The sequence below is a fragment of the Pseudomonas bohemica genome, assembly GCF_002934685.1.
Classification (GTDB): domain Bacteria; phylum Pseudomonadota; class Gammaproteobacteria; order Pseudomonadales; family Pseudomonadaceae; genus Aquipseudomonas; species Aquipseudomonas bohemica.
This window is the reverse complement of record NZ_NKHL01000081.1, coordinates 1-43,167: the sequence shown is the minus strand read 5'-3', so window position 1 is coordinate 43,167 and position 43,167 is coordinate 1. Positions and strand designations below refer to the sequence as shown.

At 59.8% G+C, this 43,167-nt stretch carries 37 protein-coding genes and 2 pseudogenes; 13 read left to right on the top strand and 26 right to left on the bottom strand.

Going from position 1 to position 43,167, the window contains the following annotated elements:
- Nucleotides 1–87: 87 nt before the first annotated feature.
- The 7 genes and pseudogenes from CE491_RS04255 to CE491_RS04225 all read right to left on the bottom strand — a co-directional run bounded on the left by CE491_RS04255 (nt 88) and on the right by CE491_RS04225 (nt 11,034).
- Nucleotides 88–720 carry a VOC family protein gene (locus CE491_RS04255; protein WP_110947112.1) on the bottom strand — a complete coding sequence of 211 codons (633 nt, stop codon included), beginning with the start codon at nt 718–720 and terminating at the stop codon, nt 88–90.
- A 67-nt stretch (nt 721–787) separates the two neighbouring features.
- The gene (locus CE491_RS04250) at nt 788–1,357 is read right to left on the bottom strand and encodes a GNAT family N-acetyltransferase (RefSeq protein WP_199884987.1); all 570 of its coding nucleotides are present in this window, start codon (nt 1,355–1,357) and stop codon (nt 788–790) included.
- Between the two features lie 315 nt (nt 1,358–1,672).
- Nucleotides 1,673–1,921 (bottom strand): annotated as a pseudogene (locus CE491_RS30650) (BRO-N domain-containing protein); the annotation flags it as partial.
- A gap of 139 nt (nt 1,922–2,060) precedes the next feature.
- Nucleotides 2,061–3,485, bottom strand: coding sequence for an efflux transporter outer membrane subunit (locus CE491_RS04240; RefSeq protein WP_110947110.1), 1,425 nt, complete (start codon nt 3,483–3,485; stop codon nt 2,061–2,063).
- A 15-nt stretch (nt 3,486–3,500) separates the two neighbouring features.
- Nucleotides 3,501–6,608: an efflux RND transporter permease subunit gene (locus tag CE491_RS04235; RefSeq protein ID WP_110947109.1), complete on the bottom strand. Its 3,108-nt coding sequence runs from the start codon at nt 6,606–6,608 to the stop codon at nt 3,501–3,503.
- Nucleotides 6,605–9,781 carry an efflux RND transporter permease subunit gene (locus tag CE491_RS04230; RefSeq protein ID WP_110947108.1) on the bottom strand — a complete coding sequence of 1,059 codons (3,177 nt, stop codon included), beginning with the start codon at nt 9,779–9,781 and terminating at the stop codon, nt 6,605–6,607. Before CE491_RS04230 ends, CE491_RS04235 begins: the two co-directional genes overlap by 4 nt.
- Entirely contained in the window at nt 9,778–11,034 is a 1,257-nt protein-coding gene (locus CE491_RS04225; protein ID WP_110947107.1) for an MdtA/MuxA family multidrug efflux RND transporter periplasmic adaptor subunit, read from the bottom strand. The genes CE491_RS04230 and CE491_RS04225 overlap by 4 nt, the downstream gene beginning before the upstream one ends.
- A gap of 408 nt (nt 11,035–11,442) precedes the next feature.
- On the opposite strand from CE491_RS04225, the gene CE491_RS04220 reads away from it, so the two are divergent.
- The 3 genes from CE491_RS04220 (at nt 11,443) to CE491_RS04210 (ending at nt 14,129) form a co-directional block, all read left to right on the top strand.
- On the top strand, nt 11,443–12,033 hold the full coding sequence (locus CE491_RS04220) for a DedA family protein (protein WP_110947115.1): 591 nt from the start codon (nt 11,443–11,445) through the stop codon (nt 12,031–12,033).
- Nucleotides 12,034–12,181: 148 nt separating this feature from the next.
- Nucleotides 12,182–12,967 (top strand): transporter substrate-binding domain-containing protein, encoded by a 786-nt coding sequence (locus tag CE491_RS04215; RefSeq protein WP_110947106.1) that lies wholly within the window; start codon nt 12,182–12,184, stop codon nt 12,965–12,967.
- Between the two features lie 172 nt (nt 12,968–13,139).
- Nucleotides 13,140–14,129, top strand: coding sequence for an ATPase (locus tag CE491_RS04210; protein WP_110947105.1), 990 nt, complete (start codon nt 13,140–13,142; stop codon nt 14,127–14,129).
- A 46-nt stretch (nt 14,130–14,175) separates the two neighbouring features.
- On the opposite strand, the gene CE491_RS31160 is transcribed toward CE491_RS04210, so the two are convergent.
- The 11 genes and pseudogenes from CE491_RS31160 to hmpA all read right to left on the bottom strand — a co-directional run bounded on the left by CE491_RS31160 (nt 14,176) and on the right by hmpA (nt 25,047).
- Entirely contained in the window at nt 14,176–14,940 is a 765-nt protein-coding gene (locus CE491_RS31160) for a methyl-accepting chemotaxis protein (RefSeq protein WP_407681328.1), read from the bottom strand.
- 90 nt (nt 14,941–15,030) lie between these two features.
- Nucleotides 15,031–15,807 (bottom strand): annotated as a pseudogene (locus CE491_RS31155) (MCP four helix bundle domain-containing protein); the annotation flags it as partial.
- A gap of 136 nt (nt 15,808–15,943) precedes the next feature.
- A complete protein-coding gene (locus CE491_RS04200; RefSeq protein WP_110947103.1) occupies nt 15,944–16,567 on the bottom strand; it encodes a CatB-related O-acetyltransferase in 624 nt (207 codons plus the stop codon).
- Nucleotides 16,568–16,608: 41 nt separating this feature from the next.
- Nucleotides 16,609–17,466: a glycosyltransferase family 2 protein gene (locus CE491_RS04195; RefSeq protein ID WP_324880241.1), complete on the bottom strand. Its 858-nt coding sequence runs from the start codon at nt 17,464–17,466 to the stop codon at nt 16,609–16,611.
- A gap of 288 nt (nt 17,467–17,754) precedes the next feature.
- A complete protein-coding gene (gene cyoE, locus CE491_RS04190; protein ID WP_110947101.1) occupies nt 17,755–18,645 on the bottom strand; it encodes a heme o synthase in 891 nt (296 codons plus the stop codon).
- Nucleotides 18,646–18,655: 10 nt separating this feature from the next.
- The gene (gene cyoD, locus CE491_RS04185; RefSeq protein WP_110947100.1) at nt 18,656–18,988 is read right to left on the bottom strand and encodes a cytochrome o ubiquinol oxidase subunit IV; all 333 of its coding nucleotides are present in this window, start codon (nt 18,986–18,988) and stop codon (nt 18,656–18,658) included.
- Nucleotides 18,989–19,627, bottom strand: a complete 639-nt coding sequence (locus CE491_RS04180; protein WP_110947099.1) for a cytochrome o ubiquinol oxidase subunit III — start codon at nt 19,625–19,627, stop codon at nt 18,989–18,991. It abuts the gene before it with no gap.
- Between the two features lie 3 nt (nt 19,628–19,630).
- Entirely contained in the window at nt 19,631–21,649 is a 2,019-nt protein-coding gene (cyoB, locus tag CE491_RS04175; RefSeq protein ID WP_110947098.1) for a cytochrome o ubiquinol oxidase subunit I, read from the bottom strand.
- Between the two features lie 3 nt (nt 21,650–21,652).
- On the bottom strand, nt 21,653–22,588 hold the full coding sequence (gene cyoA, locus CE491_RS04170) for a ubiquinol oxidase subunit II (protein ID WP_110947097.1): 936 nt from the start codon (nt 22,586–22,588) through the stop codon (nt 21,653–21,655).
- Nucleotides 22,589–23,059: 471 nt separating this feature from the next.
- Nucleotides 23,060–23,569, bottom strand: coding sequence for a disulfide bond formation protein B (locus CE491_RS04165; protein WP_110947096.1), 510 nt, complete (start codon nt 23,567–23,569; stop codon nt 23,060–23,062).
- Nucleotides 23,570–23,865: 296 nt separating this feature from the next.
- Nucleotides 23,866–25,047, bottom strand: a complete 1,182-nt coding sequence (gene hmpA / locus CE491_RS04160; protein WP_110947095.1) for an NO-inducible flavohemoprotein — start codon at nt 25,045–25,047, stop codon at nt 23,866–23,868.
- Nucleotides 25,048–25,337: 290 nt separating this feature from the next.
- On the opposite strand from hmpA, the gene CE491_RS04155 reads away from it, so the two are divergent.
- From CE491_RS04155 to CE491_RS04140, 4 genes are all read left to right on the top strand, one after another.
- Nucleotides 25,338–26,234, top strand: a complete 897-nt coding sequence (locus CE491_RS04155; protein WP_110947094.1) for a chemotaxis protein CheV — start codon at nt 25,338–25,340, stop codon at nt 26,232–26,234.
- A 146-nt stretch (nt 26,235–26,380) separates the two neighbouring features.
- A complete protein-coding gene (locus tag CE491_RS04150) occupies nt 26,381–26,737 on the top strand; it encodes a GNAT family N-acetyltransferase (protein ID WP_324880240.1) in 357 nt (118 codons plus the stop codon).
- A 52-nt stretch (nt 26,738–26,789) separates the two neighbouring features.
- Nucleotides 26,790–27,113 (top strand): hypothetical protein, encoded by a 324-nt coding sequence (locus CE491_RS04145; RefSeq protein WP_110947092.1) that lies wholly within the window; start codon nt 26,790–26,792, stop codon nt 27,111–27,113.
- A 172-nt stretch (nt 27,114–27,285) separates the two neighbouring features.
- Nucleotides 27,286–28,248, top strand: coding sequence for a GlxA family transcriptional regulator (locus CE491_RS04140; RefSeq protein ID WP_110947091.1), 963 nt, complete (start codon nt 27,286–27,288; stop codon nt 28,246–28,248).
- A gap of 48 nt (nt 28,249–28,296) precedes the next feature.
- On the opposite strand, the gene CE491_RS04135 is transcribed toward CE491_RS04140, so the two are convergent.
- From CE491_RS04135 to CE491_RS04105, 7 genes are all read right to left on the bottom strand, one after another.
- Nucleotides 28,297–28,533, bottom strand: a complete 237-nt coding sequence (locus CE491_RS04135; RefSeq protein ID WP_110947090.1) for a hypothetical protein — start codon at nt 28,531–28,533, stop codon at nt 28,297–28,299.
- 107 nt (nt 28,534–28,640) lie between these two features.
- The gene (locus CE491_RS04130; RefSeq protein ID WP_110947089.1) at nt 28,641–29,633 is read right to left on the bottom strand and encodes a fimbrial protein; all 993 of its coding nucleotides are present in this window, start codon (nt 29,631–29,633) and stop codon (nt 28,641–28,643) included.
- Nucleotides 29,634–29,635: 2 nt separating this feature from the next.
- A complete protein-coding gene (locus CE491_RS04125; protein WP_407681327.1) occupies nt 29,636–30,394 on the bottom strand; it encodes a fimbrial biogenesis chaperone in 759 nt (252 codons plus the stop codon).
- 23 nt (nt 30,395–30,417) lie between these two features.
- A complete protein-coding gene (locus CE491_RS04120; protein ID WP_110947087.1) occupies nt 30,418–33,027 on the bottom strand; it encodes a fimbria/pilus outer membrane usher protein in 2,610 nt (869 codons plus the stop codon).
- 130 nt (nt 33,028–33,157) lie between these two features.
- Entirely contained in the window at nt 33,158–33,913 is a 756-nt protein-coding gene (locus tag CE491_RS04115) for a fimbrial biogenesis chaperone (protein WP_110947086.1), read from the bottom strand.
- A gap of 61 nt (nt 33,914–33,974) precedes the next feature.
- Complete coding sequence (locus tag CE491_RS04110; RefSeq protein WP_110947085.1) at nt 33,975–34,559, bottom strand: fimbrial protein; 585 nt, start codon at nt 34,557–34,559, stop codon at nt 33,975–33,977.
- Nucleotides 34,560–34,876: 317 nt separating this feature from the next.
- A complete protein-coding gene (locus tag CE491_RS04105; RefSeq protein ID WP_199884986.1) occupies nt 34,877–35,215 on the bottom strand; it encodes a hypothetical protein in 339 nt (112 codons plus the stop codon).
- Nucleotides 35,216–35,486: 271 nt separating this feature from the next.
- On the opposite strand from CE491_RS04105, the gene CE491_RS04100 reads away from it, so the two are divergent.
- Genes CE491_RS04100 through CE491_RS04085 form a run of 4 tightly spaced genes read left to right on the top strand, consistent with a single transcriptional unit; the run spans nt 35,487 to nt 41,843 of the window.
- Nucleotides 35,487–36,659, top strand: coding sequence for an efflux RND transporter periplasmic adaptor subunit (locus CE491_RS04100; protein WP_110947083.1), 1,173 nt, complete (start codon nt 35,487–35,489; stop codon nt 36,657–36,659).
- The gene (locus tag CE491_RS04095) at nt 36,656–39,787 is read left to right on the top strand and encodes a multidrug efflux RND transporter permease subunit (protein ID WP_110947082.1); all 3,132 of its coding nucleotides are present in this window, start codon (nt 36,656–36,658) and stop codon (nt 39,785–39,787) included. Before CE491_RS04100 ends, CE491_RS04095 begins: the two co-directional genes overlap by 4 nt.
- Nucleotides 39,788–39,811: 24 nt before the next feature.
- Nucleotides 39,812–40,489 (top strand): heavy metal response regulator transcription factor, encoded by a 678-nt coding sequence (locus tag CE491_RS04090; RefSeq protein ID WP_110947081.1) that lies wholly within the window; start codon nt 39,812–39,814, stop codon nt 40,487–40,489.
- Nucleotides 40,479–41,843, top strand: a complete 1,365-nt coding sequence (locus CE491_RS04085) for a heavy metal sensor histidine kinase (RefSeq protein WP_110947080.1) — start codon at nt 40,479–40,481, stop codon at nt 41,841–41,843. The genes CE491_RS04090 and CE491_RS04085 overlap by 11 nt, the downstream gene beginning before the upstream one ends.
- Nucleotides 41,844–42,052: 209 nt before the next feature.
- On the opposite strand, the gene CE491_RS04080 is transcribed toward CE491_RS04085, so the two are convergent.
- Nucleotides 42,053–42,391: a zinc ribbon domain-containing protein YjdM gene (locus tag CE491_RS04080; RefSeq protein WP_199884985.1), complete on the bottom strand. Its 339-nt coding sequence runs from the start codon at nt 42,389–42,391 to the stop codon at nt 42,053–42,055.
- 155 nt (nt 42,392–42,546) lie between these two features.
- Here CE491_RS04080 and CE491_RS04075 point away from each other — a divergent pair, with 155 nt between their 5' ends.
- Together CE491_RS04075 and CE491_RS30645 are read left to right on the top strand one after the other, a co-directional pair.
- Nucleotides 42,547–42,975 (top strand): DUF1810 domain-containing protein, encoded by a 429-nt coding sequence (locus CE491_RS04075; RefSeq protein ID WP_110947113.1) that lies wholly within the window; start codon nt 42,547–42,549, stop codon nt 42,973–42,975.
- The coding region (locus tag CE491_RS30645; protein WP_234407508.1) for a hypothetical protein at nt 42,972–43,167 on the top strand (196 nt) is incomplete at its 3' end. The genes CE491_RS04075 and CE491_RS30645, both read left to right, overlap by 4 nt.

The window sequence follows — 43,167 nt, the reverse complement described above, 5'->3', positions numbered from 1 at the left end:
ATCAATTCAACGATGGGTTGGCTCCAGCGAGGGCCGAGGAAAAAACTTAACGTCGTGTCCGGGATTAGTTGACCACTACAGTTTGCCCTATAAAGTCCTAAGGCCACTTGGAGTTTCGATATAGGAAACCAAGCGTGACGCCTCAATGCTATCGCACCTATGGAGTCGAACTGGCCCCGAAAAATTCATGGCGTCAAGCAGGTGGCTAATCCTCTCTGGCGAAGGATGAAAGATATCGAGCACCTGCAATGAGCAGCCTTTATCTTCAAGCATCGTCGCAGGGTGCACCGGCTGTCCCCAGTGAATCAGGCTGGGTGCGGCCCCCTCCAAAGGCAGTCTGCCGTCCGCTAAAATTGTAATATCCCAGCACAGCTCCCCTCGGCTCATCGTCTGCACCTGGCCGACGACCTCTGCGAGCACCGGGCTGAGCGTTTTAAATGTGTCGGTTTTAGCGACCCAATGGGCTAGCCGAGGAGATACGTTGTCTGGCAGCCCGTCCAGGCCAAACCACCGAGGCCGGTCTGGAGGCAGGGCCGCTGGGTTAATAGCGATCACTTCTAGATAGAAATGTGTACCTAGCCGCAGCAGTTTGTTATGGGTTCCCATAAGCGGATGGCAACCGCCTGGTTGAAGCTCAACACCCAGTCGCTGACTGACGAAGCGGTCACCCGCTACCAACGTAGGCGCCACGATGACTAAGTGATCCAGCGAAGTCTGCATAGTGGCCCCCAATCGCCATAGGCATCGTTGTAAAAAGGTATGTTGGTCGGGCTGCTAGCCTCACCTCTCACCGTAGCGAGGTGTACTGACGGCCATTAGCGTCGAAGTTATCATCGGCCAGCCACCGCTCAATAAGGAGCTTGTTAGCTGGCCATTCTTCTGCAAATTGAGCATACCAAGCTGTATCGCGCCATCTGCCTTTGATAATTTGAGCTTGACGCCAAATGCCCTCAAAGGAAAATCCTAGTCGTAGCGCCGCATTTCGAGAGAGCATATTGAGCGCGTTACACCGCCAAGCCACTCTGTTGAAGCCAATAGAAAAAGCGTGGTCAATAAGCAGGTATATCGCCTCGGTTGCGGGTCGAGTCCGCTGCATTTCTGGTGAGAACCAGATGCTGCCTATTTCAAGAGCGGCGTTATCCGTATCGATGTCGCAAAACGAAATCCATCCGCTAATGTTTCCATTGGAGAGTAGAACAGAAAAAAATGGCTGGTCTAGAAGCCCTTCAAGTCTAGCCACATGTGCTTCGAAGTCCTCGTAGGATCCGAACGGGCCGTAGCCGAGATATGTCCAACTCTCGTCCGCCTTTTGAGCAGCGCGCCATAGTTCTTGCGCGTGGCTCTTGGTCATGGGCATGAGCTTGACACTCCGACCTACATGGCTCCGCTTGGAAGGGGGGCGACATTCAGGTGCAGATGCGATGGGCCCGATAGGCAGTGAAGGCATTGTCACTTCCATAGTGAATGTCTTCCGTGGGTTGCTAGACGACCGGCGGCCTTGCTGGCAGCTACCGCCATTGATCAAGCGCTGCCACATTATTGTGTACAGGTTAGTGCCGTGCAAGACGCGATGTTCAGACGTTTACTGCCATCCGGGACTTTCGTCTTGGCTGACTCGTTAGGTACGAAATCGAACGGGGAAAAGTAAGGTGACTTCGCTGAACCCTTACGGTAATACGTCGTGCGTGAGCCAATGCCGCAACGCACGATTTTCGGGAACGTAGTGATGAACCAGCATGGCGATCAGGCCGGATTCGCTGATGAGAATTTGCTTGGTCCATTCGCCGTTGGCGTTGAGCCACGCGCTCAGCGATGGTCGCTGTCGAGTTTCCAGGTGGCGTGCTCATCGAGGGATGCCCAGGAGGCGGGCGTTATCCTGGAGGCAGAGCCAAGCCTGGTTTTCCAATTGAAGGGCGCGGAGTTGAGGCTCCTACAACCTCCGGCCAACTCAGAAATCGATTCGCATTAGCGAATGCGAGCGGCGGTGCAGGCCTTGATCCGGACTCTCAGTATTTAGCCCTGCCCACCAACTCCGCGCGCCCGGCCCTGCCAGGTCACCCCTATTCGCCCGTCCAGGATCCACCCAGTGCGGCTTGCAATTGAACGCTGGTGATCAACTGCGTGGCCACCAGGCTGAGCAGGGTCTGGCGTTCGTTGAGGCTGGTGGCCTGAGTGGTAGCGACGTCGAGGTAGTCGATGACACCAGCTTCGTACTGATCACGGCTGACCGCCGCCGAATCTTCCGCTGACTGTGCAGCGTTACGCCGCGCTTGGAGTTCAGGCTGCAGCGTGCGTAGCTCCACCAGATAGTCTTCGACCTCGCCCAATCCGGTGAGTACGGTCTGTCGATAGGTCGCGACCGCTGCGTCGTAAGCATGGCGAGCCTGCTCTACGTTGGCGCGGGTGGCGCCAAAGTCGAGGATTGTGCCGGTCAGGCTGGGTCCGATCGACCAGAAGCGGTTCGGCAAGGAGAACAGGTTGCTCACGGCCGAGCTCTGATAGCCACCGCTGGCGCTGAGGGTCAGGTCTGGGTAGTACGCAGCGGTGGCGACGCCGACAGCGGCGTTGGCAGCGGCCATTTCACGTTCGGCCGCGGCGATATCCGGGCGGCGTTCGAGCAGGCGGCTGGGCACACCCACTGGCACGTCAGGTATGTGGTAGCGCCAGGACGCGTCGTTCGCCAGCGCGAAATCGGCCGGTGCCTTGCCGATCAGCAGGGCGATGGCGTGCTCGTATTGCGCGCGTTGCCACTGCAGGTCGAGCATCGAAGCCTGAGCGCTCTGCAGCTGGGTCTTGCCGGTGGCCAGATCGGCCCGCGAAGAGATCTGCTCGTCGTATTTGTTCTGAATTATCTGCAGATAGCGGCCGTAACCGGCAATGGTTTCGCGGTACAGCGCGATACGCTGATCGAGGAGGCGCAACTGGAAGTAGTCCTGAGCCAGCGACGACTGCGCGCTGAGCGTGGCGTTGGCCAAGTCTGCTGCGCTGGCCTGGGCGCTGGCACGGTCCTCTTCCACGGTGCGCCGCAGCCTGCCCCAAATGTCGGCTTCCCAGCTCAGGCTCAAGCTGGCCGAATGTTGTTTGTTGATCCCGCCGCCACTGCTGCCGCTGGAGGAAGAGCCGGTGGCGGTCTCGCTGCGGGTGCTTGACGCAGTACCGCTAAGGGTCGGCAACAGCTCGGCGCGGGATTCACGCACCAGGGCCAGGGCCTGAAGATATTGGGCGGCGTAGAGCGCCACGTTCTGGTTATTGAGTTGCACCTGCGCTACCAGCGCGTTCAGTTGCGGGTCCTGGTACAGCTCCCACCATGGGCCCTTGGGCAATTCGTCCTGGGGGTTCGCCGCTTTCCACCCTTCGGCTTCCTTGAACGTGGTGGAAACCGGCGCAGTCGGGCGCTGGTAATCGGGCCCGACCATACAGCCTCCCAGAAGGCTGGAGGCCAGCAGCACGGCGATGCAGAGGCGGGACGGCAATAGAGCGTTCATTCATTCAACCTTCAGTCAACCGGGCACATGGGCGCGGCGGATACGCGTGTGCCAGAAACGCCGCGAGACACGGCTCAGGCGGTCAAGATAGAGGTACACCACCGGCGTGGTGAACAGCGTCAATAATTGGCTCAGCACCAGGCCACCTGCGATGGCCACGCCCAGAGGCTTGCGCAGGTCCGCATCGCCGCCGCTGCCGAGGGCCAGGGGCAAGGCGCCGAAGAAGGCGGCCAGGGTGGTCATCATGATGGGTCGGAAACGCATGCGGCAGGCCTCGATGATCGCCTGCTCGGGGGCCACTTTACGGTCGCGCTCGGCCATCAGAGCGAAGTCGATCATCATGATGGCGTTTTTCTTGACGATCCCGATCAGCAACAGAATGCCGATCAGGGCGATCACCGTGAGCTGCATGTTGACCGCCTTGAGCAGCAGCAGCGCCCCTACGCCTGCGGAGGGCAATGTCGACAGGATGGTCAGCGGGTGGATATAGCTCTCGTACAACACCCCCAGCACGATATACACCGCCAGCAACGCCGCGGCGATCAGCCACGGCATGCTCGCCGCCAGCGCTGCATAGGCCTGGGCGGTGCCAGCGAAACCGAACTGGATGTCACGCGGCAGGCCGACCTTGTCGACAGCGTTGTTGATGGCGGCGGTGGCCTGCTCAAGGGACACGCCATCCTGAAGGTTGAAGGCAATGGTGCTGGTGGCCGACTGTCCCTGGTGGGCTACGGCCAGCGGTGCGTTGTCCGGGCTGAAGGTAGCGAATGCGGTCAGCGGCACCTGTTGGTTGTCGCCGTTGATCACGTACATGCGATCGAGCATCGTCGAGTCACTGGTGTACACCGGGTCCAGGCCCATCACCACATGGTATTGGTTAAGCGTCTTGTACAGGGTCGCGACCTGCCGTTGGCTGTAGGCGTTGTTCAACAGGTTGTCGATGTCGCTGACACTCACTCCCAGGCGCGCGGCGGCGGCGCGGTCGATGTGCAGCTTGAGCTCCTGGCCCCCGGTCTGCGAATCCGAGTCGATCCCGGTCAATTGCGGCAATGCGCGCAACGCCGCCTCAACCTTGGGCTCCCACACCCGGAGCAGGTCCAGGTCATCGGCCTGCAGGCTGAACTGGTAGGTGGCGTTGGCGCTACGCCCGCCTACACGAATGTCTTCGGCGGGCATGAGAAATACCTGGATGCCCGCTACCTTGTTGTTCGCTCGGGTCAGCCGGTTGGCCACTGCGGCGGCGCTGCTGGTCCTCTGCTTGTAGTCCTTGAGCCGAACGAAGAAGTCACCGGTGTTGCGCGACCCTGCCCTGCCGCTACCAGTTGACGACATCACTGCCTCGACATCGGGATCGGCGGCCAGGTCGTGAGCGATCTGCAACAGGTGCGGCTTGAGCGCCTGGAACGAAATGTTCTGGTCGGCGCGCACGGCCCCCATCAGCACGCCTGTGTCCTGAGCCGGGAAGAAACCCTTCTGCACCGTGGCGTAGAGGTAAACGTTGAGCGCTACGGTCAGCAGCAGGCTAAGCATGGTCAGCAGACGATGGCGCATGACCCAGGCCAGCGCCGTCAGATAGGCACCCTGCATGCGGGCGAGCCCCGCCTCGATCCACCGGTAAAGACGCGGCTCGCGGGCGTCGTGAGCGGGCTGACGCAAAAGCAGTACGCACAGCACCGGCGTCAGGCTCAGGGAGACGATCATCGACAGACCCAGCGCAATGCTCAGGGTCACCGCGAACTCGCGGAACAGACGACCGACGATACTGCCCATCAGCAGGATGGGGATGAACACTGCAATCAGCGACAAGGTCATGGACAGCACCGTGAAACCCACTTCGCGGGTGCCCATCAGTGCCGCCCGCAACGGACGCATGCCCTGTTCCTGATAGCGGGCGATGTTCTCCAGCACGACGATGGCATCGTCCACCACGAAGCCGGTGCAGATGATCAGCGCCATCAGTGACAGGTTGTCCAGGCTGTAGCCCAGCAGGTACATGATCGAGCAAGTGCCGATCAGCGACACTGGCAGCACCACCGCCGGAATCAACGTTGCACGCAGGTTGCGCAGGAACACGAAGACCACCGCGATCACCAGCAACGTGGCGATCAGCAGCGTCTCTTCAGTGTCGTGCAGGGACGAGCGCACTGTCGGGCCACGGTCGATGACGCTGATCAGTTGCACATCACCCGGAATTTCCCGCTGCAACTCAGGCAACAGCGCCTTGATGCTGTCGATGGTCTGCAGCATGTTGGCGCCCGCCTGGCGGGTGACGCCCAGAGTCACCGAGGGTTGACCGTTGTAGTAGCCGCCGACGAAGGTGTCCTCCACCGAGTCGTAGACATTGGCCACATCCCGCAGACGTATGGCAGCGCCGTTCTGGTAGGTAATCACAAGGTCCTGATAGTCACTGGCCTTGTCGATCTGGTCATTGCCGTCGATCACCCAACTCTGCCCCTCGCCCTGCAGAATGCCTTTGGGCTTGGCTTTGGTGGCGTTGTTGATCGCTTCTCGGACAGTCTCCAGCGAAATGCCCGCGTGATTGAGCAGGTTGGGTTGAACATCGATGCGCACGGCCGGTAACGCGCCCCCACGTACCGACACCTCGCCCACGCCGTTCACCTGAGCGATTTTCTGCTGCAGTTTGCTGTAGGCCAAATCGTAGAGTTCGCCGGGGCTGCGCGTCGAAGACGTCAGCGCCAACATCAACACCGGCGCCTCGGACGGGTTGGCCTTGTGGTAAGTGGGCAGCGACGGCATGGAACTTGGCAACAGACTGCGCGAGGCGTTGATGGCCGCCTGCACGTCGCGGGCGGCGCCGTTGATGTCGCGATCCAATTCAAATTGCAGGATCAGGGTGGTGGATCCCTGGCTGCTGGTGGACGTCATCTCGGTGATGCCGGCGATCTGGCCCAGGCTGCGCTCCAGCGGCGTGGCCACCGTGGCAGCCATGGTTTCAGGACTGGCACCGGGCAGCGAGGCGCTGACCATGATGGTCGGAAAATCCACCTGGGGCAGCGGCGCCACGGGCAACAGCTTATAACCCAGGATGCCGGCCAGCGTGATGCTCAGGCTGAGCAGCAAGGTCGCTACCGGACGCCGGATAAACAGCCGCGACAGGTTCATGCCTCGGCCCTGCCCCGGTTCAGACGTGCCTTGGCGCGTTCCGACAGGCTATCGAACAACAGGTAAATCACCGGGGTGGTGAACAGCGTCAGCACCTGGCTCAGCAACAGCCCGCCAACGATCACCAGGCCCAATGGCCGACGCAGCTCGGCACCGGCGCCAGTGGCGAGCATCAGCGGCAAGGCGCCGAACAATGCCGCCAGCGTGGTCATCAAGATGGGCCGCAGCCGCAACAGTGCCGCCCGATGGATCGCGTCGCGCGCATTGAGGCGCTGATGCTGACGACCTTCCAGCGCGAAGTCGATCATCATGATCGCGTTCTTCTTGACGATGCCGATCAACAGAATCACGCCGATCAACGCAATCAGACTGAACTCGGTGCCGGTCAGCAACAGCGCCAGCAACGCGCCGATGGCCGCCGAAGGCAACGTCGAGAGGATGGTGACCGGGTGAATGAAGCTCTCATAAAGCATGCCAAGCACGATGTACATCGTCACCAGCGCGGCGAGGATCAGCCACAACGTATTGCCGGTCGCGGCCTGGAACGCCTCTGCGGCGCCCTGATAACGCAGGGTGATACTACTCGGCGCATCCAGTTCGGTCATGACCTGGCTGATAGCCTGTTGGGCCTGCTCCAGCGAATAACCATCGGCCAGGTTGAACGACAGGGTCACGGCCGGGAACTGGTCCAGGCGGCTGAGCGAGAGCGAACCGGTGCGTTGGCCGACCTTGGCGATGTCAGTCAGGCGCACCATTTGCGCCGGCGTGGTGGTATTGGACGTGCTTGTCGAATTGCTCGTGCTCGATGACGTGCTACTCGTGGTCGATGTCGCAGTGGTACCCGTCGTCGCTGCCAGATAGATGTTGCCAAAGGACGCCAGCGATTGCTGGAACTGACCCGGCACCTGGAGCACCACGCGGTACTGGTTGGACTGGGTGAAAATGGTGGAAATCAGACGCTGGCCGAAGGCGTTGTACAACGCGGTGTCGACGTCCGAGGCGCTGATGCCGTAACGCATGGCGGCCGCCCGATCCAGCTCGACGTAGGCCACAAGGCCCTGGTCTTGCAAGTTGTCGATGACGTCGCGCATCTCGGGGCGATGCTGCAATTTCTCCATCAACCTGGGGACCAGCGCGGACAGGTTGGCGCTTTCCGAATCGTCCAGCGTGAACTGATACTGACTAGGGGTCAGTTGGTCGTCGACGGTGAGGTCCTGGGACGACACCAGGTTCAGCTGTATACCGGACACGCCGCTCGCGGATTGTTCCAGGCGGGTGATGACCTGCGTTGCAGTGTCGTCACGGTCTTCGAACGGCTTGAGCTCGATCTGCACGCGACCGTTGTTCAGCGAGTTATTGTTGCCATCCACACCGATGGTGGACGACACCGATGCCACGGCCGGGTCCCGGCGCACGACCTCGACCATGGCCTGCTGTCGACGCGCCATTTCGCTGAACGAAACATCTTGCGAAGCGCGGGTGTAACCCTGGATCAAGCCTGTGTCCTGAGTGGGGAAGAACCCCTTGGGCACGATCAGATAGAGCAAGCCGGTCAGCGCCACCGTGGCGACCGCCACAAGCAGGGTCAGACGCTGGTGATCCAGTACCCATGTCAGGCCGCGATCATAAGCGTTCAGCACCTTTTGGTACTGGCGATCGCCCCATGTGGCAAAACGCCCCTTCCCGTCCTCCGGCACATGACGCAACAAGTGGGCACAGAGCATCGGCGTGAGGGTCAGGGAAACGACCATCGACACCAGAATCGCCACCGCCAGCGTGATGGCGAATTCTCGAAACAGTCGCCCGACCACGTCGCCCATGAACAGTAAGGGGATAAGCACGGCAATCAACGAGAAGGTCAACGAAATGATGGTGAAGCCGATTTCCTGAGAGCCTTTGAAAGCCGCCGCCATCGGCTCTTCGCCCTCCTCCAGATGGCGGGATATGTTCTCCACGACCACGATGGCATCGTCGATGACGAAACCGGTGGCGATGGTCAGTGCCATCAGCGTCAGGTTGTTCACGCTGAAGCCCGCCAGGTACATCACACCGAAAGTCCCGATCAGCGACAGCGGCACTGCCAGGCTGGGGATCAGCGTGGCGGTGAAGTTGCCGAGAAAGGCGAAGGTCACCAGCACCACCAGGCCGATGGACAGCATCAATTCGATCTGCACGTCCTTGATGGAAGCGCGGATGGTCTGCGTACGGTCGCTGATCACGCTCAGCTTGACCGAGTCGGGTAATGCCGTCTGCAACGTCGACAGTTTCGCCTTGATGCTGTCCACCACTTCGATGACGTTCGCGCCGGGCTGGCGCTGCACGGCAATGACGATCGCCGGCTGTCCGTTGGCCGTGGCTTGCAGGTACTGATCCTGAGGCGCCTCGGCGGTGGTCGCCACATCCTTGAGACGCAGGGCCGCGCCGTTTTCGTAGGTCAGCACCAGTTCGCCGTACTCCACCGCATCGCGCAACTGGTCGTTGGCGTCGACGGTGATGGAATGCGAGGGACCATCGAAACCGCCTTTGGAGCCATTCACATTGGCGGCGTTGACCTTGTCATAGACGTCTTCCAGAGTCAGGCCGTGGGCGGCGAGACTGGTTGGATTGACTTCGATCTTCACCGCCGGCTGCTGACCGCCAGCCAGGCTGACCATGCCCACGCCGGAAATCTGCGAGAGTTTGAGCGCCACGCGGGTATTCACAAGATCCTGCACCCGGGTCAGCGGCAAACTGTCTGAAGTCGCCGCCAGGGTCAGGACGGCAGTATCGGCCGGGTTGACCTTCTTGTAAGTGGGGGGGTTCGGCAGGTCAGTGGGCAGCAGGCTGTCGGCAGCGTTAATGGCCGCCTGCACTTCCTGCTCGGCGACGTCCAGGGACAGGTCCAGAGAGAACTTCAGGGTGATCACCGAAGCGCCGGCCGAACTTGTCGAGTACATCTGCGACAAGCCCGACATCTGCCCCAACTGACGCTCCAGCGGCGCAGTGACGGCGGAAGCCAGGACGCTGGAACTGGCGCCCGGGTACAACGTACTGACCTGGATAGTTGGGTAGTCGACTTCCGGCAGTGCCGAGGTGGACAGCAAGCGGTAAGCGAAAATACCGGCCAGCATCACCGCCAGCATCAGCAGCATCGTCGCGACCGGACGCTGGATGAACAGTCTCGACGGGTTCATGGGGTGACGTTGCCAGTGGCTGGCTTAACGGGCTGAACCGCAGCGGTGTCGGTGCTGGCCGGTTTTTCGACCTCTACTTTGCTGCCTTCACGCAGGTGGTCGATGCCTCGAGTGACAACCTGCTCGCCCTTGTTCACGCCCTGGGTAATCACCATCTGTTCGCCCATTGCCGGGCCAACCTTGATGCTGCGCCGTGTGACCTTGCCGTCCTTGACCACGTACAAAAACTCGCCATCGCTGCTCAGTTGCACAGCGGCCGACGGCACCACCACAGCGTTGTGCAGAATGTCGGTGGTCAACTTCACGTTGACGAACTGGTTGGGGTAGAGCTTCTCGTCTGGGTTCTCGAACAGCGCCTTCAGCTTGATGCTGCCGGTGGCGGTGTCGATTTCGTTGCTGATGAATTTGAGCGTGCCATTGGCCAACGGCGTGGTGCCCAGCTGGTCAAGGGCCTGCACGCTCAACGACTCACCTTTGCGCACCTTGGGCAGCAGCGTCGCCAACTGAGCCTGAGGCAAGCTGAAAGTAACGGCGATCGGGTTGGTCTGGGTCACGGTGGCGATGCCGGTAGTGCTGCTCGACGCCACGATGTTGCCAGGGTCCACCAGGCGCAGGCCGACGTAGCCGTCGATAGGCGAGACGATTTTGGCGTAGACCAGATTGAGTTTAGCCGCATCGATCTGGCCCTCATCGGCCTTCACCGCACCGGCATACTGGCCGACGGTGGCGATCTGCGTGTCCAGGTCCTGCTTGGCGATAGAGTCCTTGGCGAACAACCGCTTGTAACGCTCGGCAGTCAGCTGCGCGCTTTTGAGCAGCGCCTGGTTCTGCGCCAGCTCACCCTGGTACTGGTCCAGCGTGGCCTGATAGGCACGCGGGTCGATCTGCGCCAGCAACTGCCCCTTTTTCACGTACTGCCCTTCCGTGAAGTAAACAGCCATCAGTTCGCCGTCAACGCGGCTGGTCACTGTGACGGAATAGTTGGGTATGACCGTACCCAGCGCCTGCTGGATCACTGGCACGTCAGCGGTGCCTGCGGTGCCGACGGCAACGCTGACGGCTGCATTGCCATCAGCCATACCCGGCCCGGCCCGGCGTCCACCGGGGCCAGCCGCCGCAGGGCTGCCAGCGTCTGCTGCTGGCGTGGCCGACGGTGTGTGCTTGATGTAGACAAAAACAGCGCCAATGGCTGCGGCTATCAGGAGCGCCAGGACAAGGCGCTTACGTGAGCGGGCTGCTGAAATCTGGGTCATGGACACTTCTGCGTGGGCAAAGGGCAAGGGTGGAACGGGCGACGATCTAATATTGAACATTCACCGGTCGGCGTGGGACCTGTTTGCAGAGGGCACCGGCAGGCATATCAGCCAGGTCGAAGGCTCCGGGCGACCGGTGATGTTGCAATTTGTTGCCATTTAGCCTTGCGCAAAAGGCACGGACAAGCAAAGGGGACCACCTTTGCAGATTATTTACACTCACTTGACCCAGGCACAGCGCTGACGCCACTTGGACAACCAAGGGATTACCGCCCATCGAAGGCTGTCCAAGGCCGTTCCTGGCCGAAGGCGCAACGCGATAGAACTGTTCACGCCGCGCTCTGGTCGAACGGCTTGCCCCGCCAGATGCCCCAGCGGCTGCTCACCTATTTCGAGGCACCGGTTCTCATGTTCGACCATCTCGACATCAATTATCTGCTCGTCAACTACGGCTATTGGGCCGTGTTCATCGGTTGCCTGCTGGAAGGCGAGACCATCCTGATTCTGGGTGGACTGGCGGCGCATCAGACTTCCCTGCGCCTGATCGATGTGATCGCGGTGGCCACGCTGGGCGGGATGGTAGGAGACCAGATTCTGTTCTGGACCGGACGCTATTTCGGCCCCCGGATACTGCCGCGCCTGCATCGTCAGCAAGCGACGATCGATCGGGTGTCAGCGCTGATCGAACGCTACCCCACTGCGTCGATTTTCTCTGTGCGCTTTCTCTACGGCATGCGTCTGGTCGGGCCGCTGGTGATTGGTGCGAGTCGCCTGTCGCCGATCCGCTTTTCGCTGGTCAACCTGCTGGGCGCGGCGGTGTGGGCCACGTTGTTCGTCATGGGCGGTTATTGGGCGGGCGAGGCGCTGGAGAATCTGTTGGGGAACCTGAAGCCTTATCGGCTGCCGATCTTCATCGGCATCGTGGTGATTGCGGCGGGGGTGGCGTTGTACCGGCATCATCGAGCGAAGGTTCGGGGCGGGCGGTCATCGCCGATGTAATCAGGCGCACTCATAGGGCTATCGCTTTCGCTGCACCTGCCTTGGCCTGCACCCATCCCCCCTGGGCGATGTTACTCCCGGCCTTCCTATATGCCCTGCTCGCCTTTATAACGGCAGCCGGGGTCATTGATTCACGGGGAGCGACACGATGAAAGCACGCATTACCGCCAGCCTCTTGCTAGGCATGTTGGCCGTCGCTCAGGCGCAGGCCGCTGAGCCGGTCTCGCATCTGGACACGGTCCAGCAGAAGGGAAGTTTGGCCGTTTGCACGACTGGCGATTACAAGCCGTACACCTTTCTCAATCCCGACGGGCAATACGAGGGGATCGACATCGAGCTGGCGCAGTCGCTCGCGCAGAGTCTGGGGGTGAAGGTGCAGTGGGTGCCAACGACCTGGAAAACCCTGATGACTGACTTCACCGCGGGCAAGTGCGACATCGCGGTGGGCGGGATTTCGGTGACACTGGAGCGGCAGAAGAAGGCGTTTTTCAGCGACACGCTGGATGTTGATGGCAAGGTGCCGCTGGTGCGTTGCGAGGATGAGTCGAAATACCAAAGCATTGTGCAGATCAACCAGCCTGATGTGCGCCTGATCGAGCCGCAGGGCGGCACCAACGAAGCCTTCGCCAAGGCTTATTTGCCCAACGCGAAGCTCGAATTTCACGACAACAAAACCATCTTTCAGCAACTGCTGGACAAGAAAGCGGACGTGATGATCACCGACGCATCAGAGGCGCTGTACCAGCAAAAACGGATGCCGGGGCTGTGTACGGTGAATCCGTCGCGCTACATGCAGTATGGCGAGAAGGCGTATCTGCTCCCCCGTGACGACGTGAGCTGGAAATCGTACGTGGATCAATGGCTGCATCTGTCGAAGGCCACCGGCGCGTATCACAGCGTGGTGGCCCAGTGGTTGGCGGTGCCGACGGAGTAGGCAATCACCCTCGCCGCGTTCGCGGATTTGTGTAGCAGTCCGGCCTGGCGGGCGGTGGCTTGATCGAGATCACCACCGCCCGCCAGCCATACGGAAACAGGGGCTTGTGCAGCTCTCTGGCGATTCAGCATCATGCCCGCATGTCATCTCGGCGAAGGACCCTGCCGCATCCATGAAGACCAGCAAGAGCATCACCCGCGCGTTCTGTGTCGAACTGCAGCAGGAGCTGTCGATCGTTGCTGCGCGGCGCGAGTATTTCTCCCAGGAGCCCCCTCGCGCGCGCTTCAACTTTCTATGCTCGACGGAGGCCTGTCGTGCGCAGGGCGTGAAGATCACCGGCGTGCGTTATGACGTGAAGCCACAAGAGCATCCGACCTTCGTGTCGGCGCATTTCCGGGCCAACCCCAATTACGAGCATCACGTCGATTGTGAATGGGTCGATGAAACCGATGCTGGCGAACACACGCCTGGGGCTCAGGAAACTGAAGTGCAAAGCGCGCTGCGCAAGGCCAAGCGCAAGCTGGATGACTACATAGATGTGTTCGATCCCGCACTCAAGGAACGAGTGAAATCGGAGCCCGCTGCAGCCAGACCCGACAAGACTCCCGACGAAAAGCCCGCAGATGTGCAGTCTGCGCCTGACACACTGAAAAACAAACAGCCTACAGAAACCCGCACCAACAACTTCGAACGGCTGGTGGACAGCTTCCGCCAGGCTCAGGCGCAACTGACCAGGGAGGAGTTCGCGCTGCTGACCTTGCGCATTCCCGGTCAGGGTGAGGTGTCCCTGCGTTCGTACTTCCGCCATATCAAATTCGCCCAACTGGGGGAGGAGCGCCGAGTACTTTATGGCGGCGGTCTGGTGGAGCGCTACGGCACGGGGTTCAGGTTCAAATTCTTTGATCGGCTGCAAGGCAAGCTGGTGACGTTGTACGTTTCGCCCGCCCAGATGCAGGCCTACCGCTCCAGCCGCTACATCAGCGAGCTGCTGAGCCATGCCGATGAAGTGCGGTTCTTTACCGTGTTTGCATTAGGCACGCTGAACGCCAGCCCTTCGGGCAAAAGCATCAGCGTGGATATCGAGGATTTACGGCATCTGGCCATAGTGCTCGGGCCGGCAAAAGCACCGGATAGCCCCGCGGCGCGACAGACCGATGCCTGACTGCAGGGGCCAACACGCTGGCCCTTACTCGGACCATCCGTGTCGGTTAAACCTTGAACACCTGCACCATGCCGTTCAAACCCACGGCCAATTGCGACAGCTCGCCACTGGCCCCTGACGTCTGGCTGGCCGCTGCTGCGGTCCGACTGGACAGGTCCCGAATGCTGGTCAGGCTGCGATCTACTTCCCGCGCTACCTGCGCCTGTTGCTCCGTTGCCGCGGCGATACCGACGTTTCGCTCGTTGATCCGGGTGATGGCTGCGGTGATTTCGGCCAACGCCTGCCCCGCTGCTTGCGCCACCTTCAGGCTCTCCTGCGCGCGATCGCTGCTGTTACTCATGGCCGTCACGGCCTTGCCCGCGCCATTCTGGATCGAGGTGATCATGCGTTCGATTTCCGCGGTCGACTGCTGGGTGCGATGGGCCAGCGCCCGCACTTCGTCGGCGACGACGGCAAATCCACGCCCGGCCTCCCCTGCCCGCGCCGCTTCAATGGCGGCGTTCAGGGCCAGCAGATTGGTCTGGTCGGCGATGCCGCGAATCACGTCCAATACAGCGCTGATGTCCTTGACCTGCACCGCCAGACCATCGATTTCAATGGCCGTGGTCCCGACCGCGCCGTGCAGTTCGGTGATCACGCTGACTGTCTCTTCAACGCGACGGTGTCCATTTTCGGCTGACTCGCTGGAATCCCGGGCAGCCTGGGAAGCCTGGGCCGCGTTGCGAGCGACCTCCTCGACAGCTGCGCTCATCTGGTTGATCGCCGTGGCGGCCTGGTTGATCTCATCGTTCTGCCGCTGAATGCCCTGCATCGCGTCATTGGTCACGGCGGACATTTCCTCAGAGGTCGAGGCCAACTGATTGGACGAATCGCTCAATTGCACGACCGTGCGCCGCAGATTGTCCTGCATGACCGACAGCGCCTGAAGCAGGCGACCGGGTTCATCCCGGCCATCGACCTGAACCGGCTGGCTGAAGTCGTTACCGGCAATACGCTCGGCAACGTTCAGCGCCCTGGCGATAGGCGCGCTCAGGCTACGGGTGAAAACGCCGGCCAAAGCCAGAGTCGCCAGTAGCGCGACGACGACGGTAGCGACAGTGACGTTGCGCGCCTGAACGTAAGTCGCGTCGGCAGCCTGCGCAGTCGCGGTGACTCTCTGGTCGACCAACTGATTGGCATGGGCGATGACCTTGTTCAACCCATCAGCGGCCACGGTCATCTCCCCATCGGCAGACACCAGGGCGTTGACCACATCGTCGCGCTTCTGTTCGACCGCATCGAGAAAACGCACGTGCACGCCCAGGTAGGTCGCGAGGGTTGCTTGCAGATCGGTATAGACCTTCTGCGCCTCGGGCGTCGTCATCAGCGGTTGCAGCTTGTCGGCGTTGCCCTGCAGCTCCTCGCGCGCCTTGGCGACTCGCTGGCGGGCCTGCTTTTCGGTGTCGGCGTCAGGAGCCGTTCGCGCCACGGAGTTCCACAGTCGAATGGAAGTCAGGTTATTGCCGATATCGCCGATGCGCTGCACTGTCGGCAAGACGGTCGTCTCCACCACTTCCTGGGCCTGTTTCAGATCGGCGGACTGCCACACTGAGAAAACACCTTGCACGGTGACCAACAGCGCGAAGAAACCAAAGCAAAGCAACGCCCGTGGCGCGATGTTGAGGGATCTGAGGTTCATGGGCATACCTTCAAGTCAGGGGACAGCATCCGAATTAATCGTTTCAGCTACAACGCCACAAACGATATCAAAATGATGTCACAGTTTGAAAATTTCCCGACGCAGGGCGTCTCGCTCTAACGCTTGGGCATTCCTGTCACGCCGCCTTGCGCGACCTGATGTATTCCAGAAAGGTGCTCAGATCCGAGCCTGAAAGAATTCTCGCGACCGACTTGACCTCCTCCATCGACCAATCCCACCACGCAGCCTGCAGCAGCTGCTCACGCACATCCTCATCGAATCGCCAGCGGATGAACTTGCAGGGGTTGCCGCCGACTACAGCGAACGGCGGCACGTCCCGGGCGACCACCGCGCCAGCAGCGACGATAGCGCCATGGCCGATGGTCACGCCCGACAGAATGGTGGCCCCGGCGCAGATCCAGCAGTCGCTGCCGATAACCACGTCACCCTTGCTCGGCGCGTAGTCCCTGATGTCTTCCAGGCCTTTCATCATGGCCGGGAAGGGATAGGTGGTGAGCCAGTCGGTGCGATGCTCGCCGCCAAGCAGAATCTGCACCCCGCCCGCAATCGAGGTGTACGAGCCGATACGCAGGATGGTGTCGTCACCGAATTCGAACACTTCCGGAATGCCGTAGGTTCCCACGCCCACGACGTAGTGCGGATAACGCAGACGGATCTTCTCCGGCGCGCGTTCGAGTTTATCCAGACTGCGCAGATGCTTTCTGGTTTTGCGGGTCTTGAGCAGTTCGAGGAGTTTCATGCAGGTGTCCGTGAGCCAAAGCAGGCGCGCCAATGATCGGGTCAGCTGCCCTGCCGGTGCAGCAGCAGACGCTTGAAGCGGCGGAAGGTGGTCTTGTTGAACTGCCGAAGTGGAATAGAACGCAGCAAGGTCCAGGCGTACTTTTTGTCGCTGACCACGGCGTACTTCAAGGCCTTGTTGATGATTGCAGTGAAGCCGCGGTCGTACGCCGGGTGCGAGCGATACGGCGCGATGGTGCGCATGTCGGCGTCCAGCAAGACCTTGTAGCGCCGCGAGAGGTTATTCGGGTGGCGGCGGTAGCGCGTGACACTCACCGGCAACACGTGCACCTCGTAGCCCTTGCTGGCGATCTTGAGCGTCATTTGGAAATCCTGCACTCGGATATCCGGATCGTAGAAGTCCACCGCCTTCAGTGCATCCATTCGGTACAGTGAAACCGGAGCGCCTACGACGACTGCGTCGCCGAGGATCTCATCGAATGTGAGCTTTTTGATACCTGCCAGCTTCTGCGTTTTGGTGTCGTTACCGTCCGAATCCATATAGATGATCAGCGCGCCGACACAGCCGACCTCGGGGTGCTGGTTCAGATATTCAGCACGCAGACGTACCGACGACGGCAGCATGATGTCGTCCAGGTCAGGCGTGCAGACGTACTCGCCACGAGCGTACTTGAGCCCGTGATTCAGCGCGGCACTCACGCCAGCGTTGGCCTGGGAATAAAGCTGGAAATCGTACTTGCCTTGCAGCGCCTGAAGCATGGCTACGCTGTTATCGCTCGAACCATCGTCGACGATGATGACTTCGAAGTTGCGGTAATCCTGGGCGAAGATACTGGCAATGGCGGCGTCCAGATACTTTTCTGCGTTATAGCAGGGCGCGATGATCGATACGAGTGGCATCGAGTCATTGTTGGGCCGGAGTTCTGGAGAGATTTGGTCAGTCATAAGTCTGTTTGTTGTGTCTCTACGACTGGATCGAACGCAGTTCGCTACGATCCCTGTACAAAACAGACACATGATGCGGCAAAGCAATGGCTTTTGTCATGGCTGATTAGGCCCTGCGATTTGAAAAATCGGATCAGTCCTACCGCGTACAAGAGGCATTCAACAGAAACAGCCAAGGCTCAACCAATAAAAAACCCCGTGGCTCTTGCGAGCGACGGGGTCTTTTGTGTTTGGTTCAAGTGATCAAGGAGCTGCGTATGTAATCAGCAATTCCTTAGTTACCTGAAAATCCAGCGACATGGCCACGCTCAAGGCTGTGATCGTGAAGATGGAGAACACGAACAGCTTGCGTGCCCAAACGGTGTCGTCCTTGGCCTTGTAGCCTGTCCAGGCCATGTACAGCCAGTACATGCCCATGGCAGCAGCGACGGCCAGATAGTTGAGCCCGGCGTAACCGCCGAAGGTCAGCATCAGGGTCGCCAGCAGGAAAGCCAGGATGTAGATCAGGATATGACGCTTGGCCACCCGGATGCCGCGCTTGACCGGAAGAACCGGAATCGAGGCAGCCAGGTAGTCGTTGAAGCGGAAGATCGCAATGGCGTACGAGTGAGGCATCTGCCACAGGCTGAACATGACCAACAGGGTCAGCGCGGCGAGGTCGAAGCTGTTGCTCACTGCGACATAGCCGATGACCGGAGGCATCGCCCCGGACAGACTGCCGACCAGCGTGCCGTGAACGGATTTGCGTTTCAGGTACAGGCTGTAAAAGCCGACGTAAATCACGAAACCGATCACTGCAAACAATGCCGCCAGGGCGTTGGCCTTGAAGTACAGCAGGCCAACACCAACCACACCCAGCACCGCGGCGTAGGCCAGGGCCAGTTTCAGTGAAACCAGCCCCTGAACCAGCACACGGTTCTTGGTGCGCTCCATCTTCAGATCGATATCGCGGTCGATGCAGTTGTTGAAGACACAACCGGATGCTACGACCAGCGAAGTACCAATCATCGCTACGAGGAACAGGCCGAAATCGACATGTCCCTTGGACGCCAGAAAAAAGCCACCAGCCACCGAAAGCACGTTACCGAAAATGATCCCCGGTTTGGTGATTTGGATAAAGTGCTTCAGTGACATCAGGTTTTCCTCACTTCGCCATCATGGCGGTGTGAATGCTGAACATGATCCAGACGCTCAAGCCAACCAGCAGCACGATCACAAGAGTAGCGAAGGCAAACGCGACCACACTGTTGCGTTGTGCCGCGGAACGGTCCAGGTGCAGGAAGTACACCAGGTGAACCAGAACCTGCACGATTGCGAAAATCAGCACGACCCACAGGGTGGCCACTTTCGAGATCGTCGGGAACATCACCAGACCGAATGGAATTGCAGTCAGGATGATCGACAGTACGAAACCGATCATGTACGACTTGAAGCTGCCGTGGCTGCTATCGTCGTGGGAATGATGTGAATTAGCCATTTAGATGGTCCCCATCAGATAGACAACGGTGAACACACAGATCCAGACCACGTCCAGGAAGTGCCAGAACAGGCTGAGCATGCTCAGGCGAGTCTGGTTGGCCCCGGTCAGGCCGTGCTTGCTGACCTGGTACATCAGGATCGCCATCCAGATCAGACCGCTGGTTACGTGCAGACCGTGGGTGCCGACCAGCGTGAAGAACGCCGACAGGAAACCGCTGCGGTTAGGACCGTAGCCTTCGGAGACCAGCGTGTGGAACTCGTTGACCTCCATGCCGATGAAGCCCAGGCCGAACAGGAAGGTGATGAACAACCAACCCAGTACGCCAGCCTTGTTGCCCTTGTGCATCGCCAGCATGGCGAAGCCGTAGGTGATCGAGCTGAGCAACAGGCAGGCGGTTTCGCCGAGCACGTATGGCAGTTCGAAGATGTCGTGGCCCGAAGGACCGCCTGCCACGTTGTTAACCAGTACAGCGTAAATGGCGAAGATCGACGCAAACAGAATGCAGTCGGTCATCAGGTAGATCCAGAAGCCGTAGATCTTCATCTCGCCGGCGTCGTGGTGACCGTGGTCATGCTCATGGTCATGGTCATGACCGTGGTCGTGCCCCTTCGCACCATCAAATACTAAGTTCGACATTGTTTATGCCTGCTCCAGCTTGTTGACAGGAGTGTTCGCCTGGGCGTCACGCACCGAGGCCAGGATCTTGTGTTGCTCGCCTTCGATACGCGCCACTTCCGAAGCAGGAACCATGAAGCCCTGATCGTCACGTGCAGCGTGGATGACGAAGTAAACGACGGTGCCAATCAGGCTGACGGCGGCCAGCCAGAAGATGTGCCAGATCATCGCGAAACCGAAGAGAGTGAGCAGTGCGCCCATCACCAGACCGGTCGCCGTGTTGTTCGGCATATGGATGTCGGAGTACTTGGCCGGAACCTTGTACGCTTCGCCATCACGTTTGGCGGCATAGAACGCGTCGATCTCTTCAGCCTTCGGCAGTTCTGCGAAGTTGTAGAACGGCGGTGGCGACGAAGTGGACCATTCCAGAGTGTGGCCATTCCATGGGTCACCGGTCAGATCGCGGTTCTGTTCACGGTCACGGATACTCACGTAGATCTGAATCAGCTGGCATGCGATACCGATCGCGATCAGCCCGGCGCCCCAGAAGGCGACGTGCAGATAAGGCGTCCAGTCCGGGTTGTCAGTGGTGTTCAGACGACGGGTCATGCCCATGAAGCCCAGTGCGTACAGCGGCATGAATGCCACGTAGAAGCCCGAGATCCAGAACCAGAACGCTGCTTTGCCCCACTTCTCGTTCAACTTGAAGCCAAACGCTTTAGGGAACCAGAACGCGAAACCTGCGATGTAACCGAATACGGCACCACCGATGATCACGTTGTGGAAGTGGGCGATCACGAACAGGCTGTTATGCAGTACGAAGTCAGCGCCCGGCACAGCCAGCAACACGCCGGTCATACCACCGATGGAGAAGGTCACCATGAAACCCAGGGTCCACATGACTGGCGCGCTGAAGCGCAGGCGGCCCTGGTAGATCGTGAATAGCCAGTTGAATAGCTTCACGCCCGTCGGGATGGAAATCAGCATCGTCGCCAGACCGAAGAAGGCGTTGACGCTGGCACCAGAACCCATGGTGAAGAAGTGGTGCAGCCAGACCATGAAGCCCAGTACCGAGATCGCGCCGGAAGCGTAGATCATCGAGTGGTGGCCAAACAGACGCTTACCGGTGAAGGTCGAGATGACTTCGGAGAAGACCCCGAACGCCGGCAGAATCAGGATATATACCTCAGGGTGACCCCACGCCCAGAACAGGTTCACGTACATCATCGGGTTACCACCCAATTCGTTCGTGAAGATGTGGAAGTCCAGGTAACGGTCAAGGGTCAGGAACGCCAGGGTGCCGGTCAGGATCGGGAACGAAGCCACGATCAGGACGTTGGCCCAGGTGCAGGTCCAGGTGAAGATCGGCATGTCCATCAGTTTCATGCCAGGGGTGCGCATCTTCAGGACGGTAACCAGGAAGTTGACGCCCGTCAGTGTCGTACCCAGACCCGATAGCTGCAGCGCCCAGATGTAGTAGTCCACACCCACGCCCGGGCTATAGCCGAGTTCAGATAGCGGAGGATAGGCAACCCAACCGGTACGCGCGAATTCGCCGATGCCCAGGGACACGTTCACCAGCACCACGCCGGAAATCAGCAGGTACAGGGACAGGGAGTTCAGGAACGGGAAGGCAACGTCGCGAGCGCCGATCTGCAGAGGCAGAACGATGTTCATCAGGCCGGTGAAGAACGGCATCGCCATGAAGATGATCATGATCACACCGTGAGCGGTGAAGATCTGGTCATAGTGTTCAGGCGGCAGGTAGCCGGGCGAACCTTCGGTGGCCAGGGCCAGTTGGGAACGCATCATGATGGCGTCGGCGAAACCACGCAACAGCATGACCATGGCGATGACGATGTACATCACACCGATCTTCTTGTGGTCGACCGAAGTCAGCCACTCGGTCCACAGGTAGGTCCACTTCTTGAAATACGTGATCAGACCGAGTACCGCTGCACCGCCGATAGCGATCATGGCAATCGTGATCATGACTATCGGTTCGTGGAACGGTATCGCGTCCAGACTTAATTTACCAAACATCGTTTACTCCTCTGCCTGCGCAGCTGAATGCTTACCCATGTCCATCCCTTCCATACCGGCCACTTCTTTCTTCTCGTGGACAATCTTGCCCGGCTTCATACCTTCATACTTGTCGATGATGATCTGAAACAGGTTAGGAGTGACCGAAGAGTAGAGTTCAACGGGGTTACGTTCGCTAGGTTTGGCCAGAGCCGTGTACTCAGCCGTTGCCAGCTGTTTAGGTGAATTCTTGACCTCCGCGACCCAGGCGTCGAAACCAGCCTGATCGGTGGCGGTGGCCGTGAATTTCATACCGGTGAAACCTGCGCCGCTGTAGTTCGCCGAGATACCGTCGAAATCGCCGTTTTCATTGGCTATCAGGTGCAGTTTAGTCTGCATGCCAGCCATGGCGTAGATCTGGCCACCCAATGCGGGGATGAAGAACGAGTTCATGACCGAATCAGAGGTGATCCGGAAATTGATCGGGGTGTGCGCCGGGAAGACGATCTTGTTGACGGTGGCGATACCCTGTTCCGGGTAGATGAACAGCCATTTCCAGTCAAGTGCGACCACTTCGATGGTCACCGGCTTCACGTCCGACTCAAGAGGACGGTAAGGATCCAGCGCGTGAGTCGACTTGTAGGTGAAGTAGCCCAGCACGATGATGATGGCCAGCGGAATCAGCCAGACCGTCAGTTCGATCTTGGTCGAATGCGCCCAATCGGGAGTATAGGTGGCGTTCTTGTTCGACGCGCGATACTTCCAGGCGAAGATGATGGTCATGCAAATGACCGGCACCACCACCAGCAGCATGAGCAAAGTCGCGGTGACGATCAGATCACGCTCTTGCACGCCAATATGGCCCTTGGGATTCAGCAGGGTGTAATCGCACCCGCTGAGCAGGAGCATGCTGAAAAGGGCCAAGAAGCCAAAAAACCTGGGGTACCTTTTTTTACTCATCTCACGACCTCTAAAAGCAGCTTTCGCATCGCAGTTGGGTTTCGACCGCCAACACTTCACCCTGCCAGGTGCTGGCAAATTTTTGGATTGAACAGGGGCCTGTCAGGAAGCTTGCGGCCTCGTAACAAATCCGGGTTGAGCTGTGGTTTCTTATTCGAATGGTGGCAACCGCTATTGCGGTCCAAATCCCTTGGCGCAGACATTCGGAATTCGACTCAAAGAGGCCATCCAGACGGTGTCTACAAAGGCGTAAAAGACGCTTTCCGACCTCGATTTACGACGACCATCAAATGATGGGGGCGTTAAGTGGGGGCGATTGTAGATACGTAAAGTTTTATTGACTATGAGTTTCTGCGCAACAGTTAATTTCCAAATCCGTAAGAATGCGCTCATATGCCGCACTCAAAAAATTCGCAAAGGCCCCAAATTTCCTGAGGAATTCAAGGCGTGTTTTTATGCAACGCTTTGTAATCAACGCGCTTTCATACGGTTCTGCACGATACCTACCGGTACCAGAATTACGGTCAGAACAAAAGCGATCAATGCCCACTGCGCGAGCGACAGTCCGAAAACTGGCGGATATGGCGTCTCACAGAAGCCTGCGACCTGAAAACCCAGCGGAAACAGCGACGCCAGCGGCAAGCCATCGACGATCGGTTGCAGCACGTCGATGCCGCAGCTCTCGGTAGGATGGCTCTGGATCCAGGCATGACGCCCCGCCGCAACCACACCGCCAACCGCGCTGAGCGTGACCAGCGCTTCGCAGATGCTCAGGCTCAAGCGCCCCGGCATGGCGGCACCGACGAACGCGAAGATGGCGATGAACAGCAACGCATAGCGCTGGAGGATGCAAAGCGGGCAAGGCGCCTCGCCCAATACCACCTGCATGTACAGAGCCCCGCCGATCAGTGCCAGGCAGATGATGCCCAGCAGGGCCAGAAACTGCTTTTCGCGTCGCAGGTAAACAATCTCGTCAGTCATTAACATACCCTTTGAATTTGGTGTCCATCCAGATCGACAGATCTGCCTTGTCGCGTGCCCGAGTGCCCGGAAAGCCGGCAATTCTACCATCGTCGCAGCCGCACGCCGGAGCAGATGGTGAACACAGCCGCATTAGCCGAACATTAACCACGACCCACCACAAACGCCGGGCACCAGAACCAGATCCTTCTATATATAGAAGCATGCGACGCTTTGCCGCAGGGACCGATCGCCGCACCCATCCTTATATATAGAAGAATGCGTCCATTTGTCGCAGTAGCCGCAGCCCTGCGTCGTCATTCCAGCGCCGATGCCGGACCGAAGAATTCGTAGCGCACCTGCTTGTCAGGAACGCCCGCCGCCTTCAGTTGGCGCTTGACCGTTACCATGAAACCTTTGGGTCCCAGGAAGTAGGCATCCAGATCGCGATCTTCTGGCAGCCATTGTTCCAGCCGCGCCTGGTCCAGCAGACCTGTTGCGTGCGCCGCAGGGCTGGCACCGTCATCCTCGCCATACAAGTAGAAACGCTTGAGCTGAGGATGTTTGCCGGCCAATTCTTCGACCCAATCGCGGAACGCGTGGACCGAGCCGCTACGCGCACAGTGGATGAAATGAATCGGGCGGTGGGTTTGCAACGCCGCTTCCAGCATCGCCAGGGTCGGGGTAATGCCAACGCCGCCACTGATCAGCACCAGTGGTTTGTCGCTGTGGGCGAGGGTGAATTCGCCCGAAGGCGGGAACAGGTTGATGCTATCCCCCACCTGCAGCTGATCGTGCAGGTAGTTGGAGGCACGGCCGCCGGCTTCGCGCTTGACGCTGATGCGGTACTGATTGTTGCCCGCCAGCGCGGACAGCGAATAGTTGCGGCGGATCTCTTCGCCGTTGAGGAACAGCTGCATGCCGATGTACTGGCCAGCTGTGAACTCCAGAATGGGCTGGCCGTCAGCCGGAGCGAAGTAGAACGAAGTGATCTCGGTACTTTCGGGCACCTTGGCCGCGACCTTGAACTCACGGCCTGCACGCCAGCCACCGGTCGCCCGGGCTTTTTCGTCGTAGATAGCCTTTTCAGCGCCGATCAGGATGTCGGCCAGTTGCTGATAGGCCTTGCCCCAGGCGGCGATGACTTCATCGGTGGCGATTTCGGCGCCGAGTACCTCACGTATGGCTTCCAGCAGGCATTCACCCACCAGCGGATAGTGCTCCGGGAGAATCTGCAGGGCGACGTGCTTGTTGATGATCCTGGCGACCAGATCGCCCAGTTGCTCGAGTTGGTCGATATGGCGCGCATACATCAGCACGCCGTTGGCCAGCGCGCGAGGCTGGTCGCCACTTGACTGATGGGCCTGGTTGAACAGCGGGCGAACCTGAGGATATCTGCTGAGCAATTTCTTGTAGAAGTGGGTCGTCAGCGCCTCGCCGCCACTTTCCAGCAACGGCACGGTGGATTTCACGATGGCACGATCCGAGGCATTCAACATGATGGACTCCTGAGACTTGGGTGGGAATATGAATACCCTGTCCGTATCAGAAAGCGTGCCAGACAAAATTCAATTTAAAATCAATGAGATATACATAGGGTGTCTTTTTGACCAGACCACCGTGAGGGTCATAAAGACCAAAACAAAGTCATTTTGACTACGCAACACACTGCACCCTGTTGCAGCTCGCTTCGAAAACGTTAAAGCCTGCCTGCCAAGGGTCGATACACCGTTATCGACAGCTGTTTGCACGTCCTCGCGCATTCAGACACGCATGACAGAAGGTTCATATGTCCAAAAACGTTCGAGCGGATTCGCTCTCGCTTCTGCTGTTCACGCTGCGCAGCGGGAAGCTGATGGCGATCAACCTGCTCAAGGTCAGTGAAATCATCCCCTGCCCTCCTCTCACTCGGCTGCCCGAATCGCACCCCCACGTCAAAGGCGTGGCGACACTGCGTGGCAACTCCTTGTCGGTCATCGACCTGAGCCGGGCCATCGGCGAACGGCCTCTGCTCGACCCGGATGGCGGCTGCCTGATCGTCACCGACGTCAGCCGCTCCAAACAGGGGCTGCATGTGCAAGCCGTGAGCAAGATCGTGCATTGCCTGACCACGGACATCCGACCGCCGCCCTTCGGTTCGGGCAACAAGTCGTTCATCACCGGCGTCACTCAAGTGGATGGCACCCTGGTTCAGGTGCTGGACATCGAAAAAGTCATCCACGGCATCGCCCCGGCGAAGATTCTTGCCGAATCGGCCGAGCTTAGCCCCGAAGAAATCGAGGTGCTGAGCAAGGCGCGGATTCTGGTGGTCGACGACAGCCAGGTCGCCCTGCAGCAATCGGTCATCACCCTGCGCAACCTGGGGATCGAATGTCACACCGCGCGCAGTGCCCGTGAGGCGATCGATCATCTGCTGGACCTGCAAGGCACGGCGCAGCAGATCAACGTGGTGGTCTCCGATATCGAGATGTCGGAAATGGACGGCTATGCGTTCACCCGCACTCTGCGCGAGACGCCGGACTTCCAGGGGCTCTACGTGTTGTTGCACACTTCCCTGGACAGCGCGATGAATGCCGAAAAAGCCAAGGCCGCCGGTGCCGACGCTGTGTTGACCAAGTTTTCCTCGCCCGAGCTGACACGATGCTTGATCGAAGCCGCACGTACGGTCGAAGCCCAGGGAATCTGAGGCCCGCCCTCAACGACGCATCAACCGGCCATTACTGGCTGATGCGTCGCGATCTCAGCCAGCCCCTTCGAGCAGGGGCTTGGCCACGATCGCTGTGCCTGGTCCCGTTCAGCGCCGGGAACGCCAGCGCCGTTCACCAACTTTTGATGCTCGGAACCGAGCTGGGCGGCGGTCGCGTGCCTGAGCTGAGGACGTGGCTGGAAGGCTTCGATAGCGATCCTGAGTTCGATCGGCGGTTATGTTTCGTCGTGGAAGATTCATCGGGTGTAGTGGCCGTGGCGCAATGCTGGACCAGCTCATTCATTCGCAATCTGGTGGTTCATCCTCGCGCGCAAGGGCGTGGCGTGGGCCTTGCGCTATTACGTCGGGTGTTCGAGGCGTTTGCAGAGCGTCACGAAGGGCAGGTCGATCTCAAGGTCATGGAAAGCAACCTGACCGCCCGCCGGGTGTATGAGCGCGCCGGCATGCAATACGTGCAGCGCTGCGAACTGGAAGCGCACTGAGTCAGTCAAAGTCGCTGTCATTCTGATGCTCAAGACACTGATGGAGATTTGCATGAAACGGATCAGCCTGTTGTTGCTGGCCCTGACCGCCGTTGCCGGGCAAGCCAGTGCTTCGAGTCCGGACGCCTGGAGAGCATTCGACAAGACCCTGGTCGACAGCTGCACCGCGGCCAGCTCGCTGAAAAACGCCAAGCCCGCCGGCGCCTCGGCGATGTTCGATGACAGCGTGGGGTACAACGCTCTGTTGATCAAAGGCCAGTACAAACAGGCGTTCATGAAAAACAAGGCCGGCACCGAGCTGTGTCTGTACGACCGCAAGAACAAGAAAGCGCTGATCACCGAGTGGGACGACGTTACGACGTTGCCGAAGAAATAAACCCAGCCTGTGTGCCCTCCCCTCTCGTGATGACAATTCACCAACGCAGGGTTATGGTCCGCCCCTTTTCGATGTCCCGATCGACGCGCTGCGACAGGCAGGTGCGCGATTTGAGACGCCAGACTTGATGAGCTATATGTTCATCCCTCTGCAACACGCCTGAGATTCATCGATGAGAAGCGTCGCGATCGTGCTGTTTCCCCATGTTCAGTCCCTGGACGTCGCCGGCCCTCTCGACGTGTTTGCCGAAGCCAATCGTTTTGTGGGTGAAGGCGACGGCTACCAGATCATCACCCTCGGTGCCGCCCCCTACCCGATCATCGCCTCCAACGGCATGCCCCTTGGCGCCCAATACCCGTTGGCCGATGCGCCCAGGCAGTTCGATATTTTGCTGGTGCCCGGCGGGCCGCTGCTGCCCGAGGGCGCAGAAATGCCGGCCATCACGGCATGGCTGCACGAAGTCACGCCCCTGGCAGGCCGCTATGGCTCGATTTGCACGGGTGCATTCATTCTCGGGCACGCCGGGTTGCTTGACGACAAACGGGCCGCGACCCACTGGAACCACGCCCAACAATTGGCCGATCAGTTCCCCAACGCTCTGGTCGAGCCGGACCGGATTTATGTCCGTGATGGCAAGCTGATAACCTCGGCGGGAGTGACTGCCGGGATCGACATGGCGCTTGCCCTGGTCGCCGAAGATCATGGTCCGACGATTTCGCTGGCGGTCGCCAAACGCTTGCTGGTGGTGGCTCAGCGTCAGGGTGGCCAGTCGCAGTTCAGCCCGTATCTCAATACCTCGACCGACGATGATTCGCCAGTGGCCAGCATTCAGCGCTATGTGATGGAGCACATCAGCGAGCCCTTTTCCGTGGAACGGCTGGCCGAGGTCGTCGCGATGAGTCCGCGCAGCTTCGCCCGCGTGTTCGCTCGCGATGCGAAGGTCACGCCAGCGGAGTTCGTGCAGCGCGCCAGAATCGACGCCGCCCGGCATTTACTGGAAGGCAGCGAGATGGCGATCAAGGCGGTGGCGTATCACTGTGGTTTCGGCAGCGCGGCCCGCATGCGGCTGGTCTTCAGTCAGCGGCTGGGCGTGACGCCAACGCAGTATCGGGACAGTTTTCGCAAGGAGGGTTGAGCTCGCTCCTGCGAAGGCGACGGATATTCGGCTATCGAACGAAGCCGATCAGCGCTTGCCCATCGAACGACGCGTACCCGATGGTGCGGCGCCGGGCCGCTTGTCGTGGTTCGATTTGCCCGGGCCCTTGTAGTGCGAAGGATCTTTCTTGGCCTGCATCAGCTCCCCCGGCTTGAACGGAAAACTGAAGGCCGGAATCACCGGTTTGTTGTCACCGGCCTCGGCATTGGCATCCACGGGTTCGACATCTAAGTCGGGAGCCTGGGTGTGTTCGGGGGTGGTCATGAAAGCTCCGAAATCGCGAAACGGTCTATGGGTGAACAGGCTGGGCCCGCAAGGCGCGCAGCATACCCCAATCCCCATGCAGCCGCCTGTAGCAACCGAGCAACGGCCTACTTGTAGAAAAGATCCACCATCACTTCCGCAGAGAACGGCCCAGGCGTGGGTGTGTTGGTCTGCCACAACAGCTCGGCATTGAAATCCGCGGTTCCCGAATACGTGTCATCCAGCAGATCGATCATGTGAAATGGCTCGTTGAAACGAATCGGCCGATGCGCGGGCGCATGGGTGATGCGGATGCCGATGCTGTCATTGTTCACCGGCACCAGCACGTCACCGAACAGTGTCCCGGACACCGGGGTGAACCGCGCATTGAGGCTGAACGGTGAATCGCAGATTCGGCTGGTGGCCAGGGCGAATCGCTGAAACGTCGCTACCTCGCCCACGCGCACATTCTTGATCGGCACGCTGCCGAACTCGACGCTTTCCGGCAGCACCCGCAACTCGGCGCTGCAGGCGACGAACCGCAGACCGGTAAGGTTATTGATGACGTAGTTGAGGTTGTTGTCCGGCAATGGATTCATGCCATTGGCGCTGTCCACCTGAAACATGCGGTAATCGAGCAAGTCGCTGGCCACACCCGATGGCGGCGTGGGCCCGAACTTTTCGATGAATACCGAAAACGACAGGTTGAAGGCAACCTTCGGGCACGCCGGAATGTTGCCCGCACCCTCGGTACAGGCCGGCAGCACCTGTTGCGTGGGAATCCGCCCGCTGCTTTGCACGTAATCGACGCCATTGAGCGTAAGCCCCGCGCGGATTCCCTGGCCGATTTGCTGGTTTTCGGGGTTCAGGTATAGCACGACATCCTCCGCAGGGCCGGACTGCTCTCGCGAACATTCAACAGCCAGATGATGCCGTTCCGAACGCCAGACAGCGCTGCCGTCGGGTAAGGTCGCGGGAATGGCGACAGTGCTGCTCAGGTCAGCGCGGATCACGGCCTCGCCCGAGCCCTGGGTCTTGCAGGTCATGGCCAGCCCCGTGGCAGGCATCAGCGAGACGAGAAGAAACGTCGCACCCCAGCGTGAGAAAGAGAAGGTAGTCATGGTCAGCATTTCCCTATTGATGAAGAGGCGCCGGATGAAAAAGCACCCGGCGAACGCAGCCGCGCATTGAACGGCGCCTGGTCCTGGGCGGGCGCACAGAATTCGCGCTGCCCGCCATAATCGGTCAGCGCCTTGAAGCTCAGGTTTCCTGCCCTGGAGCCCGTCGAGCGTGCTGTCAGTGGTTCCGGTAGCTGCAGCGAGTGCGACGAAAAAGGTTCGAGCATCAGGTCCTCAGCGATCTCGATCTGATTCAAAGCAAGCTCGTGCAGCGACACATGGAACGGCGTCGGGTTATGCACCTTGAGCGCGGCGTAATCCTTGGGATTCCATTGCCAGGCGAGACGCTGCGCCGCGTCCGCCGGGTCGCCCACCAGCCCGGCCGGGCGATAGAACACGTTGATGCGCTGGCGAACCGCGATGTTCAGTTGCTGGCTGGCCTCACTGCGACGTGGCACCTCCAGCACATACAAATGCAGCAGCGACTCCCGATCCGCAGGCATGCCGACGCCTTGATAAAGCACGCGCAAGGTCTTTCTGCCTTGCGCAGGCAACTGCGCCAGATGCGGGGTGAGCACAAAGGGCAGAGCGTCCGTTGCTGCCTGATCGGTGCGGGCGTCCGTGAGCCAGGCCTGAATCAGCACCTGAGCGTTGCCGGGATTGCTGACATCGATCGTCGCCTCATGAAACCGTCCATCGAATACCAGGCGCGTTCCGGCCAACGCCACCACGGCCTGAGCATCGCCGCAGAAAAGCGCTGCCATCACGAATACCACCACTGTCCACTTCACAGGCAGACCGCCTTGAGCCGGTCATAGGTGCGTTGAGGATCCCGGGGAGGCAGCTCGAAACGTGCGCGGCATTGCTGATCGGACCATTTCACGATCAGTTCGCCGCTGTCCTGCTCGCTCAAGACCAGCGCGCGGCTGGTGGGATCGACCGCAGCCAGCAGTTTGCCTCGCTCATCTTCGACCACGGCGCCCAAGGGCAAACGGCTCCCATCGCTGCGCACCAGTTCGAACTGCACGCGCCGCCCAACCGCGGCCTTGAAGCTGACCACAGGCACGGCACCTCGGCGCGGGATGACCTGAGCCACGGCATTCTCAAGTTCGACATCGGCGCCCAATTGCCGTGTGTCGAGGCTTACCCAGTTGGCGCGGTACGGCTGGGTGTACGGGACAATGGCGTAGCCGTTGCTGGCCGTCTCAATATTGCTGAAATTGCTGAGGCGAGCGCCCGCGACATCCTTGACCTGCACCAGCGCGAAGGTATCGCCCAATGGCTGGCCAACATTCACACCGCCTCCGTGCGCCACCACCGATCCCGTGGCGCCGACACTGAAGCTGCGATAGTCACGGCCCTGACCGTACCCGGCATCGAAGCGTCCGAATGGCGTCGTGGTGTTGATCTTGCCGGAACCGCTAGCCCCCGAGCGACCGTCGTGTCCGGCCTGCAACGAGTAGAAGGTGTTGCGATCGTCGAAGACTTGCCCATTGAGGCCGGTCTGCAGATTGGTGTTGCCCGAGCTGTCATGCACCGCATTGCCGAACGCTCGTGACGAAGACGGGCTGTCACCCAGCGGCACGCTCAGCGTGAGGGCGATTCGGTTGTCCGATCTGTTCTGGCCGTCGCGCTGAATGGTCTGACTGCGCTCCAGCGAAACGCCATAACTGAGACTGCGCCAGGCGGCGTTCCACGACAGATACAACTGTCGGGTCTTGCCCGTCGCGTCCCAATAGCGCTGCTCGGAACCGGTAAGGCTCAACGACGCCGACTGCTCGGCCAGCGCCTGAGTCAGGTTGAACTCGATACGATCCCTGGCCCGCCCGATGACACGATCAAACGCAGTGCCGTTATCTGCCTGAAGTGCTTCGACATGGTTGTCGAAGGTGCGGTACTGATCGGTTGAGTAGCGATAACCGGCCACCGCCAGCGTGGTGTTGGTCAGATCCAGCGTATTGGCGTAGCGCACGCGCAGGCTTTGCCCGGTATAAGACTGGCGCCGTGGCTGGCTCACCGATTGAGTCAAATCCAGCGACACCGCGCCCAGCCCGGTATTGATGCCCGCGCCGATGTTCCCCGCCTGAAAATCCTCGGCTACCTGAGCGCCACCGAACGCAGTCAACTGCTCGGTCAGACCGTAAATCAGTGTCGCGCTGGTAAAGGCCGGCGACGCTCCAGCTTCATCATGGCTGTCGTAATGGCCCGCCGCGAGGCTGTAACGCAACGCCCCTTTGGGCACCATGATCGGCAGCGACGCATAAGCCTGAACGAACACACGCCTGCGTCCATCCGCCTCGATCACGGTAACCTCCAGGTCGCCGTTGGAGCCGCTGGGATAGATATCGGAAATCTCGAACGGCCCCGGCGAGACGTTGCCGCTGTAGAGCACAAACCCTCTCTGGCGCACCTCCACCATTGCGTTGGTTTCGGCGATTCCGCGAACCACTGGCGCGTAGACCCGTTCGCTGTCCGGCAGCATGCCGTCATCCGATGCGAGCATGGCGCCGATGAAGCGCACGCTGTCGAACACCTGCGAATCAGTGAAGGTTTCACCCAGGGTCAGCTGGCTCTTGAATGCGGTGATATCGCGCTGCAGGAAGGTGCGATTGTTGCGAAATCGATAGGGTTGAGCATCGCCATAGACCAGCGATGACTCATTGCGCAACCGCCATGCCCCCAGATTCAGCCCGTTGCGCAGGCCAAGATAATACTGATCCTGCGTCTGACCGGACCGGCTACGGCGCGCGCCGCTGAAACTGTAATTGATGAAGGCGGCCGTTTCCCCCTCGTCCCACAGCTCAGGTGACACATAGCCACGAACGCTGCGCGACATCATCGCCTGAGGGATGCTGATATTGAGCCGCAGGCTGGTGGGCTGGTATTCGACGTGGGCAAATTCGACCTTGGCCGACAGATCGAAACACAGACCGGGCGTGGTGCTGGTGTCGTTCAGACCGGAAGTGTCCATGCCCAATTGCGCAAGCAGGTCCAGGGTCAGGCATGCTTCGATCGCTCCGCTGCCCGGATTTGCGACGAAGTTGATGTCCCGCCGCCCGCTCAGCGCGCGATTGACATAGATGTCGACGCGATAGGTGCCCGGCACCACGCTGTTGCCCTGCAGAAAAACATCCAGATCCGCCGGCTGGTCCGTGCCTTGAATGAACGCCGTGTTGAATTTCACCCCGGCAGAGGCCGAGGTCGGGTGACCGCTGTCGCTGCTGGCGTCGGCAATCGCCATTGCACTGGAGCCGACCGCCCACGCGGCGGTAGCGGCGATACAGATGGATAATGGGTGACGCCCCGGCGTGGTGTGCGGTCTCGATACCGACCTGCGGTTACACGGCAGGACGGCGTTCGAAATACATCCCTTGGTGTTCTTGTCTCGCCGTTCCATTAGCTGATTTCACTCGTACTCTGAGTGTCGATGCGCCGCAGAGTCCTTCCTGACAGGCATGCGACGCAGAAGCCGGATACGCGCCCGGCGAAAAAGGGGTCAACGGAAATCCCGACCAGCGCGGCGGGGGCTAGTCAGAATGTGATTCGGCCTTGCTGGCCTGAGTCGCTCGATCGCCTGAGACTTTCGCCCGGTAGGGCTCCTGGGCGCCGAAATCGTTGATGCCGATGAATGCCAGATCCAGAGGCCCCCGAGTCGTCAGCGGCTTCAACGGCAACTGCAGACGCGCCTTGGGCACAAGCATTCGGCTGTCTTCCTGGAGCACTACCTGGCCTTGATGGGTCGCCTGGAGTTTGATCGTCGAGACGTGATACGGCCCCGGGTTGACGACCTCAAGCTGCCCGTCGCGCAGCCGCCATTGCAGCGACTGTGCAGCCTTCAGCGGGTCTTCGGTGAGTCCCTGTGGCCGGTAGAACAGCTTGATGCGCTGGCGGATAGCGACCTGCAATTCGTTCTCGCGGGCGGTCTGGGGGATCTCCTGAACATTGAGCCAGAGCACCGACTCACGATCGGTGGCCAGGCCTTCACCGGAATAGATGATCCGAATCAGTTGCTTGGCATTGCCAGCCATCCGCGCCAGCGAAGGGGTAATCGCGAACAGAGAACTGATCGACGACGTACTCTCGCTCTCGCCCTCGAGCCAGGACTGCGCCAGGATCTCGGCAGTCCCGGTGTTGTGCACCTGCAGGCTGACTTCCTTGTCGGTAGCCGGGTAGATGACGCGTGTCGTATTCAGCACGATACCCGCCTGTGCCTGGGCAGCCAGCGTCATCGCCAGTCCCGCGCATAGTCCGCGCACCGAACGCCGAAGAATGGAAAAAAACATGATGGGAGCGTCTCGCTATCAAGGGGTGGCGGGACGAGCAGCGCTCACCCCGCCTGTTGCTTCACAGATAGTCCATCACAAACGGCAGGAAGCCATCTGCGTTACCAGGGTTGGTGGTCGCGCCGTTGAGCACATAGACCGCACCGAAGTTGAGTTCTGCCGTGGCACCACCGGCTCCATCCTGCACCAGCGGCGCATCGATGGTTTCGTTGCCGGAAAGATCCATCAACTGATAGGAGGCGTTCAGCATACCGATGCCCACACCGTCGGCAGCACCCGTGGTGCGCAGCAGTCGCTGATCCAGATTATCAAGGCCACTGCCCTGACGAGCGACGAAGCGCATATTCACGGCGTCATAAGCCGCTGCACCGCCGGTGCAGTTGACCAGCAGCTGGATTGGCGAAGCGGTTTCGAGTTTGTTGTCGGCAAAGCGACCGATGTCGGAGAACGATACATTGCCCAGATCGACGTTTATATCGCCTGGGTTGGTGCCCGTGCTTGCGCCGGTACCGGCATTGATGTCGCAGGTGATATCGGTCAGGGAGCCGTTGAATACCAGCCTGCCGTTGTTCGCAGCATTGGCAGTGCTTGTCAGGTTCAGGCCTATTGCCGCCACGAAAACCAGAGAGAGAGGAAGATTCTTCATGTTAACGACGTTCCTTGTGTCAATTCATGTGTGCCCCGTAGGACGACGAAAACTATAAGCGGGCGGCTCAGGAGCGGATGTCAGGCTACCTACATCACGCTTGCAGAAATGACAGTGGCGCTTGAAGGATTTTTCTGTAGGAGATGGCAGACCCAACCTGCTACCGGCGCACAGCTTGGCTTTGCGGTCATTCGGCGAAAAAAGCTTTGCCTAATCTTTGCTATCAAGCTGTAAGGCGATAACAAACCAGAGGCATAAAAAAACCGCCCGGACCGGAATTGAAAGGGCGGTTCCTGGCGCGTGAGACAGCGCGGGCGCTACTGGTACGTGAGGGTCACGATACCGCTATGTGCGCCGACCGCGACCGATGTGCGCTCGACATACGCCATCGACACCGGCAATGCGGCACCCTCGCAGGCGTCATCATGATCGACCAGCCCGAGGGTCAGGTTCGCGTTCACTTTAAGGGATCTGGATCCTGGCAATTGCGCAGGGGCAGTCAGTACCCTGGCCTCGCAGCCTGCGTTGACGAGCTGTCCGTGGAACATGAGGGTGCTTTCCGTTGCCGAGGCTGCTGAAGCTACTGGTCCGAACAGTATGAAAGCCCCGATAAACGCGATCGACAAAAACGTCGAAACGGTCTTTTTACTTTTCATCGCCGCACCCCGGAGTGAAGACCCGCATATCACAGTTACGTCGAGCCGCAGACAATCGAATCGACCAGAAATCACCAACATACTTGTAGGAATTTCCCGTCCTCCATCTTGATATCGCCTTGGTACACGTTCTCTTTACTTAACTTCATGCTCCGCTCTTATCCAGCTGACAATATTGACAGGTAGCAGTCATTTTGCTGACCGGGTCGAAGGTTTATAAAGGAGGCTGTCGATTATCTGCCCTCCACACTTTCGCTGGCGTTATCTGCGTATGTACAAAAAGAAAAAATCTGTGCTAACCGTCGCCGTTCTTGCTGTGCTGATTGCGGTGGGTGTCTGGGCATTCAAGCGTCCTGCCGAGAAAAAGGTCGGCGCGCCCACCGCAGTGCCGGTTCAGGTGATAAACGTGGTCAAGCAGGACGTCCCCCGCTACGTCACCGGCATCGGTTCGGTGTTGTCGCTGCAAAGCGTGGTGATTCGTCCGCAGGTGGATGGCATCCTGACCAGACTGCTGGTCAAGGAAGGGCAACAGGTCAAGGCCGGCGATCTGCTGGCGACCATCGACGACCGCTCGATCCGCGCAGCGCTTGAACAGACCAAAGCGCAACTGAGCCAGAGCCAGGCGCAACTGGATGTGGCCGAGGTCGACCTCAAGCGTTACAAGCAGTTGACCGTAGACAACAGTATTTCCAGGCAGCAGTACGACCAGCAGCAGGCGCTGGTCAATCAGCTCAAGGCCACCGTGCTGGGCAACCAAGCGTCGATCAACGCTTCGCAGGTGCAACTTTCCTACACTCAGATTCGCTCTCCGGTGACCGGCCGTGTCGGTATCCGTAATGTCGATGAAGGCAATTTCCTGCGCGTCAGCGACGCGACCGGCCTGTTCTCGGTGACCCAGATCGATCCGGTTTCCGTTGAATTCTCCCTGCCGCAGCAAATGCTGCCGACCCTGCATAACCTGCTCGCCGCCCCAACTCCGGCCAAGGTCAACGCGTATGTGGGCGAAGGCACGAGCGGGACATTGCTGGGCGAAGGCAAGCTGACGCTGATCGACAACCAGGTGGCGGCAACCACCGGCACCATTCGCGCCAAGGCCGTGTTCGACAACGCTGCCGAGAAGCTCTGGCCTGGCCAGTTGGTCACCGTGCGGATTCAGACGGCCATCGATCACGATGCCTTGAAAGTGCCGCCGCAAGTGGTACAGCGCGGCATGGATCAGCATTTCGTGTATCGCGTCAAAGGCGACAGCGTCGAAGTAGTCCCGGTCAACGTGCTGTACCAGGACAGTGATCTGACCCTGATCAGCGGCGTCAGCGCCCACGATGTGCTGGTCAGCGATGGCCAGTCGCGACTCAAGAACGGCTCGCACATCGAGGTGGTCAAGGCTGAACCGGTGGAAGCCTTGGCCGAAGCAGCGACAACGTCCACGGGAGCGGCGAAATGAAGGGCCGCGGGGGAATTTCCGCGTGGTGCGTGAACCATCCGATCGCCACGGTTCTGCTGACGTTCGCCCTGATTCTGCTAGGTTGCATCGCCTTTCCGCGTCTGCCGGTCGCGCCGCTGCCGGAAGCCGAATTCCCCACCATTCAAGTCTCTGCGACCCTGCCCGGCGCCAGCCCGGAAACCATGGCCTCGTCGGTGGCAACGCCCCTTGAAGTGCAATTCAGCGCCATCCCCGGCATGACACAGATGACGTCGAGCAGCGCCCTGGGTTCGACCAACCTGACTCTGCAATTCGTGCTGAACAAGAGCATCGACACCGCAGCCCAGGAAGTCCAGGCCGCGATCAACACCGCATCGGGCCGGCTGCCTGCCGATCTGCCGACCGCACCCACCTGGCGTAAGGTCAACCCGGCGGATAGCCCGGTGCTGATTCTCAGCATCAGCTCCGACCTGATGCCGGCCACCGAACTGAGCGACATCACTGAATCGCTGCTGGCCCGCCAACTCAGTCAGATCAACGGCGTCGGCCAAGTGAGCATCACCGGCCAGCGGCGCCCGGCTATTCGCGTGCAGGCAGCCCCGGAAAAACTTGCCTCCCTCGGCCTGACCCTGGCCGACCTGCGCGGCACCTTGCAACAGACCAGCCTTAACCTGGCCAAGGGTGCGCTGTATGGCAAGGACAGCATTTCGACCCTGGCCTCCAACGATCAACTGTTTCAGGCCCAGGACTACGAACAGTTGATCGTTTCCTACAAGGACGGCGCTCCGATTCATCTGCGCGATGTTGCTCGCGTGATCAATGGCGCGGAAAACGCCTACGTCAACGCCTGGTCCGGCGACCAGCAAGGCGTGAACATCGTGGTCTTCCGCCAGCCCGGCGCCAACATCGTCGAGACGGTGGATCGAGTGCTGGGCGAGTTGCCGCGCCTGCAGGAAATGCTGCCTGCGTCAGTGGACGTCACGGTCCTCAGCGACCGTACCAAAACCATCCGCGCCTCGCTGCACGAAGTGGAAATGACCCTGCTGATTGCCATTGTGCTGGTGATCGCAGTGATGGCGCTGTTCCTGCGCCAGCTGTCGGCGACGCTGATCGTGACTGCGGTGCTGGGCGTCTCGCTGGTGGCCAGTTTCGCCCTGATGTACGTCCTCGGATTCAGCCTCAACAACCTGACGTTGGTGGCGATCGTGGTGGCCGTCGGCTTTGTGGTCGACGATGCGATCGTGGTGGTGGAGAACATCCATAGGCATCTGGAAGCCGGCGAAAGTATGCGCGATGCGGCGATCAAGGGTGCGGGCGAGATCGGCTTTACCGTGGTGTCGATCAGCTTCTCGCTGATTGCCGCGTTCATTCCGCTGCTGTTCATGGGCGGCGTGGTCGGGCGGCTGTTCAAAGAGTTCGCCCTGACGGCCACCTCGACCATTCTCATTTCGGTCATGGTGTCGCTGACCCTCGCGCCGACCCTTGCAGCGCTGTTCATGCGGGCGCCGAAACACGATCCCCATGCCAACCCTGGCTTCGGCGAAAGGCTGTTGGCACACTATGCCCGAGGCGTACGCCATGCCCTCGCCCACCAACGCGTGATGCTGGGGATTTTCGGGCTGACGCTGATACTGGCAGTGGCTGGCTACGTGCTCATTCCCAAGGGCTTCTTTCCGGTTCAGGACACCGGCATGGTCATGGGTACCAGCGAGGCGGCCGCAGACATTTCTTACCCGGACATGGTCGAGAAGCACAAACAGCTGGCGAAAATCATCGCAGCCGATCCGGCGGTCAAAGCCTTCTCGCACTCGGTGGGTGTCAGCGGCAGCAACCAGACCATCGCCAACGGCCGGGTGTGGATCGCGCTGAAGGATCGCGAAGACCGCGACGTTTCCGCCAGTCAGTTCATCGACCGCATCCGGCCGAAGCTGGCGAAGATTCCGGGCATCGTGTTGTACCTGCGCGCAGGGCAAGACATCAACCTGAGTTCCGGCCCGAGTCGCGCGCAGTATCAGTACGTGCTCAAGAGCAACAACGGCGCCCTGCTCAACGAATGGACGCAGAAGCTCACGGAAAAGTTGAAATCGATCCCGGCCTTCCGCGACCTGTCCAACGACCTGCAACTGGGTGGTAGCGTCACCCATCTGGACATCGACCGCAGCGCCGCCGCGCGTTTCGGCTTGACCACCGCCGATGTCGATCAGGCGCTATATGACGCCTTCGGTCAGCGGCAGATCAACGAATACCAGACCGACATCAACCAGTACAAAGTCATTCTCGAACTCGACCCAGCACAGCGCGGCAAGGCCGAGAGCCTTGACTACTTCTACCTGCGCTCACCGCTGACCAACGAAATGGTGCCGCTGTCGGCGCTGGCCAAGGTCGGCGCGCCGAAGATGGGCCCACTGTCGATCGCCCACGATGGCATGTTTCCCGCGGCCAACCTGTCGTTCAACTTGTCGGCGGGCGTAGCCTTGGGCGATGCCGTGCAACTGCTCGATCAGGCCAAGACGGAGATCGGCATGCCGGCCTCGATCATCGGTAACTTCCAGGGTGCGGCCCAGGCCTTTCAAAGCTCGCTGGCCAACCAGCCGTGGCTGATCCTGGCAGCGCTGGTGGCGGTGTACATCATTCTCGGCGTGCTTTACGAGAGCTTTGTGCACCCGCTGACCATTATCTCGACCCTGCCCTCGGCCGGCATTGGCGCACTGCTGCTGTGGTTGATGGGCCAGGATTTCTCGATCATGGGGCTGATTGGTATCGTGCTGCTGATCGGTATCGTCAAGAAGAACGGCATCCTGCTGGTGGACTTCGCGCTGGAGGGCCAGCGGCATCGTGGCCTGTCGCCGCAAGAGGCCATTTATGAGGCGTGTGTTACGCGTTTCCGGCCGATCATCATGACCACCCTGGCGGCGCTGCTCGGTGCGCTGCCGCTGATGCTCGGTTATGGAGTGGGCGCAGAGCTGCGTCAGCCGTTGGGAATCGCGGTCGTAGGCGGTTTGCTGGTGAGCCAGGCGCTGACGCTGTTCACCACGCCAGTGATTTACCTGCAACTGGAACGAATCTTCCATCGCAGGCATCCGACAACAGCCCCGGCGACCCCTGCAACCGGCAAGAAACCTGCGGCAATGCTCGCTACTGAAAAGTAAGCACAGACAAGTGAGAGTGGACCGATGCGCGTCCTGATTATCGAAGACGAAGAGAAAACCGCTGACTACCTGCACCGAGGTCTGACCGAACAGGGTTACACGACGGACGTTGCCCGGGATGGCATCGAAGGTTTGCACATGGCTTTGGAGAGCGAGTATGCGGTGATCATTCTCGATGTCATGCTGCCGGGCCTGGATGGCTATGGCGTGCTGCGCGCCTTGCGTGCGCGCAAGCAGACACCGGTAATCATGCTCACTGCCCGGGAGAACGTCGACGATCGCATTCGGGGCCTGCGCGAAGGTGCGGACGATTACCTGGGCAAGCCGTTTTCCTTTCTGGAGCTGGTGGCCCGCCTGCAGGCGCTCACCCGTCGCAGCGGCGGCCATGAGCCGGTACAGATCAGCATCGCCGACCTGTGGATCGACCTGATCAGCCGCAAGGCCACGCGCTCAGGTTCACGCCTGGACCTGACCGCCAAGGAGTTCTCGCTGCTGAGCGTGCTGGCCCGTCGCCAGGGGCAAATCCTCTCCAAGACGTCGATTGCCGAGATGGTCTGGGACATCAATTTCGACAGCGACGCGAACGTCGTCGAAGTCGCGATCAAACGCCTGCGCGCCAAGCTCGATGGGCCTTTCGAGCAGAAACTGCTGCACACCATTCGCGGCATGGGCTACGTGTTGGAGAGCCGTCGTGGCGAGTAATTCCATCGCCCTGCGCCTGAGCGGGATGTTCGCGCTCGTGGCGCTGCTGGTATTTCTGCTGATCGGCTGGGCGTTGTACCTGCAAGTGGACAAGGGTCTGGGCCTGCTGCCGGCGGCTGAGGTCGATGCGCGTTACAGCGTGCTTGAATCGGCCGTGCAGCGTTACGGCAATCCCGAGCATTGGGCCAAGATCAACGCCAAGCTCAAGCTGCTCAGTGAAGAAGACAAGCGCCTGCGCTTCTGGGTCGTCAGCAACGACCCCACCTATGAGTTCGGCAATCCCGACCCGCAAATCCGGGCCTTCGCCAATGGTCCGCTGGGTATGCGCGACCTGAATCTGAACGATCACGACTATCCGTTCAAAGTCCTGGTCAGCCAGTTTCCGGCCAAGGATCAGCGGCCCCCATTGCGCTTTCTCACCGCCATCGACACCGCAACCTTCTGGCAGACCCAGCATTCGCTGTTGATCGCCCTGATCAGCCTGGCCGCCATCGGTATCGCCCTGGCCTCTGCGCTGGGTTACTGGGTGGCGCGCATCGGCCTCAAACCCTTGCTCGACCTGTCGCTGGAAGCACGCAAGCTGGCGCCGCCACGGCTGTCAGGACGCTTGCAGTTGTCATCGTTGCCGCCGGAGCTGGATCAGTTCGTGACCTCGTTCAACTCCGCGCTGGAACGCGTCGAACAGGCCTATTCACGGCTGGAATCGTTCAACGCCGACGTCGCCCACGAACTGCGCTCACCGCTGACCAACCTGATCGGCCAGACTCAGGTGGCGCTGACCCGCGGGCGTTCTGCCGAGCATTATTTCGAGGTGCTGCAATCGAATCTGGAGGAACTGGAGCGGCTGCGTTCAATCATCAACGACATGCTGTTCCTGGCCAGCGCCGACCAGGGCAGCAAGGCCACCGAGCTGACCGAGTCATCGCTGGCCGAGGAAGTCGCCACCACGCTGGACTATCTGGACTTCATTCTGGAAGACGCGCAAGTGCGGGTTCAGGTGCGCGGCGACGCCAATGCGCCGATCGAAAAAGCCCACTTGCGCCGCGCGCTGATCAACCTGCTGCACAACGCCGTGCAGCACACCGCGCCGGGGCAGGTCATTGATGTGGATATCGCTGAAGAGGGGGACCACGTGAGCATCGGTGTGGCCAATCCCGGCCCGCAGATCTCGGGTGAACATTTGCCCAAACTGTTCGAGCGCTTCTACCGGGTCGACGCCTCACGCAGCAACAGCGGCGCCAACCACGGCCTCGGGCTGGCCATCGTCAAAGCCATTGCGCTGATGCACGGCGGCACGGTCTTCGTCCGCAGTGAACATGGGGTGAATACCTTCGGGATGAATTTACCGCGTTGAGCAGGCTTCTCAATGGTGATGGTATGGCTGCTTTTGATTCTGTGCGCAGCCCATAGGAGTCCAGTTTGCTGACGATCGGCCAGGTACCGGTCGCAAACACTATCGATACGCGGCATCTGGCAAACTTGGGAATCTGGTTTTAATGCTGCTCCGCAGCAGATCGTCAGCAAGCTGGACTCCTACGCCCTTCGGGCAGAAGCGGTCGGCCATCAGCCCTTCTTCACAAACTCCGACTTCAGCTTCATCGCACCGATGCCGTCGATCTTGCAGTCGATGTCGTGGTCGCCGTCCACCAGGCGGATGTTCTTGACCTTGGTGCCGACCTTGACCACCAGCGATGAGCCCTTGACCTTGAGGTCTTTGATCACGGTGACGGTGTCGCCGTCCTGCAGGGTATTGCCGACGGCATCCTTGATGATTTTAACGTCATCGCTGGCCTCGGCAGCGCCGTCAGCGGACCACTCGTGGGCGCATTCCGGGCAGACCAGTTGGGTGCCGTCTTCATAGGTGTACTCGGAGTTGCATTTTGGGCACGGCGGTAAGCTCACGGCGGATCTCGCATCAGGAAGAAATAGGCGCAGGATTATAAGGGTTTTTATCGCCGGGCGGGCAAGGCGCTTGAATCGCCGGGAACCCTGCCCACTGTGGCAGTCATAAGACTTATGCGCTGCCGCTGGCGGCATCGATGACGCGGGAGGCCCTGATGAACGATCAATACGACCTGCAACGTTTCCTGGATGCACAGGAACCTGTTTTCGAAAAAGCTCTGTTGGAACTGCGCAACGGGCGCAAGCGAAGCCATTGGATGTGGTTTATCTTCCCGCAGCTGAAGGGGCTGGGTCACAGCGAGATGGCGCAGCGCTTCGGGATTTCAGGTCGCGAAGAGGCGCTGGCCTATCTGCATCATCCCTGTCTGGGCGCCCGGTTGGAGAGTTGCAGCCGCGCGCTGTTGCAATGGCGGCATCGCAGCGCGACGCAGATCATGGGTTCGCCGGATGACCTGAAGCTGCGGTCGAGCATGACATTATTTGCCAGCGTCGCTCCCGAGAATCCGCTGTTTCAGGAGGTGATCGAAGCGTTTTTTGGTGGCAAGCCGGATAGCGCAACAGTATCCAGGCTCGGACAGGGTTGAAAAATTTTCCTGCAAAGCCTGATCGCAGTGGCAGTGAGCTTGCTCACGAAGACAGACAGCGCGACCGTTTCGAGACTGGGGCAAAATTGAATTTTTTCGACAACCGCATGAACCTTTGTGGGAGTGAGCTTGCTCACGAAGACAGACAGCGCGACCGTTTCGAGACTGGGGCAAAATTGAATTTTTTCGACA

Coding starts and splice junctions, on each gene's coding strand:
- CE491_RS04255 (WP_110947112.1), bottom strand. CDS start 720: ATGCAGACTTCGCTGGATCACTTAGTCATCGTGGCGCCTACGTTGGTA.
- CE491_RS04250 (WP_199884987.1), bottom strand. CDS start 1,357: ATGCCCATGACCAAGAGCCACGCGCAAGAACTATGGCGCGCTGCTCAA.
- CE491_RS04240 (WP_110947110.1), bottom strand. CDS start 3,485: ATGAACGCTCTATTGCCGTCCCGCCTCTGCATCGCCGTGCTGCTGGCC.
- CE491_RS04235 (WP_110947109.1), bottom strand. CDS start 6,608: ATGAACCTGTCGCGGCTGTTTATCCGGCGTCCGGTAGCGACCTTGCTG.
- CE491_RS04230 (WP_110947108.1), bottom strand. CDS start 9,781: ATGAACCCGTCGAGACTGTTCATCCAGCGTCCGGTCGCGACGATGCTG.
- CE491_RS04225 (WP_110947107.1), bottom strand. CDS start 11,034: ATGACCCAGATTTCAGCAGCCCGCTCACGTAAGCGCCTTGTCCTGGCG.
- CE491_RS04220 (WP_110947115.1), top strand. CDS start 11,443: ATGTTCGACCATCTCGACATCAATTATCTGCTCGTCAACTACGGCTAT.
- CE491_RS04215 (WP_110947106.1), top strand. CDS start 12,182: ATGAAAGCACGCATTACCGCCAGCCTCTTGCTAGGCATGTTGGCCGTC.
- CE491_RS04210 (WP_110947105.1), top strand. CDS start 13,140: ATGAAGACCAGCAAGAGCATCACCCGCGCGTTCTGTGTCGAACTGCAG.
- CE491_RS31160 (WP_407681328.1), bottom strand. CDS start 14,940: ATGCAGGGCATTCAGCGGCAGAACGATGAGATCAACCAGGCCGCCACG.
- CE491_RS04200 (WP_110947103.1), bottom strand. CDS start 16,567: ATGAAACTCCTCGAACTGCTCAAGACCCGCAAAACCAGAAAGCATCTG.
- CE491_RS04195 (WP_324880241.1), bottom strand. CDS start 17,466: ATGCCACTCGTATCGATCATCGCGCCCTGCTATAACGCAGAAAAGTAT.
- cyoE (WP_110947101.1), bottom strand. CDS start 18,645: ATGTCACTGAAGCACTTTATCCAAATCACCAAACCGGGGATCATTTTC.
- cyoD (WP_110947100.1), bottom strand. CDS start 18,988: ATGGCTAATTCACATCATTCCCACGACGATAGCAGCCACGGCAGCTTC.
- CE491_RS04180 (WP_110947099.1), bottom strand. CDS start 19,627: ATGTCGAACTTAGTATTTGATGGTGCGAAGGGGCACGACCACGGTCAT.
- cyoB (WP_110947098.1), bottom strand. CDS start 21,649: ATGTTTGGTAAATTAAGTCTGGACGCGATACCGTTCCACGAACCGATA.
- cyoA (WP_110947097.1), bottom strand. CDS start 22,588: ATGAGTAAAAAAAGGTACCCCAGGTTTTTTGGCTTCTTGGCCCTTTTC.
- CE491_RS04165 (WP_110947096.1), bottom strand. CDS start 23,569: ATGACTGACGAGATTGTTTACCTGCGACGCGAAAAGCAGTTTCTGGCC.
- hmpA (WP_110947095.1), bottom strand. CDS start 25,047: ATGTTGAATGCCTCGGATCGTGCCATCGTGAAATCCACCGTGCCGTTG.
- CE491_RS04155 (WP_110947094.1), top strand. CDS start 25,338: ATGTCCAAAAACGTTCGAGCGGATTCGCTCTCGCTTCTGCTGTTCACG.
- CE491_RS04150 (WP_324880240.1), top strand. CDS start 26,381: ATGCTCGGAACCGAGCTGGGCGGCGGTCGCGTGCCTGAGCTGAGGACG.
- CE491_RS04145 (WP_110947092.1), top strand. CDS start 26,790: ATGAAACGGATCAGCCTGTTGTTGCTGGCCCTGACCGCCGTTGCCGGG.
- CE491_RS04140 (WP_110947091.1), top strand. CDS start 27,286: ATGAGAAGCGTCGCGATCGTGCTGTTTCCCCATGTTCAGTCCCTGGAC.
- CE491_RS04135 (WP_110947090.1), bottom strand. CDS start 28,533: ATGACCACCCCCGAACACACCCAGGCTCCCGACTTAGATGTCGAACCC.
- CE491_RS04130 (WP_110947089.1), bottom strand. CDS start 29,633: ATGACTACCTTCTCTTTCTCACGCTGGGGTGCGACGTTTCTTCTCGTC.
- CE491_RS04125 (WP_407681327.1), bottom strand. CDS start 30,394: ATGGCAGCGCTTTTCTGCGGCGATGCTCAGGCCGTGGTGGCGTTGGCC.
- CE491_RS04120 (WP_110947087.1), bottom strand. CDS start 33,027: ATGGAACGGCGAGACAAGAACACCAAGGGATGTATTTCGAACGCCGTC.
- CE491_RS04115 (WP_110947086.1), bottom strand. CDS start 33,913: ATGTTTTTTTCCATTCTTCGGCGTTCGGTGCGCGGACTATGCGCGGGA.
- CE491_RS04110 (WP_110947085.1), bottom strand. CDS start 34,559: ATGAAGAATCTTCCTCTCTCTCTGGTTTTCGTGGCGGCAATAGGCCTG.
- CE491_RS04105 (WP_199884986.1), bottom strand. CDS start 35,215: ATGAAAAGTAAAAAGACCGTTTCGACGTTTTTGTCGATCGCGTTTATC.
- CE491_RS04100 (WP_110947083.1), top strand. CDS start 35,487: ATGTACAAAAAGAAAAAATCTGTGCTAACCGTCGCCGTTCTTGCTGTG.
- CE491_RS04095 (WP_110947082.1), top strand. CDS start 36,656: ATGAAGGGCCGCGGGGGAATTTCCGCGTGGTGCGTGAACCATCCGATC.
- CE491_RS04090 (WP_110947081.1), top strand. CDS start 39,812: ATGCGCGTCCTGATTATCGAAGACGAAGAGAAAACCGCTGACTACCTG.
- CE491_RS04075 (WP_110947113.1), top strand. CDS start 42,547: ATGAACGATCAATACGACCTGCAACGTTTCCTGGATGCACAGGAACCT.